The sequence below is a fragment of the Streptomyces sp. NPDC031554 genome, assembly GCF_055580685.1.
This window is the reverse complement of record NZ_JBVIKX010000013.1, coordinates 110,970-164,986: the sequence shown is the minus strand read 5'-3', so window position 1 is coordinate 164,986 and position 54,017 is coordinate 110,970. Positions and strand designations below refer to the sequence as shown.

At 73.7% G+C, this 54,017-nt stretch carries 55 protein-coding genes and 1 pseudogene (2 of these 56 cut by a window edge); 31 read left to right on the top strand and 25 right to left on the bottom strand.

Annotated elements, in window-relative coordinates; all coding sequences use genetic code 11:
• Positions 1-1,177 carry the 5' portion of a right-handed parallel beta-helix repeat-containing protein gene (locus tag ACZ5FU_RS29120; RefSeq protein WP_469047391.1) on the bottom strand. It extends 62 nt beyond the left edge of the window, so only the first 1,177 of its 1,239 coding nucleotides appear in the window; it begins with the start codon at positions 1,175-1,177; the stop codon falls past the left edge of the window.
• Between the two features lie 229 nt (positions 1,178-1,406).
• On the opposite strand from ACZ5FU_RS29120, the gene ACZ5FU_RS29115 reads away from it, so the two are divergent.
• The 5 genes from ACZ5FU_RS29115 (at position 1,407) to ACZ5FU_RS29095 (ending at position 5,302) form a co-directional block, all read left to right on the top strand.
• The gene (locus ACZ5FU_RS29115) at positions 1,407-2,045 is read left to right on the top strand and encodes a DUF6629 family protein (RefSeq protein WP_451528703.1); all 639 of its coding nucleotides are present in this window, start codon (positions 1,407-1,409) and stop codon (positions 2,043-2,045) included.
• Between the two features lie 229 nt (positions 2,046-2,274).
• Entirely contained in the window at positions 2,275-2,781 is a 507-nt protein-coding gene (locus tag ACZ5FU_RS29110) for a DUF2617 family protein (protein WP_451528749.1), read from the top strand.
• Positions 2,778-3,179: a DUF4247 domain-containing protein gene (locus tag ACZ5FU_RS29105; protein ID WP_451779445.1), complete on the top strand. Its 402-nt coding sequence runs from the start codon at positions 2,778-2,780 to the stop codon at positions 3,177-3,179. The genes ACZ5FU_RS29110 and ACZ5FU_RS29105 overlap by 4 nt, the downstream gene beginning before the upstream one ends.
• Before the next feature lie 69 nt (positions 3,180-3,248).
• A complete protein-coding gene (locus ACZ5FU_RS29100) occupies positions 3,249-3,689 on the top strand; it encodes a DUF350 domain-containing protein (protein WP_451528705.1) in 441 nt (146 codons plus the stop codon).
• Positions 3,690-3,700: 11 nt separating this feature from the next.
• The gene (locus tag ACZ5FU_RS29095) at positions 3,701-5,302 is read left to right on the top strand and encodes a polyamine aminopropyltransferase (protein WP_451528706.1); all 1,602 of its coding nucleotides are present in this window, start codon (positions 3,701-3,703) and stop codon (positions 5,300-5,302) included.
• Between the two features lie 63 nt (positions 5,303-5,365).
• On the opposite strand, the gene ligA is transcribed toward ACZ5FU_RS29095, so the two are convergent.
• Complete coding sequence (ligA, locus tag ACZ5FU_RS29090) at positions 5,366-7,480, bottom strand: NAD-dependent DNA ligase LigA (RefSeq protein ID WP_469047389.1); 2,115 nt, start codon at positions 7,478-7,480, stop codon at positions 5,366-5,368.
• Positions 7,481-7,666: 186 nt separating this feature from the next.
• On the opposite strand from ligA, the gene ACZ5FU_RS29085 reads away from it, so the two are divergent.
• Together ACZ5FU_RS29085 and ACZ5FU_RS29080 are read left to right on the top strand one after the other, a co-directional pair.
• On the top strand, positions 7,667-8,116 hold the full coding sequence (locus ACZ5FU_RS29085) for a carboxymuconolactone decarboxylase family protein (RefSeq protein ID WP_451528708.1): 450 nt from the start codon (positions 7,667-7,669) through the stop codon (positions 8,114-8,116).
• A gap of 481 nt (positions 8,117-8,597) precedes the next feature.
• A complete protein-coding gene (locus ACZ5FU_RS29080; RefSeq protein ID WP_469047388.1) occupies positions 8,598-9,851 on the top strand; it encodes a phosphodiester glycosidase family protein in 1,254 nt (417 codons plus the stop codon).
• Between the two features lie 44 nt (positions 9,852-9,895).
• Here ACZ5FU_RS29080 and ACZ5FU_RS29075 read toward each other — a convergent pair whose 3' ends face one another.
• The 6 genes from ACZ5FU_RS29075 to ACZ5FU_RS29050 form a co-directional block, all read right to left on the bottom strand.
• Entirely contained in the window at positions 9,896-10,090 is a 195-nt protein-coding gene (locus tag ACZ5FU_RS29075) for a hypothetical protein (RefSeq protein WP_451528710.1), read from the bottom strand.
• A 130-nt stretch (positions 10,091-10,220) separates the two neighbouring features.
• A complete protein-coding gene (locus ACZ5FU_RS29070) occupies positions 10,221-11,081 on the bottom strand; it encodes a phosphatidylinositol-specific phospholipase C/glycerophosphodiester phosphodiesterase family protein (RefSeq protein WP_451779450.1) in 861 nt (286 codons plus the stop codon).
• A 212-nt stretch (positions 11,082-11,293) separates the two neighbouring features.
• Entirely contained in the window at positions 11,294-12,409 is a 1,116-nt protein-coding gene (locus tag ACZ5FU_RS29065) for an acyl-CoA dehydrogenase family protein (protein ID WP_451779453.1), read from the bottom strand.
• Entirely contained in the window at positions 12,406-13,590 is a 1,185-nt protein-coding gene (locus tag ACZ5FU_RS29060) for an acyl-CoA dehydrogenase family protein (RefSeq protein ID WP_469047385.1), read from the bottom strand. The genes ACZ5FU_RS29065 and ACZ5FU_RS29060 overlap by 4 nt, the downstream gene beginning before the upstream one ends.
• Positions 13,587-14,558 (bottom strand): NADPH:quinone oxidoreductase family protein, encoded by a 972-nt coding sequence (locus ACZ5FU_RS29055; RefSeq protein ID WP_451528714.1) that lies wholly within the window; start codon positions 14,556-14,558, stop codon positions 13,587-13,589. The genes ACZ5FU_RS29060 and ACZ5FU_RS29055 overlap by 4 nt, the downstream gene beginning before the upstream one ends.
• Before the next feature lie 197 nt (positions 14,559-14,755).
• Positions 14,756-15,388 carry a helix-turn-helix domain-containing protein gene (locus ACZ5FU_RS29050; protein ID WP_451528715.1) on the bottom strand — a complete coding sequence of 211 codons (633 nt, stop codon included), beginning with the start codon at positions 15,386-15,388 and terminating at the stop codon, positions 14,756-14,758.
• A 79-nt stretch (positions 15,389-15,467) separates the two neighbouring features.
• Here ACZ5FU_RS29050 and ACZ5FU_RS29045 point away from each other — a divergent pair, with 79 nt between their 5' ends.
• From ACZ5FU_RS29045 to ACZ5FU_RS29025, 5 genes are all read left to right on the top strand, one after another.
• Positions 15,468-16,490, top strand: a complete 1,023-nt coding sequence (locus tag ACZ5FU_RS29045; RefSeq protein ID WP_469047382.1) for an NAD(P)/FAD-dependent oxidoreductase — start codon at positions 15,468-15,470, stop codon at positions 16,488-16,490.
• Between the two features lie 29 nt (positions 16,491-16,519).
• A complete protein-coding gene (locus ACZ5FU_RS29040; protein ID WP_469047380.1) occupies positions 16,520-18,058 on the top strand; it encodes an ATP-dependent DNA ligase in 1,539 nt (512 codons plus the stop codon).
• Positions 18,055-18,519 (top strand): NUDIX hydrolase, encoded by a 465-nt coding sequence (locus ACZ5FU_RS29035; RefSeq protein ID WP_451528718.1) that lies wholly within the window; start codon positions 18,055-18,057, stop codon positions 18,517-18,519. Before ACZ5FU_RS29040 ends, ACZ5FU_RS29035 begins: the two co-directional genes overlap by 4 nt.
• A 76-nt stretch (positions 18,520-18,595) precedes the next feature.
• On the top strand, positions 18,596-19,981 hold the full coding sequence (locus ACZ5FU_RS29030; RefSeq protein WP_451528719.1) for an NADP-dependent succinic semialdehyde dehydrogenase: 1,386 nt from the start codon (positions 18,596-18,598) through the stop codon (positions 19,979-19,981).
• Between the two features lie 25 nt (positions 19,982-20,006).
• Positions 20,007-20,243: a DUF6213 family protein gene (locus ACZ5FU_RS29025; RefSeq protein ID WP_451528720.1), complete on the top strand. Its 237-nt coding sequence runs from the start codon at positions 20,007-20,009 to the stop codon at positions 20,241-20,243.
• A 67-nt stretch (positions 20,244-20,310) separates the two neighbouring features.
• On the opposite strand, the gene ACZ5FU_RS29020 is transcribed toward ACZ5FU_RS29025, so the two are convergent.
• Positions 20,311-21,540, bottom strand: coding sequence for an acyl-CoA dehydrogenase family protein (locus ACZ5FU_RS29020; RefSeq protein ID WP_451528721.1), 1,230 nt, complete (start codon positions 21,538-21,540; stop codon positions 20,311-20,313).
• Between the two features lie 170 nt (positions 21,541-21,710).
• Between ACZ5FU_RS29020 and ACZ5FU_RS29015 the strand changes: the two genes are divergently transcribed.
• Complete coding sequence (locus ACZ5FU_RS29015) at positions 21,711-22,352, top strand: TetR/AcrR family transcriptional regulator (protein ID WP_451528722.1); 642 nt, start codon at positions 21,711-21,713, stop codon at positions 22,350-22,352.
• Between the two features lie 16 nt (positions 22,353-22,368).
• Here the strand turns inward: ACZ5FU_RS29015 and def are convergent, their stop codons facing one another.
• Positions 22,369-22,908, bottom strand: a complete 540-nt coding sequence (gene def, locus ACZ5FU_RS29010; protein WP_451528723.1) for a peptide deformylase — start codon at positions 22,906-22,908, stop codon at positions 22,369-22,371.
• Between the two features lie 158 nt (positions 22,909-23,066).
• Between def and ACZ5FU_RS29005 the strand changes: the two genes are divergently transcribed.
• The 5 genes from ACZ5FU_RS29005 to ACZ5FU_RS28985 all read left to right on the top strand — a co-directional run bounded on the left by ACZ5FU_RS29005 (position 23,067) and on the right by ACZ5FU_RS28985 (position 27,665).
• The gene (locus ACZ5FU_RS29005) at positions 23,067-24,305 is read left to right on the top strand and encodes a Mur ligase family protein (protein ID WP_451528724.1); all 1,239 of its coding nucleotides are present in this window, start codon (positions 23,067-23,069) and stop codon (positions 24,303-24,305) included.
• 23 nt (positions 24,306-24,328) lie between these two features.
• A complete protein-coding gene (locus ACZ5FU_RS29000; RefSeq protein ID WP_363089799.1) occupies positions 24,329-25,057 on the top strand; it encodes a type 1 glutamine amidotransferase in 729 nt (242 codons plus the stop codon).
• Positions 25,058-25,293: 236 nt separating this feature from the next.
• Positions 25,294-26,319 carry a 6-phosphofructokinase gene (locus ACZ5FU_RS28995; protein WP_451528725.1) on the top strand — a complete coding sequence of 342 codons (1,026 nt, stop codon included), beginning with the start codon at positions 25,294-25,296 and terminating at the stop codon, positions 26,317-26,319.
• Positions 26,320-26,448: 129 nt separating this feature from the next.
• Positions 26,449-27,396, top strand: coding sequence for a cytochrome c oxidase assembly protein (locus ACZ5FU_RS28990; RefSeq protein ID WP_451528726.1), 948 nt, complete (start codon positions 26,449-26,451; stop codon positions 27,394-27,396).
• 86 nt (positions 27,397-27,482) lie between these two features.
• On the top strand, positions 27,483-27,665 hold the full coding sequence (locus ACZ5FU_RS28985; protein WP_451528727.1) for a hypothetical protein: 183 nt from the start codon (positions 27,483-27,485) through the stop codon (positions 27,663-27,665).
• Positions 27,666-27,731: 66 nt separating this feature from the next.
• Here ACZ5FU_RS28985 and ACZ5FU_RS28980 read toward each other — a convergent pair whose 3' ends face one another.
• From ACZ5FU_RS28980 to ACZ5FU_RS28960, 5 genes are all read right to left on the bottom strand, one after another.
• Positions 27,732-28,913, bottom strand: coding sequence for a sensor histidine kinase (locus ACZ5FU_RS28980; protein WP_451528728.1), 1,182 nt, complete (start codon positions 28,911-28,913; stop codon positions 27,732-27,734).
• On the bottom strand, positions 28,910-30,625 hold the full coding sequence (locus ACZ5FU_RS28975; RefSeq protein WP_469047378.1) for a sodium/solute symporter: 1,716 nt from the start codon (positions 30,623-30,625) through the stop codon (positions 28,910-28,912). Before ACZ5FU_RS28975 ends, ACZ5FU_RS28980 begins: the two co-directional genes overlap by 4 nt.
• Positions 30,622-31,020, bottom strand: coding sequence for a hypothetical protein (locus ACZ5FU_RS28970; protein ID WP_451528730.1), 399 nt, complete (start codon positions 31,018-31,020; stop codon positions 30,622-30,624). The genes ACZ5FU_RS28975 and ACZ5FU_RS28970 overlap by 4 nt, the downstream gene beginning before the upstream one ends.
• Positions 31,021-31,022: 2 nt before the next feature.
• Positions 31,023-31,772, bottom strand: a complete 750-nt coding sequence (locus ACZ5FU_RS28965) for a LytR/AlgR family response regulator transcription factor (RefSeq protein WP_451528731.1) — start codon at positions 31,770-31,772, stop codon at positions 31,023-31,025.
• A gap of 243 nt (positions 31,773-32,015) precedes the next feature.
• Positions 32,016-33,563 (bottom strand): MFS transporter, encoded by a 1,548-nt coding sequence (locus ACZ5FU_RS28960; RefSeq protein WP_469047376.1) that lies wholly within the window; start codon positions 33,561-33,563, stop codon positions 32,016-32,018.
• Positions 33,564-33,989: 426 nt separating this feature from the next.
• On the opposite strand from ACZ5FU_RS28960, the gene ACZ5FU_RS28955 reads away from it, so the two are divergent.
• From ACZ5FU_RS28955 to ACZ5FU_RS28930, 6 genes and pseudogenes are all read left to right on the top strand, one after another.
• Positions 33,990-34,505 (top strand): Lrp/AsnC family transcriptional regulator, encoded by a 516-nt coding sequence (locus ACZ5FU_RS28955; protein WP_469047374.1) that lies wholly within the window; start codon positions 33,990-33,992, stop codon positions 34,503-34,505.
• A gap of 125 nt (positions 34,506-34,630) precedes the next feature.
• Positions 34,631-35,443, top strand: coding sequence for a dimethylargininase (gene ddaH, locus ACZ5FU_RS28950; RefSeq protein WP_468837284.1), 813 nt, complete (start codon positions 34,631-34,633; stop codon positions 35,441-35,443).
• Positions 35,440-36,660 (top strand): ornithine--oxo-acid transaminase, encoded by a 1,221-nt coding sequence (gene rocD / locus ACZ5FU_RS28945; RefSeq protein WP_451528735.1) that lies wholly within the window; start codon positions 35,440-35,442, stop codon positions 36,658-36,660. The genes ddaH and rocD overlap by 4 nt, the downstream gene beginning before the upstream one ends.
• Positions 36,661-36,714: 54 nt before the next feature.
• Positions 36,715-37,133: pseudogene (locus ACZ5FU_RS28940) on the top strand (ATP-binding protein); the annotation flags it as partial.
• Positions 37,134-37,223: 90 nt separating this feature from the next.
• On the top strand, positions 37,224-38,465 hold the full coding sequence (locus ACZ5FU_RS28935; RefSeq protein ID WP_468643405.1) for a PP2C family protein-serine/threonine phosphatase: 1,242 nt from the start codon (positions 37,224-37,226) through the stop codon (positions 38,463-38,465).
• Between the two features lie 212 nt (positions 38,466-38,677).
• Positions 38,678-39,403, top strand: a complete 726-nt coding sequence (locus tag ACZ5FU_RS28930; protein ID WP_469047371.1) for a lysophospholipid acyltransferase family protein — start codon at positions 38,678-38,680, stop codon at positions 39,401-39,403.
• Positions 39,404-39,534: 131 nt separating this feature from the next.
• Here ACZ5FU_RS28930 and ACZ5FU_RS28925 read toward each other — a convergent pair whose 3' ends face one another.
• The 8 genes from ACZ5FU_RS28925 to ACZ5FU_RS28890 all read right to left on the bottom strand — a co-directional run bounded on the left by ACZ5FU_RS28925 (position 39,535) and on the right by ACZ5FU_RS28890 (position 46,357).
• Complete coding sequence (locus tag ACZ5FU_RS28925; RefSeq protein ID WP_468643403.1) at positions 39,535-41,133, bottom strand: alpha/beta hydrolase; 1,599 nt, start codon at positions 41,131-41,133, stop codon at positions 39,535-39,537.
• A gap of 149 nt (positions 41,134-41,282) precedes the next feature.
• Complete coding sequence (locus ACZ5FU_RS28920; protein WP_469047369.1) at positions 41,283-42,035, bottom strand: urease accessory protein UreD; 753 nt, start codon at positions 42,033-42,035, stop codon at positions 41,283-41,285.
• A 1-nt stretch (position 42,036) separates the two neighbouring features.
• Positions 42,037-42,714 carry an urease accessory protein UreG gene (ureG, locus tag ACZ5FU_RS28915; RefSeq protein ID WP_469047367.1) on the bottom strand — a complete coding sequence of 226 codons (678 nt, stop codon included), beginning with the start codon at positions 42,712-42,714 and terminating at the stop codon, positions 42,037-42,039.
• 147 nt (positions 42,715-42,861) lie between these two features.
• Entirely contained in the window at positions 42,862-43,536 is a 675-nt protein-coding gene (locus ACZ5FU_RS28910) for an urease accessory protein UreF (protein ID WP_469047365.1), read from the bottom strand.
• Positions 43,537-43,546: 10 nt separating this feature from the next.
• Positions 43,547-45,268 (bottom strand): urease subunit alpha, encoded by a 1,722-nt coding sequence (locus tag ACZ5FU_RS28905; RefSeq protein ID WP_451528742.1) that lies wholly within the window; start codon positions 45,266-45,268, stop codon positions 43,547-43,549.
• Entirely contained in the window at positions 45,261-45,572 is a 312-nt protein-coding gene (locus ACZ5FU_RS28900) for an urease subunit beta (protein ID WP_451528743.1), read from the bottom strand. The genes ACZ5FU_RS28905 and ACZ5FU_RS28900 overlap by 8 nt, the downstream gene beginning before the upstream one ends.
• A gap of 10 nt (positions 45,573-45,582) precedes the next feature.
• The gene (locus ACZ5FU_RS28895; protein WP_451528744.1) at positions 45,583-45,885 is read right to left on the bottom strand and encodes an urease subunit gamma; all 303 of its coding nucleotides are present in this window, start codon (positions 45,883-45,885) and stop codon (positions 45,583-45,585) included.
• 193 nt (positions 45,886-46,078) lie between these two features.
• Entirely contained in the window at positions 46,079-46,357 is a 279-nt protein-coding gene (locus ACZ5FU_RS28890) for a type II toxin-antitoxin system Phd/YefM family antitoxin (RefSeq protein ID WP_451528745.1), read from the bottom strand.
• Between the two features lie 112 nt (positions 46,358-46,469).
• Here ACZ5FU_RS28890 and ACZ5FU_RS28885 point away from each other — a divergent pair, with 112 nt between their 5' ends.
• Both ACZ5FU_RS28885 and ACZ5FU_RS28880 read left to right on the top strand, forming a co-directional pair.
• A complete protein-coding gene (locus ACZ5FU_RS28885) occupies positions 46,470-46,775 on the top strand; it encodes a hypothetical protein (RefSeq protein WP_468643396.1) in 306 nt (101 codons plus the stop codon).
• A gap of 564 nt (positions 46,776-47,339) precedes the next feature.
• Positions 47,340-47,813, top strand: coding sequence for a C40 family peptidase (locus ACZ5FU_RS28880; protein ID WP_468643394.1), 474 nt, complete (start codon positions 47,340-47,342; stop codon positions 47,811-47,813).
• A 274-nt stretch (positions 47,814-48,087) separates the two neighbouring features.
• Here the strand turns inward: ACZ5FU_RS28880 and ACZ5FU_RS28875 are convergent, their stop codons facing one another.
• Positions 48,088-48,564: an ATP-binding protein gene (locus ACZ5FU_RS28875; RefSeq protein WP_468643392.1), complete on the bottom strand. Its 477-nt coding sequence runs from the start codon at positions 48,562-48,564 to the stop codon at positions 48,088-48,090.
• A gap of 279 nt (positions 48,565-48,843) precedes the next feature.
• Here ACZ5FU_RS28875 and ACZ5FU_RS28870 point away from each other — a divergent pair, with 279 nt between their 5' ends.
• Both ACZ5FU_RS28870 and ACZ5FU_RS28865 read left to right on the top strand, forming a co-directional pair.
• Positions 48,844-49,704, top strand: coding sequence for a helix-turn-helix domain-containing protein (locus ACZ5FU_RS28870; RefSeq protein ID WP_451530271.1), 861 nt, complete (start codon positions 48,844-48,846; stop codon positions 49,702-49,704).
• 9 nt (positions 49,705-49,713) lie between these two features.
• Positions 49,714-49,956, top strand: a complete 243-nt coding sequence (locus ACZ5FU_RS28865; protein WP_451530272.1) for a DUF397 domain-containing protein — start codon at positions 49,714-49,716, stop codon at positions 49,954-49,956.
• A gap of 51 nt (positions 49,957-50,007) precedes the next feature.
• On the opposite strand, the gene ACZ5FU_RS28860 is transcribed toward ACZ5FU_RS28865, so the two are convergent.
• Positions 50,008-51,135, bottom strand: a complete 1,128-nt coding sequence (locus ACZ5FU_RS28860) for an 8-amino-7-oxononanoate synthase (protein ID WP_451779483.1) — start codon at positions 51,133-51,135, stop codon at positions 50,008-50,010.
• 151 nt (positions 51,136-51,286) lie between these two features.
• On the opposite strand from ACZ5FU_RS28860, the gene bioB reads away from it, so the two are divergent.
• The 3 genes in view from bioB to bioD are tightly spaced (at most 2 nt apart) and all read left to right on the top strand, a layout consistent with a single transcriptional unit that may run on beyond the window.
• Positions 51,287-52,498 carry a biotin synthase BioB gene (gene bioB / locus ACZ5FU_RS28855; protein WP_451530274.1) on the top strand — a complete coding sequence of 404 codons (1,212 nt, stop codon included), beginning with the start codon at positions 51,287-51,289 and terminating at the stop codon, positions 52,496-52,498.
• Positions 52,491-53,771: an adenosylmethionine--8-amino-7-oxononanoate transaminase gene (locus ACZ5FU_RS28850; RefSeq protein ID WP_468838977.1), complete on the top strand. Its 1,281-nt coding sequence runs from the start codon at positions 52,491-52,493 to the stop codon at positions 53,769-53,771. Before bioB ends, ACZ5FU_RS28850 begins: the two co-directional genes overlap by 8 nt.
• Before the next feature lie 2 nt (positions 53,772-53,773).
• A protein-coding gene (bioD, locus tag ACZ5FU_RS28845) for a dethiobiotin synthase (RefSeq protein WP_468643494.1) crosses the window boundary here: on the top strand, positions 53,774-54,017 show its start. 551 nt of this gene lie beyond the right edge of the window; only the first 244 of its 795 coding nucleotides appear in the window; the start codon lies at positions 53,774-53,776; the stop codon falls past the right edge of the window.

Below are 54,017 nucleotides of genomic sequence, written 5' to 3'. Positions count from 1 at the left end.
CGGTCTCCTGGTCGACGAGGTCGGCCGGGGAGTTGCCGCTCAGCTCGTTGTCGCTGATCCGGTTCCGCTCGCTGGTGGTGCCGACGAAGCTCTTGAACAGGACGATGCCGCCGGACAGCGGGGACTTCCCCGCGTTGTCCCTGACGACGTTGCGGGTCACCAGGGTGTCCTCGGCGCCGGTCATGACGATGCCGGAGCCCTGCAGGGCGTCCAGCCGCGCGGTCTTCGGGCAGGACTTGTTGTTGCGCACGACGTGGTTCGCGGCGACGGTCACCGCCCCGGCCTTGGGCTTGTTCTCGTCGCCGACGACGAACACGCCCGCGCAGTTGCCGGTGACGTGGTTCTCCGCGACGACGAGGTTGCGCAGCCGGCGGACGGTCACGCCGATCCGGTTGCCCTCCAGGCGGTTGCGCTCGACGAGCGTGCCGCCGGTGTCGGCGGCACCCTGCTCGGCGGTGATCGAGTTGGCGAGGAAGAGGCCCGCGTCGCCGTTGTCCCGGGCGGTGTTGCCCCGGAACACACCGCGCACCGACGCCTCCTGGGCGATGCCCCACACCCCGTTCTTCACCGCGGTCACCCCGCGCACGGCCAGTCCGTCGGTGTCGACGGCGTAGACGCCGCTGCGGGTGAAGCCGGTGACGGTCAGGGAGGCGAGGGTGACGCCCTCGACCTTGCGCTTCTTCGTCCCGACCACGCAGATGCCGTTGCCGGCCGCGGCACAGGCGTCGGCGGCCTTGGCGGGTTTGGCCGCGGGCTTGGCCGCGGGCTTGGCCGCGGGCTTGGCCGCGGGCTTGGCGGGTTTGCCGGTGGCCTTCGCCGTGGACGTGGCCGTGGCCTTGGCGGCGGGCTTGCCGGTGGCCGTGACCGTGGCCTTGGCGGTGGGCTTGGCGGTGGTGGTGGGCTTGGCCGTGGGCTTGGCGGCGGCCGGCCGGATCACCACGCCCCGGCCCGTGCCGCGCAGGGTCAGTCCGGGGGTGGTCACCGTGACGCTCTCCCGGTAGGTGCCCGGAGCGATCAGCACCGTGTCACCGGGGGCGGCGGCGTTCACCGCCTTCTGGATCGACTGTCCCGCGTGGACCACATGGGTCATGTGGCCGGCGGACGCCGGGGCGGCACCGAGGCCCGCCCCCACGACCGCGGCGGTGCACGTGAGGTACACGAGATGGCATTTCTTCATATTCCGGACAATATGCTCGACTGGTCGGCGGTCCGGTGGTATCGGCCGTACGTAGGCGTGTTGCGGGACGGCGTGTCGCGGACGGGGCGCCGCGGGACGGCAGGGCGCTCGCGGTGCCGGACCGGGCGTCCCGGCGCGGTCCGCCCCTCCCCCGCCGGGACCCGACGTAGCGTGGCCCGCACAACCAGGGCGGGCCGGGGCTCGCGACGGTCGACCCGATGGTGGCGTGATGTGCTGGAGTGCGACGGCCGATCTGGTGGCGGGCGCCGGGATCACCGCCGTCGGCGTGGCCTGTGTGGTGCGGGTGCGCCGGGCGCGGGACCTGCCGCTCGCCGCGCTGCCCCTGTTGCTCGGGGTCCACCAGATCGTCGAGGCGGCGGTCTGGGACGCGGGCGGCGGCGGCGGACCCGCCACCCTCGCCTGGGCCGTCATCGCGTTGCCGCTGCTGGCGGTGTGGGTGCCCGCGGGAGTGTGGTGCGCCGCCCCGCCGCGCACCCGGCGCGGGCTCGGCCCCGTTCTCGCGGTCGGCATCGCGACCGCCGCCGGCCTCGCGCACGGACTGGCCACCGGCCCCGTCACGGCGGAGATCCGGGGGCACACGATCGGCTACACGACCGACCTGCCGCGACCCGCCCTTCTCGTCTCCGGCTACCTGCTGGCCACGGCGGGTTCCCTGCTGCTGTCCGGCGACCGGCGACTGCTGGTGCTGGGCGTCTTCGTCACCGTGGGCGCGCTGCTCTGCTGGGCGCTGTGGCGGCTGGAGTTCGTCTCCACCTGGTGCGCCTTCGCGGCGGTGTGCTCGGTACTGCTGCTCGGCTGGGTCCGCGACCGGCCGGCTCCCGGGGGAGCACCGCCGCCGGCAGGGTGAGCACCGCCGTCGGCCGTCCCGCCGGACGGGCGGCCGCTCGCCCGAACTCCGCTTCGCCGCAAGGAGATCGACCCTCGCTCGGGGCGGACGGGGCGGGGTCCGCGCGGTCGCCCCGGCGGCCGGCGGCGGGACGACGAACCGATCGTTCCTCCCCCGCACGTCGGACCCCTTGCGCCACATGTGCCATACTCGGCGCCGCTCATAGCAAGATCTGACCGGGGGGGTCCACCTGCACGCCATAGCCTTGGACGCCCCCTACCTGGACACGGACGCGGACCAGCTCTGCTTCTCGCTGGACCTGGACGAGCGGCCGGCCCTCGCCGAGCACGAGACGACCGTGGGCGGGCTCGACGTCCGTCTACGGCTGCTCGGCGCCTCGCACCAGGTCTTCGCCGGTCCCGTACGGGAGACCGTGGCGTGCCTGCTGGGCTCCGTGAAGGGGCTTCCCGGGACGTACACCCGCCGGCTGCCCGGCTGGGACTACGACTTCACTGCCGAGACCCGGCGGCTGGACCCCGCGGACTTCAGCGACCGGGTGGCGGGGATCCGCCGCCGGGTCGCCGACAACCCCGACAGCCTGTGCGGGATCTTCCCCGGGTCGCCGGAGGCGTTGACGGCCGTCGTCGTCGAGGCGGCCGACGGACCGTCCGGCGGCGGACTGGTCTGGCACACCTGGCACACGTATCCGCAGCACGGCCGGATCGTATCGACGCACACGCGGCTGGAGGCCCGATGAAGAGCGCCCGACTGGTCCGCGCGGGGGTGGCGGCCGTGCTGGCCGTCGCCCTGCTGGCCGCCTGTTCCTCCGACGGCGGCGACGGGGTGCCGCGCGGCTGGATACGCGACACCTACGCCGAGAGCGGCGCGGACTGGGTCGTTCCGGGCAAGACCCCGACGCAGGTGGCCGACGCCATCCACGGGCACCGCGCGGCCCTCGACCGCGCGTCCGGCGAGAGCCTGGAGTTCCTGCGCTACGGCGACGACATGGTCACCGTGTCGCCGTACCGGAGCGGCAGCCGGATCGAGATCGAGGACTACCGCAACGGCTACCACCGGCACAGCCGGCACCTCACCTACTGGCCGAACCCGGACAGCGCCAGCTTCCGCGGCGGCGGCCCCGGCGAGGGCAAGTGACACCGGTGGGCCGGCTCCGCGCGTGAGGCACCACCCGACCCCGACGTCGCCGTCAAGAAAGGCAACACAGTGACCGAGATCTTCGAGTCGACGGGCCAGGCCCTGCTCTACGGAGTCGTGGGCCTCGCGGTGATGGCCGTCGGCTTCATCGCCCTCGACCTCGTCACGCCCGGCAAGCTCTTCCACGTGGTCTGGACGGACCGCAACCGCGGCGCGGCGGTGCTGCTGGGCAGCCAGTCGATCGCCGTGGGCCTGGTCGTCATGGAGGCCATCCGGGCCAGCGAGTCCGAGGAGGGCCTGGGCTACGGCCTGTTGAGCACGCTCCTGTACGGCCTCGCCGGGGTGCTGGTGATGACGCTGGTCGGCATGGTGATAGGCCACCTCACGCCGGGCCAGATGGGCGCGGTCGCGCTCGACGACAGCAGCGACGGCCGTCCGCACCCGGCCGCCTGGGTCCAGGCGGGGATGTACCTCGGCACCGCCTTCATGGTCGGCGCGGCACTGTCCTAGGCAGCGCACCCGTGAGCACCACCGCACTCCAGGGCCGCGGCACCGCGGCCCCCTCCCGCCCCCCGGCCGTCCGGCACACCCGGGGGGCGCGTTTCCTCCTGCTGCTCGCCGTCTTCCTCTGCGCCGCCTGCGGCCTCGTCTACGAACTGGCGCTCACCGCGCTGGGCAGCTACCTCATCGGCAACTCCGTGCTCCAGACCTCCGTGGTCATCTCCGTGATGGTCTTCGCGATGGGTCTCGGCTCGCTCGCCGCCAAACCGCTGCGCCGCCGCGCGGTCGGCGCGTTCGCCGTCGTCGAAGGGGCGCTGGCGCTGGTCGGCGGACTGTCCGTGCTGGTGCTGTACGCGTCGTTCGCCTGGCTCCAGCTGTACACCCCGGCGATGATCGTGATCACGCTGGTGGTCGGTCTGCTCATCGGGGCCGAGATCCCGCTGCTGATGACGCTGCTGCAGCGGATCCGGCGTCAGGAGGCGGGCAGCGCCGTCGCCGACATGTTCGCCGCCGACTACATCGGGGCGCTGGTGGGCGGGCTGTGCTTCCCCCTGCTGCTCCTGCCCACGTTCGGGCAGCTGCGGGGCGCGCTGGTGGTCGGCGCGGTGAACGCGGTGGCAGGCGTCGTCGTGGTGCTGTTCATCTTCCGCCGGCAGACCCGGCGTTTCGTCCAGGTCGGCCTCCTGTGCGGCGTGACGGCGGTCCTGGCCGTGCTCGGCACGGCGTACGCGCTGGCCGACGACCTGGAGGTCACCGCGCGCCAGCAGATGTACCAGGACCCGATCGTGCACGCCGAGACGACGCCGTACCAGGAGATCGTCGTCACCCGCTCCACCGCCTTCACCGGCGGTGCGGACATGCGCCTCTTCCTCAACGGGGACCTCCAGTTCAGCTCCGTCGACGAGTACCGCTACCACGAGTCCCTCGTGCACCCCGCGCTGTCGCGGGAGCGCGGCGAGGTGCTGATCCTCGGCGGCGGTGACGGACTCGCCCTGCGCGAGGTCCTGCGCTACGACGACGTGCGGCACGTGACGCTCGTCGAGCTGGACCCGGCGATGACGAAGCTGGCCCGTGACTTCGCACCGCTGCGCGAGCTGAACGGCGGGTCGTTCGCCGACCCCCGGGTCGAGGTGGTCAACGCCGACGCCTTCAACTGGCTGCGCGGCGCCCGGCAGCGGTACGACGCCGTCGTCATCGACTTCCCGGACCCGGACACGGCGGCGCTGGCCAAGCTGTACTCGGTGGAGTTCTACACCCTGCTCGGCCAGGTCCTCACCCCGCACAGCCAGGTCATGGTGCAGAGCGGGTCGCCGTTCTTCGCGCCGAAGACGTTCTGGTCGATCGCGGCGACGGTGGAGGCGGCCGGGTACACGACCACCGAGTTCCAGATCGACGTGCCGAGCTTCGGCAACTGGGGATTCGTACTGGCCGGCCGCGGCACCGCCGCTCCCCCGCCGCTGCGGCTCGCCCCGGACGCCCCCCGCCTGCGCTACCTGGACGACGCGGTCCTGCGGGCGGCCACGGTCTTCCCCGTCGACCGCCGCCGCGAGGACGTACGGCCGAGCACGCTGATGGAACCGGCGGTGCTGGAGTACGTGCTCGACGAGTGGAAGAACTACTGAGCCCGCCGGGCGGAACCGGAGCGGGGCCGGCTCCGGTTCCGCCCGGGGCGGTCGTGGTCGCGGTCAGGCGATGAGGCCGGCGACGAGGACGGCGAACTCGTCGGGGGTGGCCAGGCGCACGCCGAGGGACTCCGCCTTGGCCCGCTTGGCACCGGCGCCCTCCCCGGCGACGACCAGGCTCGTTCTCCTGGAGACGCTGGAGGAGGAGCGGCCGCCGGCCCGTTCCACCAGTTCGTTCATCTCGTTGCGGCTGAGCTTCTCCAGCGGGCCGGTCATCGCGCCGGTGACCACCACCGTCATGCCGGCCAGCGGCCCGCCGGCCGGCGCGGTGGAACCGGTGGTGCCGGCCGCGTCCGCCGGTCCGGTGCCGGCGTCGGTCTCCCCGGACGGCGGGGCGGGCGGAACAGCGCCGGGTTCGGTCATGTTGACGCCGGCCGCGGCGAGCTTGTCGATGAGCGGGGCGAGTTCGGCGAGTTCCGCCACGATGGACGGGGCCTTCTCGGTGCCGATGCCCTCCACCCGCTGGACCGTCTCCGCGTCGGCGGCGCGCAGGTGGTCCATGGTGGCGAAGTACCGGGCGATGCGGCGGGACATGGAGCGGCCGGTGCCGCGCAGGCCGAGGGCGCACAGCACCCGCGCCAGCGGCCTGCCCTTGGCCGCGGCGAGGGCGGCGAGGAGGTTGTCGGAGCTGGTCGCGCCCATCCGGTCCAGGCCGAGGAGCTGCTCGCGGGTGAGGGTGAACAGGTCGGCGAGATCGGCCACCAGGCCCGCCTCGACGAGCTGCACGACGCGGGTGTGGCCGAGGCCCTCGATGTCGAGCTGGTCGCGTCCGGCGGCGTAGGAGAGGGAGGCGACCAGGTGGCAGTTGCGGCCGTTCTCACAGCGCCAGCGCTGCTCTGCGGTGTCGATGGCCGATCCGCAGCGCGGGCACTCCCCGGGGAAGACGATCGGCTGTTCCTCCCCGGTGCGCAGATGGGCGACGGGTGCCTCGACGCGGGGGATGACGTCACCCGCCCGATGGACCATCACGTGGTCGCCCAGGCGCAGGTCGCGGCGGGTGATGTCGGCGGGGTTGTGGAGGGTGGCGTAGGTGACGGTGGAGCCGTCTATCTCCACCGGGGCGAGGACGGCGCGGGGCGCGATGATGCCGGTACGGCCCACGTTCCACTCCACCTCCAGCAGGCGGGTGATCTTCTCGACGGCCGGCAGCTTGTAGGCGATCGCCCAGCGCGGGGCCCTGGAGCCCGACCCCGCGGCCCGCTGGTCGGCGGCCCGGTCGGCCTTGACGACGATCCCGTCGATGCCGAACGGCAGGTGCGGCCGCAGGGCGGCGATCTCCCGCACCCGGGCCAGGACGTCCTCGACGGTGTCCGCGGTGACGCCGGGTACGGCCGTCGTGGCGGTCGTGTTCACGCCGAGCTCCGCGGCCCGGGCCATCAGGTCGCTGTGGGCGGCCTCGCCGAGGACGGCGGCGAGGCCGGCCTCGGTGCCGGCGAGGGGCAGCAGGCCGTAGCCGAAGAAGGTCATCGGCACGGTGTAGGCACGGTCCTTGGCGCGCAGGGTGCCGGCGGCGGCGTTGCGCGGGTTGGCGAACGGCTGGCCGCCGTGCGCGGTGCGGACCTCGTTGGCGTGCTCGAACTGGGCGGTCGTCATCAGGACCTCGCCGCGCACCTCCACGGTGACCGGCTCGGTCAGCCGCTCGGGCAGGCCCTCGACGGTGCCGGCGGCGTGCGTGACGTCCTCGCCCGCCGTCCCGTCGCCCCGCGTGATCAGCCGCGTCAGACGGCCCCGGGTGTAACGGGCCGCGATCGCCAGGCCGTCCAGCTTCGGCTCGACGCTGTAGCGCTCGCTCTCGTGGCCGACGCGCCGCGCCAGTGAGGCGGCCCAGGCGGTCAACTCCTCGGGCGAGAACACGTTGTCCAGGCTGAGCATCGCGACCGTGTGCGGGACGTCGCCCTCCACGGCGCCACCGGCCACCTTGCCGCTGGGCGAGTCGGGCAGCACCTGGCCGGGATGGGCGGCCTCCCAGGCCGCGATGGACCGCGCCAGCCGGTCGTAGGCGTCGTCGTCCAGCACCGAGGTGCCCCCGGTGTAGTAGGCGGCGGACGCCCGCACGGCGTCCTCGACCGCCCGCGCGTAGGCGGCGGCGTCCACGATCTGTGCGGCAGGTGTCGTCATGCCCGTCATCCTGCCCCCCACCACTGACAACGCCCCTCGCACAGGGGCGGCGCCGGGGCCCTCCGCGTCGTCGGGGCGCGCCGGGACCGGGTACGCTGCGTCGGCGTCCGCCGTACGGCGACCGCTCGTGCGCGGCCTCCCGTCCGACGCTCCCGGCCCCTCTCACGAATGTCGTGCACTCAACCCATGACTCGACGGATCTTCATCGACAAGCAGAGCCCCAAGGCCTACCACGCACTCCTGCAGACCTCCGAGGCCGTCCGCGCGACCGCCGCCGAGGCGGGCCTGGAGCGCACCGTCGTGGAACTGGTCAACCTGCGCGTCTCGCAGCTCAACGGCTGCGCCTTCTGCCTCGACCTGCACACCCGGGCCGCCCTGCGCGCCGGGGAGTCGACCCGGCGGCTCGGCGTGCTCGCCGCGTGGCGGGACACCGAACTGTTCAGCCCGCTGGAGCGCGCGGCCCTGGCGCTGGCGGAGGCGACCACCTTCCCCGCCGACGCAGCCTCGCGGGAGGCCGCGTACGCCGACGCCCGCGCGGCCCTGACCGAGGATCAGATCGCGGCGGTGATCTGGGTGGCGGTCGCCATCAACGCCTTCAACCGGGTCTCCGTCCTGAGCGGGCACCCGGTGCGCTGACGGGTCCGTCCGGCGCGGGCGGCCGGCCGTTCGCCGGCCGGCCCGGAATCGTTCCGCCGCCTTCCGCACGGGGGAGCGCGCGGGACCGGTGGCCCCCCGGCGCGGACCGGGTACCGCGTCCACGACGAGGCCGGCGTGCCCGGCTGTCCGCGCGCGGCCGGGCCATGGTGTCCGGGGCCGCCGAGCCGGAGGCGTATCCGCGCGCTCGCGGGCGAGCCGATGAATCGATGAATCGACGAGCGGATGGGCCGTCAGCGGTGGCCCGCCTCCCCCGTCACCCGCGATCGCGTGCTCCGTGACGCGTCACCGTGCTTGCACACGACGGTGACCCCGCCCCCGCCGGACCCCCGGCCGCCCGGCCCGGGGAACGGCACCCCGACCGGCGCCTCGTCTCACCCGTCCGTACCCCTCACGTCCGCGCCGCCGCGGTGAGCCCCCGCTCCCGTGAGAGGGTTGCCGCCCGCACGAGGCAGGAGGCCGGGTGACACTCCGTCAAGGCCGGTACCGCGCACGCAGAACGTCGCTGACGCTCCTGACGGCGCTCGGCACGCTGGCCGGCACCGCCCTGACGGGGGCGGCACCGGCCGGCGCGGCGACGGGGGCGGCGACGGGGACGGGGGCAGGGACCACCATCGCGGCCGGCGTGGTCTACCGGCAGTACGACCTCCGGGCGGCAGCCGGCCTGACGCACGTGCACGTGCTCGGCGTCGACCTGGCCGACTCCCGCGTGCGCCTGGGCCTGCTGCATCCGGGGAAGGTCGCGGCCCGTGCCACCGTCTCCCGGCAGGCCACCGACCGGAAGGCCGTCGCCGGCGTCAACGGGGACTTCTTCGACATCACCGAGACGCAGCATCCGGGCGTGGCCGCGACCGGCGCGAGCGTGGGCCCCGCCGTCGCGGACGGCGTGGCGCTCAAGGCCGCCGTGCCGGCGGGGCAGCGGTTCGGCCCCGAGCCGCCGCCCGGCACGGACACCGACGAGGTGTTCGGTGTGAGCGGTGACGGACGGGCCCGGCTGGACAGCCTGGCGCTCGACGGCACGGTCGTCGGCCTCGGCCGCCGGTGGCCGCTGGGCGGTCTCAACCAGTACGCGCTGCCGGAGAACTCCATCGGCGCCTACGACTCCGGCTGGGGCAGCGTCTCCCGCGCGCGGGCCGTCTGCGGCACCGACACCGACCGGGCCGCGCCGTGCGTCACCGACACCCACGAGGTGACGGTGCGGCAGGGCCGGGTGGTGTCCGCCTCGGACAGGCCCGGCGAGGGTGCCGTCGCGGCCGGCACCACGGTGCTCGTCGGCCGGGAGGCGGGCGCCCGGCGCCTGAGGAAACTGGTCACGGGGCAGCGGGTGACGGTGCGGTACGGCCTCGTGGCCGCCTCGCGGCGCGTCTACCGCTTCGCGCTGGGCGGTCACCCGGTGCTCGCCGGCGGGCGGCCGCTGACGGGCCTGGACACGCGGACCTCGGCGGTACGCACCGCGGTGGGCATCGCGGACGACGGGCGGCGGGTGCTGCTGCTCGCGGTCGACGGTGCCCCGGCGTACCGCACGGGCCTGACGGTCGCCGAGGTCGCGGCCGCCCTCGGGAGTCTGGGCGCGACCGAGGGCTTCAGCCTGGACGGCGGCGGTTCCTCGACCCTGGTGGCGCGGGAGCCGGGCGCGGCCGCGGTGTCGGTGCGCAACCACCCCTCGGCCGGGGCGGAGCGGGCCGTGCCGAACGGCATCGGCGTGTTCGTCCGGTGAACCGGCCCCCGCCGGGCCGGTTCACCGGGTGGCCCCGCGGGGCCTCACGGCCGGATGCTGCCGACGATGTCGGCGGTCGCCGTGAGGCCGCTGTGGATGGTGGGGGCCATGCTGGTGCCGGCCAGGAAGAAGCCGAGCAGCAGACAGACCAGCCCGTGCGAGACCTTCAGCCCGCCGCTGCGCAGGAAGATCACCGCCAGGATCAGCAACAGCACCACCACGGAAAGGGAAACCGTCACACCAACCTCCTCCACTACGTCCGCTTTCGCGGCATTCGGCCGCAAGTGTGACGCAGTGGAGGGTTCGTCCGTGCGGCCGACCTGCCCGCCGAACGAGTGGTTCACGGGCCGGCCGGGCGGCCGGTCGCGGTCACGCCCTCCCGCGGGCGTCGAGGAAGGCCTCCAGGCCGGCCAGGTCGTCGGTGTTGAGGTGGTCGACGCCGGCGTCGAGCAGTTCGCCCCACAGGGCCTCCCGCGCGGGTCCCGCCAGGTCCGGTGTCGCCCAGAAGCGCACCCGCTGCCCGTTCTCGTGCGCCGTCCGCACGAGAGCGCGCAGCTTGCTCCGCTCCGCGTCGGGGAAGGCGCCGACACCGAGCCAGGTGAAGTGGAGCGTCCAGTTGTCGCTGATGAGGGCGGCGAAGGAGGCGTCGGTGCCGCCCAGGTCGGCGAGGCGGCCGTCGTAGAAGGCGCGGCGCACCGTCTGGGCCGCCATCGGCACCCGGGCCGCGCGGTCGCCCGAGACGACGGCGGTGACCGGGCCGCGCCGCACCCGGCCGTGGTCGTAGGTGGTGAACAGGTGCCGGTAGCGGCGCAGCAGGCGGTCGAGTTCGAGGTACGTCGACGCGCCCTCGGTCTTGATGTCGACGAGCAGTTGCAGGGGGGTGCGCGAACCGCGGTACACCGACCCGTGGTGGGCCTCGACGCGGGCGGCGAGCGGGGCGAGGTACAGGGACTCGAGCGTGCGGGCCGGGTCGAGGTCCACCGGGTCGTGGGCGACCAGCAGTTCGCCGTCGACGAGGAAGATGTCGGCCTCGACGCTGCCGAAGCGGTGGTCGAGGGCGTCGAACAGGGGCCGGGGGTGCTCGTAGTCGTTGTGGGCGTGGGCGTGCCACAACGGGCGCGGCCGGTGCCGCCGTTCGGCGGCGAAGGCGCTGCCGGCGGACGGCGCCAGCACTGCCGTGAGGGCTCCGCCGAACGCGGTGAGGGCTCCGCGGCGGGTGATGAGGGCCATGCTCTGCCTCCCTGGGGGACGGTCCGGACCACAGGGAGTATGGGTCCGGCGCAGCCGCGATGGCCCTGCACATGACAGGAGTTGGCCGGACCGCCGTCGAGCGTTCACCCCTTCCGGCCGGGCACGCGCCCCTTCCGGGCAGGCACGCGAACCTTGCGTGCGGGCACGCGAAGAAGCCCGCCCCGGGTGGGGCGGGCTTCTCGGGGGAACCGTCAGGGAGCCCGCAGGTCGACGAGTTCGGCCAGGGCAGCGCGGTGGGCGCCCGCCGTGCCGTAGGCGATCGAGTCGGCCTTCGCGCGCTTGAGGTGGAGATGGGCCGGGTGCTCCCACGTCATCCCGATGCCGCCGTGCAGCTGGACCGCCTCCTCGGCGGCGCGGACGGCGACGGGCGCCGCGTACGCCTGCGCCACGGCGACGGCCACCTCGACGTCCTCACCGGTCGCCAGGGCGTCCGCCGCGCCCCGGGCCGCGGCCCGCAGGTTGACGACCTCCAGCCACAGCTGGGCGAGCCGGTGCTTGAGCGCCTGGAAACCGCCGACGGGCCGGTTGAACTGCTTGCGGTCCTTGAGGTAGCGCACGGTCTCGGTCAACGACCGGTCCGAGACGCCGAGTTGCTCGGACGCGAGCAGTCCGGCACCGGCGCGCAGGGCCCTTCGCACGGCGGGGGCGGCGTCCCCGAGCCGACGGCCGGGGGCCCCGGCGAGGGTGACCGTGGCGAGCGGGCGGGTCAGGTCGAGGGACACCTGGGGGGTGACGGTGACGGTGACGGCGGCGGCCTCGACCGCGTACAGCCCGCCGTCGTCCGCGGGGACGAGCAGCAGGTCGGCACAGGCGGCGTCGGCGATGCCGGTCAGCTCCCCGTGCAGGGCGCCGTTCTCCAGCCGTGCGGCCGGGAAGGCGGCGCCCGGTGCGGTGTGCAGTCCGACGGCGAGCACCGCGACCGCGGTGGCCCGAGCCAGCCGGTCCAGCAGCTCAGCGGCGGCGGGGGTCCCCTCGCTCGGGCGGAGCCGGGAGCGGGGGAAGGCGAGCAGCGCCTCGGTGGCGACGACCGCGCTCGTGAGGTACGGGACGGGGGCGACCGCGCGGCCCAGTTCCTCCAGGACGACGGCGGCCTCCCGGTGGGTGGCGCCCTGACCGCCCAGTTCCTCGGGCACCAGCAGCCCCGCGAGACCCATCGTGCCGGCGAGCGTCTTCCACAGCCGGAGGTCGTGGGGGGCGTCCGACTCGGTGCGGGCGATCACGCCGGCCGCGTCGCAGTGGTCGCCGAGCAGGTCGCGGACCGCGGAACGGAGCGCCTCCTCCTCCTCGGTGTAGAGCAGGTCCGTCATCGAGCGAGGTCCTTCCAGGCGACGTCCTTGTCGGTGCGCGGCTCGGTGGGCAGGCCCAGGACGCGCTCGGCGACGATGTTGAGCAGGACCTCGGTGGTCCCGCCCTCGATGCTGTTGCCCTTGGAGCGGAGGTAGCGGTAACCCGCCTCGCGGCCGGTGAAGTCGACGTGTTCGGGCCGGCGCATGGTCCAGTCGTCGTACAACAGGCCTTCCTCGCCGAGGAGTTCCACCTCCAGGCCGCTGATCTCCTGGTTGAGGCGGGCGAAGGCGAGCTTCATGCCGGCGCCCTCGGGTCCCGGCTGGCCGGCGACGAGCTGCTGGCGCAGCCGCTCGGCGGTGAGCCGGGAGACCTCGGCCTCCACCCACAGCTTCAGCAGCCGCTGGTGCAGGTCGTGGGTGCGCAGTTCGGGACGCTCGCGCCAGGTCCTGGCGGCGGGCCCGATCATGCCGCCCTCGCGGGGCAGCCGCATGCCGCCGATCGCGACCCGCTCGTTGTTCAGCGTGGTCTGCGCGACCCGCCAGCCGTCGCCGACCTCGCCGAGGCGGTGGGCGTCGGGGATGCGGACGCCGGTGAGGAAGACCTCGTTGAACTCGGCCTCGCCGGTGATCTGCCGCAGCGGCCGGACCTCCACGCCGGGGTCGGTCATGTCGCACACGAAGTACGTGATGCCGCGGTGCTTGGGCACGTCCGGGTCGGTGCGGGCGATGAGGATGGCCCAGCGGGCGACGTGGGCGCTGGACGTCCACACCTTCTGCCCGTCGACGACCCAGTCGCCCGCGCTCTCCCGGACGGCCCGGGTGCCGAGGGCGGCCAGGTCGGAGCCGGCGCCGGGCTCGCTGAAGAGCTGGCACCAGACCTCCTCGCCGGTCCACAGGGGCCGCAGGAAGCGCCGCTTCTGCTCCTCGGTGCCGTACTGGAGGATCGTGGGCGCGGCCATGCCGAGGCCGATGCCGATGCGCCGCGGGTCGTTGTCGGGGGCGCCGGCGGCCTCCAGCTCGGCGTCCACGACGGCCTGGAGGGAGCGCGGGGCGCCGAGTCCGCCGAGCCCCTCGGGGTAGTGCACCCAGGCGAGGCCGGCGTCGAAGCGGGCCCTGAGGAAGTCGAGCCGGCCGGTGCCGGCCGGGGGGTGCGCGGCCAGCAGTTCGGCTGTGCGGCGCCGGAGTTCGGCTGCGTCGGTCATACGGCGGCTCCGTTTCGCGGGACGACGGCGATCCGGCCGGTGGTGACGCCGTCGGCGACCCGCTGGACGGCGGCGGCGGCCCCCTCCAGCGGTACGCGCTCGCTCACCAGCGGCTTGATCGCGCCACGGGCGGCCAGCTCGGTGAGCTGCTCGTGGCAGTGCCGGACCAGCTTCGGGTCCCTGGTGTTGTACAGGCCCCAGTGCAGGCCGAGGACCGAGTAGTTCTTCACCAGCGCGTGGTTGAGCGAGGGGGCGGGGATCGTCCCGCTCGCGAAGCCCACGACCACGATCCGGCCCTCGAAGGCGACGACCTTGGCGGACTGGGTGTAGGCCTCGCCGCCGACCGGGTCGTAGACGACGTCGGCGCCGCGGCCGCCGGTGGCCTCCTTGACGGCGGCGATCACGTCCTCGGCACGCCGGTCGATCACCACGTCGCAGCCCAGTTCGCGGGCGACGGCCGCCTTGCCGGCCCCGCCGACGACCCCGATGACGGTGGCGCCGGCCGCCTTGCCGAGCTGTACGGCCGCGCTGCCGACCCCGCCCGCCGCGGCGTGCACGAGGAGCGTCTCGCCGGCCCGGAGCCCGGCCCGGCGGTGCAGGCCGAACCAGCCCGTCTGGTAGCCGATGTGCAGCGCGGCGGCCTCCGCGTCGTCCAGCGGGTCCGGCGCGGGCAGCAGGGCGGCGGCGTCGGCGACGGCGTACTCGGCGAAGCCGCCGTGCGGCAGCGCGGGGGTGGCGAGGACGCGGCGGCCGTCCTCGGTCTCGCCGCAGATCTCCACGCCCGGGGTGAACGGCAGCGGCGGCCTGACCTGGTAGTGGCCGCGGGCCATCAGAGCGTCGGGGAAGTTGACGTTCGCGGCGCGCACCCTGAGCAGGACCTGGCCGTCGCCGGGCGTGGGCCGCTCGACGTCCGCGAGCCGCATCACCTCGCTCGGCTCGCCGTTCTCGTGCACCTGCCATGCCTGCATGCGGAGCCTCCACGGGACTGCGTCGTCTGACCGGGGTCGATCGCATACTAAGCGGTCGCTTGCCGATCAGGGAACAGCCGGCCGCCAAGAGCCCGCACCGGACGCCGCGCCCGCGGGACGTCACGGGCGCGGGTGCGGGCCGCCGGGACGTCCCGGGCGGATGCCGCCGGGTCGCCGCGCGCGGGAGCCGCCCCGCGTCACGCCCCCTTGGGCCGCGCCCGCACGTGCATCCGCTCCCCCTGCGGCCCGAAGAGGCTGAGGAACTCCACCGGCCCCTCCCCCGTCGACCCGAACCAGTGCGGCACGCGCGTGTCGAACTCGGCGGCCTCCCCCGCCGCCAGCACCACGTCGTGCTCGCCCAGCACCAGCCGCAGCCGCCCGGACAGCACGTAGAGCCACTCGTACCCCTCGTGCGTACGGGGGTCCGGGTCCAGTCCGCGCTGCGGCTCCAGCACCTTGAACGCCTGGAGGCCACCGGGCTGGCGGGTCAGCGGCCAGTGGGTGCGGCCGTGGCGGACGATCGGCTGTGCCCGCACCCGCGGGTCGCGCACCGCCGGCGCGCCCACCAGTTCGTCCAGCGCCACCTCGTGGGCCCGCGCGATCGGCAGCAGCAGTTCCAGGCTGGGCCGGCGCAGGCCCGACTCCAGCCGGGAGAGCGTGCTCACCGAGATGCCCGTCGCCTCGGACAGCCCCGCCAGCGTCGCGCCCCGCTCCTTGCGGATCCGCCGCAGCCGCGGCCCGACCTCGGCGAGCACCGCGTCCACGCCCCCGCCCTCACCCTCGCCCCCGGCACCGCCGCCGGACCCGCCGTCGTCCCTGTCGTCACTCATACGGCTATTGCAGTTTCGGCAAACTCGTTTGTCAACACGGCAGTGAGGGCGCGACCGTCGGCCCTGGAGGTGGTCACAGATGACCGAGCACACCGCGCACGCCGAACACATCACGCGCACCACGCACACCGGGAACCCCGAGGACGGGCCGGGAAGCGCCGACGCCTACGAGGTGGTCGTCGTCGGCGGCGGCGCGGCGGGCCTGTCCGCCGCGCTGGTCCTGGGCCGGGCCCGGCGCCGCACCCTGGTCGTGGACGCCGGCGAGCCGCGCAACGCGCCCGCCGCGCACATGCACGGCTACCTGTCGCGGGACGGGATGTCCCCGGCCGAGTTCCTGGCGGCCGGACGCGAGGAGATCGCCCGGTACGGCGTGGAGCTGGTCCGGGACCGGGTGGTGGACGCCGCGCGGGAGGGCGACTTCACCGTGACGCTGGCGGGCGGACGGACCGTGCGGGCCCGGCAGCTCGTCGTCGCCACCGGTCTGAAGGACGAGCTGCCCCCGGTCGAGGGCCTCGCCGGGCGGTTCGGGCGGGACGTGCTGCACTGCCCGTACTGCCACGGCTGGGAGGTCCGCGACCAGGCCTTCGGCGTCCTCGCCACCAGCCCCATGAGCGTGCACCAGGCCCTGATGGTGACCCAGTGGTCGAAGGACGTGAAGCTGTTCCTGCACACCGTCGACGAGAGGGAGCTGTCCGACGAGGACCTGCGCCGGCTCGCCGCGGCCGGTGTCGACGTCGTCCCCGGCGAGGTCGCCGCACTGGTCGTCGAGGACGACCGGCTCACCGGGGTCCGCCTGGCCGGGGGCGGTCCCGGCGGCGAGGGGAGCGTGCACGCCCGCGAGGTGCTGTTCGTCGCCCCCAGGGCGGTCCCGCGGACCGATCTGCTGGTCCGGCTCGGCGCCGGGACGACCGAGACGCCCTTCGGCCGCTACCCCGTGGTCGACGGCCGGGGCCTGACCACCGTGCCGGGCCTGTGGGCGGCGGGCAACGCCTCCGGCTTCGCCGAACAGGTCGTCAACGCGGCGAGCCGCGGCTACCGGGCGGGCGCCGCGATCAACGGGGAGCTGCTGATGGCCGATCTCGACGCCGCCGTCCGGGTGTAGCCGCCACGCCGTCGGTGCACCATGACTGCATGCTGCTGATCCGGCTCGCCGAGGTGTCCGGGGAGGTCGCCGCCGCCTCGGCGCGCTCCCGCAAGATCGCGCTGCTGGCCGCGCTGTTCCGGGAGACGGAGGCACGGGACGTGCCGGCCGTGATCCCGTACCTGGCCGGCCGGCTCCCTCAGGGGCGGCTCGGCATCGGCTGGAAGGTGCTGGGCCGCCCGGTGGCCCCGGCCGCCGCGCCGACGCTGACCGTACGGGAGGTGGACGCCCGGCTCACCGCCCTGGGTGAGGTGTCGGGTCCCGGCTCGCAGGCCGAACGGGTCCGGCTGGTGCAGGAGTTGATGGGCGCCGCCACCGAGGACGAGCAGCGTTTCCTGATCGCCCTGATCAGCGGCGAGGTCCGGCAGGGCGCCCTGGACGCGGTGGCGGTGGAGGGGCTCGCGGAGGCGACCGGTGCTCCCCCGGCGGACGTGCGGCGGGCGGTGATGCTGGCCGGCTCGCTCCAGGCGGTGGCCCGGGCCCTGCTCGCGGACGGGCCGGCGGCGCTGGAGCGGTTCCGGCTCACCGTCGGCCGCCCGGTGCTGCCGATGCTCGCGCACACCGCGTCCTCCGTGGCCGAGGCGGTCGGCAGGCTGGGCGCCTGCGCGGTGGAGGAGAAGCTGGACGGCATCCGCGTCCAGGTCCACCGGGACGGCGGCACCGTGCGGGCGTACACCCGCACCCTCGACGACATCACCGACCGGCTGCCCGAACTCACCGCCGCCGTAAGGGATTTGGACGGCGACCGGTTCATCCTGGACGGTGAGGTCATCGCCCTCGACGAGTCCGGCCGGCCCCGCTCCTTCCAGGAGACGGCGGGCCGCGTCGGCTCGCGGGTGGACGTGGCCGCGGCCGCCGCGGCGGTCCCGGTCTCCCCCGTCTTCTTCGACGCGCTGTCGGTCGACGGCAGGGACCTCCTCGACCTGCCCTTCTTCGAGCGGCACGCGGAGCTGGCCCGGCTGGTGCCCGAGCCGATGCGGGTGCGCCGGACCGTCCTGGCGGGCGAGGCGGACCTGCGGGCGGCCGAGGACTTCCTGGAGGAGACGCTGGCCCGGGGCCACGAGGGCGTGGTGGTGAAGTCCCTCGAAGCGTCCTACGGCGCGGGCCGGCGCGGCGCGTCCTGGCTGAAGGTCAAGCCCGTGCACACGCTCGACCTGGTGGTGCTGGCCGCCGAGTGGGGCCACGGCCGGCGCACCGGGAGGCTCTCCAACCTCCACCTCGGCGCCCGCACCGCCGACGGCGGCTTCGCGATGCTCGGCAAGACCTTCAAGGGCCTGACCGACGCCCTGCTCGCCTGGCAGACCGGGCGCCTGCGGGACCTGGCCGTCGAGGACGACGGCCGGGTGGTGACCGTACGCCCCGAACTCGTCGTCGAGATCGCCTACGACGGCATCCAGCGCTCCAGCCGCTATCCGGCCGGCGTCACCCTCCGCTTCGCCCGCGTGGTCCGCTACCGCGAGGACAAGCGCCCGGAGCAGGCGGACACGGTGGAGACGCTCCTCGCCGCGCACCCGGGGGTACGGCCGTGACGGCGCGGCGCAGCGCCGGTCTGCTGCTGTTCCGGCGCACCGGTGCGGGACCGGAGGTGCTGCTGGGGCACATGGGCGGCCCCTTCTTCGCGAAGAAGGACGCCGGCGCCTGGACCGTCGTGAAGGGCGAGTACGAGCCGGGCGAGCCGGCCTGGGAGGCCGCCCGCCGCGAGTTCCGGGAGGAGCTGGGGGTGGCGCCGCCGGACGGCGAGGCGTTCCCGCTCGGGGAGGTCCGGCAGGCGAACGGCAAGATCGTGACGGCCTGGGCGATCGAGGCGGACCTCGACCCGGCGGTGATCGAACCCGGCACCTTCGTCATGGAGTGGCCGCCGCGCTCCGGGCGGACGCGGGAGTTCCCCGAGCTGGACCGGGTCGCCTGGTACGGCCTGGACCGGGCCCGCGAGCTGATCGTGAAGGCACAGGCCGCGTTTCTCGACCGGCTGGCGGAGCACTCGGACTGAGCGGACGCGCACGCGTTGCGGGGCCCTCCGGGACGCGCGAAGGTCGAAGCACATCCAGCACCGAGGGAGGTCGGTCATGCCCATCGCGACGGTGAACCCGGCGAACGGCGAGACGCTCAAGACGTACCAGGCCATGGACGAGGCGGAGCTCGAGCGCCGGCTCCAGCTCGCCGAGGCCACGTTCCGCACGTACCGCACGACGGCGTTCGCCGAGCGCGCCCGGCTGCTGAACCGGGCCGCCGACCTCCTCGACGAGGACGGGGCGGAGATCGCCCGTGTGATGACCACCGAGATGGGCAAACCGGTGAAGCAGGCCCGCGCGGAGGCCGCCAAGTGCGCGAAGGCCATGCGCTGGTACGCCGCGAACGCGGCGGAGCTCCTCGCCGACGAGCGGCCGGCCGAGTCCGACGTGCGGGACTCCGGCGCCTCCCACGCCCTGGTGCGGTACCGCCCGCTGGGCCCGGTGCTCGCGGTGATGCCCTGGAACTTCCCGCTGTGGCAGGTCGTCCGCTTCGCCGCGCCCGCGCTGATGGCGGGCAACGTCGGCCTGCTCAAGCACGCCTCGAACGTCCCGCAGACCGCCCTCTACCTGGAGGACCTCTTCCACCGGGCCGGCTTCACCGAGGGCTGCTTCCAGACCCTGCTGATCGGCTCCGCCGCGGTCGACGAGCTCCTGCGCGACGAGCGGATCAAGGCCGCCACCCTGACCGGCAGCGAGCCCGCGGGCCGCGCGGTGGCCTCCACCGCCGGCGAGATGGTCAAGAAGACGGTGCTGGAGCTGGGCGGCAGCGACCCCTTCGTCGTCATGCCGTCCGCGGACGTCGACCGGGCCGCCGAGGTGGCGGTGACCGCGCGCGTGCAGAACAACGGGCAGTCGTGCATCGCCGCCAAGCGGTTCATCGTCCACACGGACGTGTACGACCGCTTCGCCGAACGCTTCACCGAGGGCATGCGGGCGCTGAAGGTCGGCGACCCCCTGGAGGAGGAGACGGAGGTCGGCCCCCTCGCCAGCGAGCAGGGCCGCGCCGACCTGGAGGAACTGGTGGACGACGCCCGGCGCGGCGGCGCCACGGTGCTGTGCGGTGGCGAACGCCCGGAGGGGCCCGGCTGGTACTACCCGCCGACCGTCCTCGCCGGCGTCGACCGCGAGATGCGCGTCCACCGCGAGGAGGCCTTCGGACCGGTGGCGACCCTCTACCGGGTCGCCGACCTCGACGAGGCGGTCCTCGTCGCCAACGACTCCCCCTTCGGGCTGAGCTCCAACGTGTGGACCCGGGAGGAGACCGAGGTGGACCGGTTCGTCCGGGACCTGGAGGCGGGCGGGGTGTTCGTCAACGGGATGACCGCCTCCCATCCGGCACTCCCGTTCGGCGGGGTCAAGCGGTCCGGCTACGGGCGTGAGCTGTCCGGGCACGGAATCCGGGAGTTCTGCAACATCACCACGGTTTGGCACGGTGCGTGAGCGCCTCGCGGCTACGATCCCGGTTGTGAACCGCGAAGTGACCCTGCCTCTGATCGTCGACGACCGCGGGGCCCTCCAGGTGGCCGCGGCCGACGTGAGCAAGCTGCTCCGCACGCTGGGAGGCCGGTGGCTGCATCTCGTCGAGGCCGGGGCGGAGGGCCTGGACGAGGACACGGTCGCCGCGCTGACGATCGAGCTGGCGAAGCTGGCCGACCGGATCGACGTGGCGTGCATCGCCCACAGCAGCGGCGGGGCACCGTGAGAGTGCCGGTGCGCCGCCGCGGGCGACGGCGCGTCGTGGCCGGCCGCACGGTTCCCGCCGCGGGCGGCTACCGGATCGGCATCCCCGACAGGGTGCGGGCGATCACCAGCCGCTGGATCTCGCTCGTCCCTTCGAAGATGGTGTAGATGGCGCTGTCGCGGTGCATCCGCTCCACCGGGTACTCGCGCGTGTAGCCGTTGCCGCCGAGGATCTGGACGGCCTGGGCCGTCACCTTTTTCGCCGTCTCGCTGGCGTACAGCTTCGACATGGAGCCCTCGGCGGCCGTGAACGGCTTGCCGTTGACCGCCATCCACGAGGCGCGCCAGACCAGCAGCCGCGCCGCGTCGATCTGCGTGCGCATGTCGGCGAGCTGGAAGGCGACCCCCTGGTTGTCGATGATGGGGCGGCCGAACTGCTCGCGCGTCATCGCGTAGTCGAGGGCGACCTCGTAGGCCGCGCGGGCCGTGCCGACGGCCATCGCGCCCACCGCCGGCCGGGAGGCCTCGAAGGTCGCCATGGCCGCGTTCTTCACGCGCTCGCCGCCGCCCGCCCTGGCTCGCTCGCGGGCCCGCGCCAGCCGTTCGTCGAGCTTCTCCTTGCCGCCGAGCAGGCAGGAGCCGGGGACGCGCACCTGGTCGAGGACGACCTCGGCGGTGTGCGAGGCGCGGATGCCGTGCTTCTTGAACTTCTGGCCCTGGGCGAGGCCCGGCGTACCCGGCGGGACGATGAAGGAGGCGTGTCCCTTGGAACCCAGCTCGGGGTCGACGACGGCGACGACCACGTGGACGTTGGCGATGCCGCCGTTGGTGGCCCAGGTCTTCGTGCCGTCGATCACCCACTCGTCCTTGGCCTCGTCGTACACGGCGCGGGTGCGCATGGAGGCCACGTCGGAGCCGGCGTCGGGCTCGGAGGAGCAGAACGCGGCCACCTTGACGTCATTGGCGTCGCCGTACATCTGGGGGATCCAGGTGCCGATCTGCTCCTCGGTGCCGTTGGCGAGGACGCCGACGGCGGCCAGGCCGGTGCCGACGATCGACAGGGCGATGCCGGCGTCGCCCCAGAAGAGCTCCTCCATGGCCATCGGGATGCCGAGGCCGGTTGCGTCGAAGTACTGCTGGGCGTAGAAGTCGAGGGAGTAGATGCCGACCTTCGCGGCCTCCTGGATGACCGGCCAGGGAGTCTCCTCACGCTCGTCCCATTCGGCGGCCGCGGGGCGGATCACGTCGGCCGCGAAGCCGTGCAGCCAGTCCCGGACCTCCTTCTGTTCGTCGTTGAGCTCCATGGTGAACTCGGCCATGTCCCCTCCAGCGGCGGAACGTGCGTGTTACTAGCGGTAACGCGAGTCTGTTACCGGTCGGTAGGAAAAGTCAACTCCCGAGGACAGCCCGGCAGCCCGTTCGATGCGGGGCCACCTTCAGGTGTTAGTTTGCGCAGGCGTCACCGAATCAGCACGGGTGGGGAGAGCACATGGACACCACGCAGCGGACCGAGCAGCAACGGTCCGCCGACCGCCGAAGGCGCGAGCTGCTGGAGGCCGCCGACCGAGTGGTGCTCCGGGACGGACCCCAGGCCTCCATGAACGCCATCGCGGCGGAGGCCGGCATCACCAAACCCATCCTCTACCGCCACTTCGGCGACAAGGGCGGACTGTACGCCGCTCTCGCCAAGCGGCACACCGACGCGCTGCTCGCCTCCCTGCGCGCCGCGCTGGACGCCCCCGCCGAACGCCGGGAGCGCGTCGAGGCCACGCTGGACACCTACCTCGCGGCCATCGAGGCCCGCCCCCAGGTGTACCGCTTCCTGATGCACCCGGCGGACGGGGCCCCCGGCGAGCAGGGCTTCGACGTCGGCAAGCACTCCGCCCCCCTGCTGCGGCGGATGGGCGAGGAACTGGCCCAGGTCGTCGAGGAGCGGCTGGACCTCGGACCCGGGACCCAGCAGCTCGCCCGTGTCTGGGGACACGGGATCGTCGGCATGATGCACGCGGCGGGCGACTGGTGGCTGGGCGAACGGCCGTGCTCCCGGGCCGAGCTGGTGCGCAGCCTCGCCGACCTGCTGTGGGGCCGCCTCGCGGCGGCCGGGGACAAGGTCGGCGGGCCGGGCTTCTGAGGGCCGCACGCCGCCCTCAGCCGCCCCAGGAGGCCCGCGCCACCTGACGCGCCAGCCGCCTCCCGCGCCACCCCGTCACCCGGTCCGCGTACACCCGCCCCTCCAGGTGGTCGCACTCGTGCTGCAGGCACCTGGCGAAGAATCCGGTGCCGTGGACGGTGACCGGCTCGCCCGTCACCGTGAAGCCCTCGACCACCGCGTGGTCGTGGCGCTCGGTCCCCGCTTCCAGGCCCGGCAGGGACAGACAGCCCTCGGGGCCGCGGACCACCACGCCGTCCGCCTCCACCAGGCGCGGGTTCACCACGTGACCGAGGTGACGGACCTCGTCGTCGTCCGGGCAGTCGTAGACGAACACCCGCAGGGACTCACCGACCTGGTTGGCGGCCAGGCCCACGCCCTGCGCCGCGTACATCGTGGCGAACAGGTCCTCCACCAGGCCGGCCAGCGCCGGACCGAACTCGGTGACCTCCGCGCAGGGTTGCCGCAGGACCGGATCGCCGAGCAGGGTGAGGGGCCGGACGCGCCCGTGGGCACCCGGGATGGAACCTTGTCGCATGGCGGCAAGGGTACGGTCCTTTCTGACACGCGCATGCCGTGCGCAGCGTGGAACGGTGCCGGGATTCGGGAGTGTGAGGGGATCTCGATAGGCTGACCACCTACCACGTTGCCGTCAGGCTTCAGGCGCGGCGCGTACGCAAGGAGGATCGAGAACTGATGGCAGGCAACTCGGACCCGCTCACGCCGCGGGCCAAGATCGCCGTGACCGCGGGCAAGGCGGTCGCGGCGGCGTCGCGTGCCGCGGGACGCGGCAGCGGTTCGGTGATCGGCGGCAAGGTGGCGCTGAGACTCGACCCCGACCTCCTCGCGCGGCTCGCCCAGAACCTGGACGTCACCCTCGTCTCGGCGACCAACGGCAAGACCACGACCACCCGCCTCATCGCGGAGGCCCTGCGGGCCGCGGGCCCGGTCGTCTCCAACGCGCTGGGCGCGAACATGCCGGCCGGCATCACCTCGGCGCTCGCGGGCGGCTCCGAGGCCAAGTACGGCGTGATCGAGGTCGACGAGAAGTACCTGGCCGGTGTCGCCCGCGACACCTCGCCCAAGTGCATCGCCCTGCTGAACCTCTCCCGCGACCAGCTGGACCGGGCCGCCGAGACCCGGATGCTCGCGGAGAACTGGCGCGAGGGGCTGGCCGGCTCGAAGGCCGTCGTCGTCGCCAACGCCGACGACCCGCTGGTGGTGTGGGCCGCGTCCTCCTCCCCCAACGTGATCTGGGTCGCCGCCGGGCAGATGTGGAAGGACGACGCCTGGTCCTGCCCGTCCTGCGGCGGTGTGATGCAGCGTCCGGGCGACGACTGGTTCTGCGGCGAGTGCGGGTTCCGGCGGCCGACGCCGAGCTGGGCGCTCTCCGGCGACCACGTCCTCGACCCGCACGGGTCCGCCTGGCCGATCCACCTCCAGCTGCCGGGCCGCGCCAACAAGGCCAACGCCGCCTCCTCGGCCGCCGTCGCCGCCGTCTTCGGCGTGCCGCCGCAGGTCGCGCTCGAGCGGATGTACCAGGTGCAGGCCGTCGCCGGGCGCTACGACGTCGTCCAGTTCATGCAGCGCGACCTGCGCCTGCTGCTGGCGAAGAACCCGGCGGGCTGGCTCGAGACGTTCAGCCTGATCGACCCGCCGCCCACGCCGGTCATCCTCTCGGTGAACGCGCGCGGCGCCGACGGCACCGACACGTCCTGGCTGTGGGACGTCGACTACACCCGTCTCACCGGCCACCCGATCTTCGTCGTCGGTGACCGCAAGCTGGACCTCGCGGTGCGCCTGGAGGTCGCCAACCAGCACTTCCAGGTGTGCGAGAACATCGACCAGGCCGTGCAGCTGGCGCCGCCCGGCCGCATCGAGGTCATCGCGAACTACACCGCGTTCCAGGACCTGCGCCGCCGCGTCGGCAACTGAGCACCGAGGGATACGTCATCGTGATGAACGACAACCAACTGCGGGTCGTCTGGGTGTACCCGGACCTGCTCAGCACCTACGGCGACCAGGGCAACGTCCTGGTCGTGGAGCGGCGGGCGCGGCAGCGCGGCCTGGACGTGGCGCGGCTGGACGTGCGCAGCGACCAGCCGATCCCCACCTCCGGCGACATCTACCTCATCGGCGGCGGCGAGGACCGGCCGCAGCGGCTCGCGGCCGAGCGGCTGCGCCGCGACGGGCACCTGTACCAGGCGGTGCAGAACGGCGCGATCGTGTTCGCGGTGTGCGCCGGCTACCAGATCCTGGGCCACGAGTTCGTCAACGACCTCGGCCAGCGCGAGCCGGGTCTCGGTCTGCTCGACGTCACCACCACCCGCGGTGAGGGCGAGCGGTGCGTCGGCGACGTGCTCGCGGACATCGACCCCCGCCTCGGGCTGCCCCCGCTCACCGGTTTCGAGAACCACCAGGGCATCACCCACCTCGGCCCGACCGCCCGCCCGCTCGCCCGCGTCCAGATCGGCAAGGGCAACGGCACCGGCGACGGCACCGAGGGCGCGTACAACGACACCGTCTTCGGCACCTACATGCACGGCCCGGTACTGGCCCGCAACCCGCTCATCGCGGACCTGCTGCTGAAGCTGGCGCTCGACGTGAACGCGCTCCCGCCGACCGACGACCGCTGGTACGAGGCCCTGCGCAACGAGCGCATCGCGGCCGCGCAGCAGCCCGCCTAGCCGGCGCTCCGCGGGTGCCTCGCAGGCGCCCGCGGAGACCCGCGCGACCTGTGTGTTCACCCGACCTTCGGGGTGCCGTCAGCAGCCCGGATGACGGTACGTCCGCACAGGTGAGCAGGTGCGTCCAGCAGGCGGACGTGTGCTTCGGTCCCGCCCCCTCCTGCCGCTAGGGTGGCGGGGATCGAGCCGGACGACGCGGTCCGGATCCGGCCCACGTGGAGAAGGTTGTTCGGGCTATGCGCATTGGTGTCCTCACGTCCGGCGGCGACTGCCCCGGCCTGAACGCCGTCATCCGGTCCGTCGTGCACCGCGCCGTCGTCGACCACGGCGACGAGGTCATCGGCTTCCGGGACGGCTGGAAGGGCCTCCTGGAGTGCGACTACCTCAAGCTCGACCTCGACGCGGTGGGCGGCATCCTCGCCCGCGGCGGCACCATCCTCGGCTCCTCCCGCGTCCAGCCCTCGCAGCTGAGGGACGGCGTGGAGCGGGCCCGCGGGCACGTCGAGGAACTCGGCCTCGACGCCGTCATCCCGATCGGCGGCGAGGGCACGCTCAAGGCGGCCCGGCTGATGTCGGACAGCGGCCTGCCCGTCGTCGGCGTGCCGAAGACCATCGACAACGACATCGCCGTCACCGACGTCACCTTCGGCTTCGACACGGCCGTCGGTGTGGCGACGGAGGCGCTCGACCGGCTCAAGACCACCGCCGAGTCCCACCAGCGGGTCCTCGTCGTGGAGGTCATGGGGCGGCACACCGGCTGGATAGCGCTGCACTCCGGCATGGCGGCCGGCGCCCACGCCGTCGTCGTACCGGAGCGCCCCTTCGACATCGAGGAACTGGCCCGGCGGGTCGGCGAGCGGTTCGCCGCGGGGAAGCGGTTCGCGATCGTCGTGGCCGCGGAGGGGGCCAAGCCCGCGCCCGGCTCCATGGCCTTCGACGAGGGCGGCAAGGACATCTACGGGCACGAGCGGTTCGCCGGGATCGCGCGCCAGCTCTCCGCCGAGCTGGAGCAGCGCCTCGGCAAGGAGGCCCGGCCCGTGATCCTCGGACACGTGCAGCGCGGCGGCACGCCCACCGCGTACGACCGCGTCCTGGCCACCCGGTTCGGATGGCACGCGGTGGAGGCCGTGCACCGGGGCGAGTTCGGCCGGATGACGGCCCTGCGGGGGACGGACATCGTGATGGTGGACCTGGCGGAGGCCGTCGAGACGCTGAAGACGGTCCCCTCGGACCGGTACGCCGAAGCGGAGTGCGTGCTGTAGCCGTCCGGCCAGGGCCTCGCGGCCCCGCCGAGCCCGCCGCCCCGCCCCCGGTCGCGATCGCGACCGGGGGCGGTTCTACTCTTGGGGCGGCGAGAAACGTACAACCCCCCACGAATCAGGAGCCGGCGGATGGATCACAGCGGGCACGGCATGACGACGGATCTGCCGCCGTTCACGCTGGGGAGGGGGCTGCAGTGGTCGGCGGACCCGTTCTTCCTCGTCGCCTGTCTGGCCGCCCTGGGGCTGTACGCCTGGGGGGTCGTCCGGCTGCGGCGGCGCGGGGACACCTGGTCCGCGGGGCGGACGGTGGCGTACGTCACCGGTGTACTGACGATCATGCTGGTGACGTGCACCGGGCTGAACGACTACGGCATGGTCATGTTCAGCGTGCACATGGTGCAGCACATGGTGATCAGCATGCTGTCGCCGATCCTGATCCTGCTCGGCGCCCCGGTCACGCTGGCGCTGCGCGCCCTGCCCGCCGCCGGCAGAGGCCGCAGGGGGCCGCGCGAACTGCTGCTGATGCTGCTGCACAGCCGGTACATGCGGATCGTCACGCATCCCGCGTTCACCATTCCGATGTTCATCGCGAGCCTGTACGCGCTGTACTTCACGCCGCTCTTCGACTTCCTGATGGGATCGAGGACCGGGCACGTCGCGATGATGGTGCACTTCCTCGCGGTCGGCGTGGTCTTCTTCTGGCCGATCATGGGCGTGGACCCGGGCCCGAACCGGCCGGGCTACCTGATGCGGATGCTGGAGCTGTTCGCCGGGATGCCCTTCCACGCGTTCTTCGGCATCGCGCTGATGATGGCGTCCACGCCGATGGTCGAGACCTTCCGCGACCCGCCCGCCTCCCTCGGCATCGACGCCCTCTCCGACCAGAACGCGGCCGGCGGCATCGCCTGGGCGTTCAGCGAGATCCCGTCGGTGCTGGTGCTGATCGCCCTGCTGTTCCAGTGGTACGGCTCCGAGCAGCGGCAGGCCAGGCGCAAGGACCGGGCCGCCGACCGGGACGGCGACAAGGAGCTGGAGGCGTACAACGCCTACCTGGCCTCGCTGAACGGCCGCGGTTGAGCGGTCACCGGGGCTGAAGGGCCGAAACCGGGGCACCATGGAGGCGGACGCATCCCGTGGGGGGTGTGCCGGAGGAGGGTGTCGCGATGCCCGGTTCCACGAACGGTCCGGCGGACGGTTCCACGAAGACCATGGGGGTGCTCACGATCGGCGGCCTCGTCGCGGTGACGGCCTACACGGTGGCGCTCGGCAGCAACGGCTGGCTGTGGTTCGGCTGGGTCGTGCTGGGGCTGATCACCCTCGCGATGGTCGCCACGCGCACGGCGTGAACGCCGCGGGACCCGGCCCGGGGCGCGGCCGACGCACCTGAGCAGGTGCGCCCGGGGCAGGTGTGCCTAGTGGACGCCCGGCTGGTACTTCGGCAGCCGGGCGCTGATCTTCATGCCCGCGCCGGGCGCGGTCTCGATGACGAGGCCGTGGTCGTCGCCGTAGACCTGGCGGAGCCGGTCGTCGACGTTGGACAGCCCGATGCCGCCGGACGGGCTGACCCCGGCGGCCAGGATGCGGCTGAGCAGGACGGGGTCCATGCCCGCGCCGTCGTCCTCGATGACGACCAGGGCCTCGGCGCCGGCGTCGCGCGCGGTGATCTGGATGTGGCACTTGTCGGCCTTGCCTTCCAGGCCGTGCTTGACGGCGTTCTCCACCAGGGGCTGGAGACAGAGGAAGGGCAGGGCCACCGGAAGGACCTCCGGGGCTATCTGGAGGGTGACGGAGAGGCGGTCGCCGAAGCGGGCCCGCACCAGCGCCAGGTACTGGTCGATGGCGTGCAGCTCGTCGGCGAGGGTGGTGAAGTCGCCGTGCCGGCGGAACGAGTAGCGGGTGAAGTCGGCGAACTCCAGGAGCAGCTCGCGGGCCCGCTCGGGGTCGGTCCGCACGAACGAGGCGATCACCGCGAGCGAGTTGAAGACGAAGTGCGGGGAGATCTGCGCGCGCAGCGCCTTGATCTCGGCCTCGATGAGGCGGGTGCGGGAGTCGTCGAGGTCGGCGAGCTCCAGCTGGACGCTCACCCAGCGCGCCACCTCCCCCGCGGCCCGGACCAGGACGGCGGACTCACGGGGCGCGCAGACCACGAGGGCGCCGTGCACCCGGTCGTCGACGGTGAGCGGGGTGAGGACGGCCCAGCGGACCGGGCAGTCGGGGGCGTCGCAGCTGAGCGGGAAGGCCTCGCCGCGGCCGGTGTCCAGCGGACCGGCAAGCCGAGCCATGATCTCCGTACGGTGGTGGGCGCCCACGCCGTCCCAGGCCAGCAGGTGTTCGCGGTCGGTCAGGCAGAGGGCGTCCGTGCCGAGCAGGGTGCGCAGCCGGCCGGCGGACCTGCGGGCCGTCTCCTCCGTGAGGCCGGCGCGCAGGGGCGGGGCGGCCAGGGAGGCGGTGTGCAGGGTCTGGAAGGTGGCGTGCTCGACGGGGGTGCCGAGGTCGCCGAGGCTCTGCGGGCGGGCGGTGCGGCGGCCCAGCCAGAAACCGGCCGCGAGGAAGGGCAGGATCGCGATGCACAGGCCCGCCAGGAAGCCGCTCATGCCTTGACCTCCGCGGCCCTCAGCTCCTCGGGGAGGTGGAAGCGGGCCAGGATGGACGCCGTACCGGCCGGGACGCGGCCCGGGGTCGCCAGCGAGACCAGGACCATGGTCAGGAAGCCCAGGGGGACCGACCACAGGGCGGGCCAGGCCAGCAGGGCGTGCAGTCCGCCCGTCACGGGCAGGCCCGCCATGGTCGCGGCGACGGCGGCGAAGGCCGAGCCGCCGCCCACGAGCATCCCGGCGGCCGCGCCGGGCGGGGTCAGCCGCCGCCACCAGATGCCGAGGACGAGCAGCGGGCAGAACGAGGACGCGGACACCGCGAAGGCCAGGCCCACCGCGTCGGCCACCGGCAGTCCGCCCACCAGCAGGCTCGCGGCGAGCGGGACGACCATGGCCAGACCGGTGCCCAGCCGGAAGTGCCGGACGCCGCGGGTGGGCAGGACGTCCTGGGTGAGGACGCCCGCCACGGCCATGGTCAGGCCCGACGCGGTGGACAGGAACGCCGCGAAGGCGCCGCCCGCGACCAGCGCGCCGAGCAGGTCGCCGCCGAGGCCGCCGATCATCCGGTCGGGCAGCAGCAGGACGGCCGCGTCGGCGTCGCCGGCGAGGGTCAGCTCCGGGGCGTAGAGGCGGCCGAGGGCCCCGTAGACGGGCGGCAGCAGGTAGAAGGCGCCGATCAGGGCGAGGACGACGACGGTGGTACGGCGGGCGGCGACCCCGTGCGGGCTGGTGTAGAAGCGGACGACGACGTGCGGCAGCCCCATGGTGCCGAGGAAGGTCGCGAGGATCAGGCCGTACGTCGCGTACAGGGGGCGTTCCTCCCGGCCGGCGGCGAGGCTGGTGGACATCCCGCCGTTGCTGCCGCGCTCGGCGGCGGGGACGGGGGTGCCCGGCGCGAAGACGAGGCGGGTGCCCCGCTCGACGCGGTGGGTGCCGGCGGGCAGGCTCAGCGCGGCCCGCTCGTGCCGTCGGCCGTCGACCGTGCCGGTCACCGTCACGGTCAGGGGCCGGTCCAGTGTCAGGTCGAGGGTGGAGTCGAACCGGACGGCCCGCTGGTCGCGGAAGGCGGGGGGCTCCTCGAAGACCCGGCGGGGCGCGCCGTCGCCCTGCCAGGCGAGGACCAGGAACAGGGCGGGGACGAGGAGGGCGGTCAGCTTGAGCCAGTACTGGAAGGCCTGTACGAAGGTGATGCTGCGCATGCCGCCGGCGGCGACGGTCACGGTGACGACCATGGCCACGATCAGCCCGCCGAGCGAGTCGGGCGCCCCGGTGAGCACGGTCAGGGTCAGCCCGGCGCCCTGGAGCTGGGGCAGCAGGTAGAGCCAGCCGACGCCCACCACGAAGGCGCCCGCGAGGCGTCGTACCGCCGGGGAGGCGAGGCGGGCCTCGGCGAAGTCGGGGAGGGTGTAGGCGCCGGAACGGCGCAGCGGGGCGGCCACGAAGAGGAGCAGCACCAGATACCCGGCGGTGTAGCCGACCGGGTACCAGAGCATGTCCGGGCCCTGTACGAGGACCAGTCCGGCGATGCCGAGGAAGGAGGCCGCGGAAAGGTACTCGCCGCTGATGGCGGCCGCATTGAGCCGGGGGCCGACGGTACGGGAGGCGACGTAGAAGTCGGAGGTCGTGCGCGAGATGCGCAGGCCGAAGGCGCCGACGAGGACGGTCGCCACGACGACCAGGGCGACGGCGGGGACGGCGAACGCGGAGTTCACCGGTCCTCGACCAGACGGACGAGGTCGCGTTCGTTGCGTTCGGCGCGGCGCACGTACCAGCGGGCGAGCAGGACCAGCGGGGCGTACAGGCCGAAGCCGAGGACCGCCCACTCCAGGCGGCGGGCGCCGGGCATCGCCGCGAACAGCAGGGGCAGCGGGCCGACCAGCAGCACGAGGACGGCGAAGACGGTGAGCGCGGCCCGCAGCTGGGTGCGCATCAGGGAGCGGACGTAGGTGTGGCCGAGGGTCGTCTGTTCGTCGATCTCGGTGCGCGGGCGGTAGGGGCCGAAGGCGTGGGGGTGGCGCCCGCGCGAGCGGGGCCGGGTGTGCGGGAGGGTGCGGCGGGGTGGGCCGGTGACGACGACGCGGCGCTCGGCGGGGTCCTGCTGGGGCACGGTCACGGCCTCCTCATCAGCAGGTCCCGCAGTTCGCGGGCGTGGCGGCGGCTGACCTGGAGTTCCTCGCCGCCGACGACGACGCTGACCGTGCCGGCGTCCAGGCGGAGTTCGCCTATGTGGCGCAGGCCGACGAGGTGGCGGCGGTGGATGCGGACGAAGCCCCGGGCCCGCCAGCGCTCCTCCAGGGTGGACAGCGGGATGCGGACGAGGTGGCTGCCGCGGTCGGTGTGCAGGCGGGCGTAGTCGCCCTGGGCCTCGACGTGGGTGATGTCGTCGACGGGGACGAACCGGGTCACGCCGCCCAGCTCGACGGGCAGGTGATCGGGGTCGGGCTCGTGGACGGGGATGCGCGGGGCGGTGCCGCGCAGTTCGGCCGCGCGGCGGACGGCCTCGGCGAGCCGTTCCTTGCGGACCGGCTTGAGGACGTAGTCGACGGCCTCGAGGTCGAAGGCCTGGACGGCGAAGTCCTCGTGGGCGGTCACGAACACGACCAGGGGCGGGCGGGCGAAGCCGGTGAGCAGCCGGGCCAGGTCGAGGCCGTCGAGGCCGGGCATCTGGATGTCGAGGAAGACGACGTCGACGGCTTCGGGGCCGTCCGGGCCGGACTCCAGGGCCCGGTTGATCCGGCGCAGCGCCTCCGTCGCGTCACCGGCGCCCTCCGCGCTCCCGATCCGGGGATCCGCGGAGAGCAGGTAGAGCAGCTCCTCCAGCGAGGGGCGTTCGTCGTCGACGGCGAGGGCGCGCAGCATGAAGGTGGAGTGTAGGGGCGATCCGGACGGCTGGACACGTGCCGGGGGGGCGGACGTGCCCGCCGGGTACCGTGCCCGTTCGGGCACGGCGACCGCTCGGCCTCCTCCTCCGCCCCGGCCGGGCGGCCCCCTCGCCCGGCCGCCGGTGCGCCCCGGCCGGCTCGCCCCGCGGCGACGCCTTCCGCGACGCGCCGGTCCCGCCGGGAACACCCGGCGGGACCGGCGCGTGCGGGACGTCGGCGGTCACATCGCCGGGGTGGGCCGCCCGTCGGGCTCGGGCTGCCGCGCGGCGGCGCGGTACAGCTCCTTCGACGTGGTGATCAGCTCCCGCTGCTCCTCGCGGGATCCCACCATCGGCTGGGAGCCGTCGAGCGGCATCTGCGCGGTCTCCGGCAGGAACTTCACGGTCACCAGGCCGATGGCTCCGGCCAGCATCAGGTAGTACGCCGGGACCAGGTCGTCGCCGGTGGCGCCGACCAGGGCCTCGGTGACGAGCGGGGTGGTGCCGCCGAAGGCCGCGACCGCGATGTTGAAGCCGATGCCCATGGCCGCGTAGCGCACGGCCGTGGGGAAGAGCGCGGGCAGGGTCGCCGCGCTGGGGGCGGCGAAGCAGGCCAGCAGCGTCGACAGGACGAGCACCCCGACGACCGGCGGCCAGGTGCCGTGCATCTTGATCAACTGGAAGGACGGCACGGCCAGCACGATCATGCCGGCCGCGGAGACCGCGTAGACGGGCCGTCGGCCGACGCGGTCGCTGAGCCGTCCGAGGAAGGTGATCAGCAGGACGATCCACACCATGCCGATGAGCACCAGGACGTCGGCCGAACTGCTGGAGCGGCCGAGCGTCTCGGTCTGATAGGTGGGCAGGAATCCGGTGACCATGTAGTTCGTGACGTTGTAGAGCAGCACCAGCCCCATGCAGACCAGCAGCGGACGCCAGTGCCGTGTCACGATCGCCTTGAACTCGCCGCCCGCCGACTTCTGGGCGAGGCTCTTCTCGTGCTCGTCGAGCTGCTGCTGGAAGGCCGGCGACTCCTCGAGCTTCATCCGCATGTACAGGCCGATCACCCCGAGGGGGCCGGCGATCAGGAACGGCAGCCGCCAGCCCCACGAGAGCATCTGGTCGTCGGTGAGCGCGAGGTTCAGCACGGTGACCAGGGCGGAGCCGAGCGCGTAACCGACGAAGGTGCCGAAGTCGAGCCAGCTGGAGAGGAAGCCCCGGCGCCGGTCGGGCGAGTACTCGGCGACGAAGGTCGTGGCACCGCCGTACTCACCGCCCGTGGAGAATCCCTGCACCATCCGGGCGAGCAGGAGCAGGACCGGGGCGGCGATGCCGATCGTCGCGTAGCTGGGTATCAGACCGATGGCGAAGGTGCCCAGCGCCATCATGATCATGGTGGTGGCGAGCACCTTCTGCCGGCCGATCCGGTCGCCGAGGGGCCCGAAGACCAGGCCGCCCAGCGGACGCACGACGAAGGCGGCGGCGAACGTCGCGAAGGAGGAGATCACCTGCGCGCCGGGGGACGCTCCGGGGAAGAAGACCTTGCCGATGGTGGCGGCCAGATAGCTGTAGACACCGAAGTCGAACCACTCCATGCAGTTCCCGAGCGCGGAGGCGCCGACCGCGCGCCGCAGCAGCGGCGGCTCGACGACCTGGACGTCGTCGGCGCGCAGCGCCCCCTTCTTGTGCCGTAGCCTGCGGGTGAGTTCTTCGCGGACCTGCCGGGGCAGTTCCGCGACGGCGTCCGGTGTCTTCACCGGGCTCGGGCTCTCGGGCGTGATCCGGCCCACCTTGCCACCTTCTTCCAAAGGCTCCGTGCTTCGCTGAGGCGAATTCCTCGGACGGCGGGAATCCAGCGCACCCCCCGCTGTTTCCCTTGATCGGCCGAATCATTCCCCCGTTTCTCGCGAGGGCGCACGGGCCACTGCACCCCCACACGTCACCGAAGCGAACGTCGCGCCCACCGCCGCCCCTCCCCCGCCGCCGCCGTGAGCCCGCCCGCCGCGGGCAGGAGCGTCCCGTACGCCCGGGACCGGGGGCCGAAACCCTCACACCCGGCGTGGTCACGCTCACAGAGTGGAGACGCCGCGGCCGAGGAAGAGATCCGCAGACCGGCCCACGGCCCGTCGCCTTCACGGCGCGGACCGCCCCCGCCCTGCCTCACGGGGTTTTCGCTCCCCCGCCCGAAGGCCGGGGGTGTCCACGAAAGGACCCAGATGAACAGCGGCCCCGCCCCTTTCGACGCACTCGACCGGAAGATCCTCACCGCGCTGATGGCGAACGCCAGGACGAGCTTCGCCGAGATCGGCACGGCGATCGGGCTGTCGGCCACGGCGGTCAAGCGCCGGGTGGACCGGCTGCGGGAGAGCGGGGTGATCACCGGGTTCACGGCGACGGTGCGCCCGTCGGCGCTGGGCTGGCGCACGGAGGCGTACGTGGAGGTGTACTGCGAGGGGGCGGCGCCGCCGCGGCGGCTCGCGGAGGTGGTGCGCAACCATCCGGAGATCACCGCGGCGATGACGGTGACGGGCGGCGCGGACGCGCTGCTGCACGTGCGGGCGCGGGACGTGGGGCACTTCGAGGAGGTGCTGGAGCGCATCCGGGTGGAGCCGTTCATCCGCAAGACGATCAGCGTGATGGTGCTGTCGCACCTGCTGCCGGAGAGCCCGGAGGCGGGCGCGACCCACGAGGCGCCGAGCGCCGCCTCCGGTGACGCAGCGGACGTGCGCTGAGCACGGCGAAGACGCAGCGTTCGTGCGTGAACACGCAGCTCCTCTTCCTTGTCGGGCGTCCCCCTCGCTTCCTACCGTGGTGTCACCCCCCGTCGACCGCGCAGGAAAAGCGGAGGAACCCCTCTGTGACCGTCAGCCGTGTGCCGCGCCTTCGGCGCTTCCTCGTCTGTGAACCCAGACACTTCGCCGTGCAGTACGCGATCAATCCCTGGATGCATCCCGACTCCCCCGTCGACGTCGACCTCGCGCACGCGCAGTGGCAGGCGCTGATCGGCGCCTATCGTGCGCACGGTCACACCGTCGACACCGTCGAGCCCGCCCCCGGGCTGCCCGACATGGTCTTCGCCGCGAACTCGGCGGTCGTCGTCGACGGCCGCGTCTTCGGCTCCCTCTTCCACGCGCCGCAGCGGCGCGCCGAGTCCGCCCACTACGACACCTGGTTCAAGGCGGCGGGCTTCGACGTCCACCGGCCCCGGTCCGTCTGCGAGGGCGAGGGCGACCTGGTGTGGACCGGCCGGTACATGCTGGCCGGCACCGGGTTCCGCACCACCCGGGAGGCGCACCGGGAGGCGCAGGAGTTCTTCGGGCACCCGGTGGTCAGCCTGACACTGGTGGACCCGCACTTCTACCACCTGGACACGGCGCTGTTCGTGCTGGACGAGGAGAACATCGCCTACTACCCCGAGGCGTTCTCGCAGGGCAGCCGTGAGGTGCTCGCCCGGCTCTACCCGGACGCGGTGCTCGCCACCCGCGACGACGCGATGACCTTCGGGCTGAACTCCGTCTCCGACGGCCGCAACGTCTTCATCGCCCCGCGTGCCGAGGCGCTCGCCGGGCGTCTGGCCGACCACGGCTACGTCCCCGTCCCCGTCGACCTCTCGGAGTTCCAGAAGGCCGGAGGTGGCATCAAGTGCTGCACCCAGGAGATCCGTCCATGACCGCACCCGCCCGCACGCGCACGTCCGCCGACCTGATCCGGGCCGAGGAGCCCGTCCTCGCGCACAACTACCACCCGCTGCCCGTCGTCGTCGCGCGTGCCGAGGGGGTCTGGGTGGAGGACGTCGAGGGTCGCCGCTACCTCGACATGCTGGCCGGGTACTCGGCGCTGAACTTCGGGCACCGCCACCCGGTGCTGGTCGAGGCCGCGCACCGCCAGCTCGACCGGTTGACGCTCACCTCCCGCGCCTTCCACCACGACAGACTCGCCGGGTTCGCGGAACGACTCGCCCGGCTGACCGGGCTGGACATGGTGCTGCCGATGAACACCGGCGCCGAGGCCGTCGAGAGCGGGATCAAGGTGGCCCGCAAGTGGGCGTACGACGTGAAGGGGGTCCCGGCCGACCGGGCGACCGTCGTGGTCGCCGCGGACAACTTCCACGGTCGTACGACGACGATCGTCGGCTTCTCGACGGACGAGACGGCGCGGGCCGGGTTCGGGCCGTTCACGCCGGGGTTCCGGATCGTGCCGTACAACGACCTGGCGGCGCTGGAGGCGGCGGTCGACGAGACGACGGCGGCCGTGCTGATCGAGCCGATCCAGGGCGAGGCGGGCGTCGTCGTCCCGGACGACGGCTACCTGGCCGGGGTGCGGGAGCTGACCCGGCGCCGGGGCTGCCTCTTCGTCGCCGACGAGATCCAGTCCGGGCTCGGGCGCACGGGCCGGACGCTCGCCGTCGACCACGAGGGGGTCGTCCCCGACGTGGTGCTGCTCGGCAAGGCGCTGGGCGGCGGGATCGTGCCGGTGTCGGCCGTCGTGGCGCGGCGGGAGGTGCTGTCCGTGCTGCGGCCGGGCGAGCACGGGTCGACGTTCGGCGGGAACCCGCTGGCGGCGGCGGTGGGGACGGCGGTGGTGTCGCTGCTGGAGACCGGTGAGTTCCAGGCGCGGGCGGCCGCGCTGGGGGACGTCCTGCGGGACGGGCTGGCCGGGCTGGTCGGCCGGGGGGTCGTCGGGTTCCGCGCCCGCGGGCTGTGGGCGGGGGTCGACGTGGACCCGGCGATCGGCACCGGCCGGGAGATCGGCGAACGGCTGCTCGCGCGGGGCGTCCTGGCGAAGGACACCCACGGCTCCACCATCCGGCTGGCCCCGCCCCTGACGATCACGGAGGAGGAGCTGCGGATGGCGCTGGGGACGCTGGAAGAAGTGCTGGAGGCGTAGGGAACCCCCTCCCTTCCCGCGACCGCCGCGGCGCGACGACGGCGGTCGCGGTGCGTGGCACTGCTGATGGCCCGCACCCGGCAGCTGCCCCGGACCGGGTCGCGCAGTGGGAGCTGCACGCCGATCCGGCCGCGGTCGCGCAGGCCCGCAAGGGCGCGGCCCGCCGGCTCGCGGAGTGGGACCTCGCGGAGCTGTCGTTCACCACCGAGCTGGTCGTCAGCGAGCTGGTCACCAACGCCATCCGGTACGCCGGCGGTCCGATCCTGCTGCGTCCGATCCGTGAGCGCACCCTGGTCTGCGAGGTGCACGACGGCGGCGCCACCGCTCCCCGTCTGCGCCACCCCCGCACCACCGACGAGGGCGGCCGCGGCCTGCTGCTGGTCTCCCGGACGGCCCGGCGCTGGGGCACGCGTTTCGTTCCCGACGGAAAGATCATCTGGGCCGAGCAGTCCCTCACCGACCCCGACGGCTGACGTCTCCTCCGCCGCACGCCGTCCGCCGCACCCCGCTTTCCGGACACAACGTGCGAAAATGACCCGAAGACCGGCGGATGGGACACGGCCATGAACGACTCGGCGATCGACTACGCGGCGGTGTTCCAGTCCCTGCCCGGCATGGTGGCGCTGCTGACCCCGGCCCTGGTGTACGCCGACGCCAACGAGGAGTTCCTGCGCGTGTCCGGCCGCCGGCGCGAGCAGGTGGTCGGCCGCTACCTCTTCGACGTCTTCCCCGACAATCCGCACGACTCCGCCGCCGACGGCATGCGCAATCTGGAGGCCTCGCTGCGCCGGGTGCTGGAGACCGGCGAACGCGACGCGATGGCCCTGCAGCGCTACGACGTGCAGTCGGTGGACCGGCCCGGCGAGTGGGAGGAGCGGTACTGGAGCCCCGTCAACGCGCCCGTGCGCGACGAGGACGGCTCGGTGGTGCTGCTGGTGCACCGCGTCGAGGAGGTCACCGAGCTGATCCGGGCCCGGGACGGCCGCGCGGGGGTCCCCGCCGGGAGCCGGGCCCGGGTCCTGGAGGCCGAGCTGTACACCCGCGCGCACGAACTCCAGGAGCTCAACGAGCGCCTGCGGCTGGCGCACACCCGCGAGCGCGAGGTGGCCCTGGCCCTCCAGGAGGCGATGCTGCCCCCCCGCCGACAGGTCGGGCGCCACCGGGTGGCGGTCCGTTACCGCCCCGCGGCCGGCGCGCTCAACGTCTGCGGCGACTGGTACGACCTCGTCGACCTGGTCGGCGGCAACCGGATCGGGCTGTCGGTGGGCGACGTCGTCGGGCACGGGCTGGCGGCCGCGGGCGTGATGGGGCAGCTGCGCAGCGCCCTCACCGCCGCCTCCCGGGTCGCGGCGGGCCCCGCCGAGGCGCTGGACGTGCTGGGCCGCTACGCGCACGTCGTGGACGGCGCCGAGTCCGCGACGGCGGTGACGACGTTCATCGACTGCGACCACCGCACCATCGCCTACAGCAGCGCGGGGCATCCCCCGCCGGTGCTGGTGCACGCCGACGGCCGGGTGGAGTTCCTCGACCGGGCGACCGACCCCCCGCTCGACGCCCGGCCCGATCCCCGGCCCCGGCCGCAGGCGTCCACCGCCTACACGCCGGGCGCCCTGCTGACGCTCTACACCGACGGCCTGGTGGAGCGGCGGTACGAGGACATCGACACCGGCCTCGCACGGCTCGCCGACTCCCTGACCCGTCACCGGCACGCCGACCCCGAGGAGCTCGCCGACGCCGTCCTGCTGGAGCTGCTGCCGCACGGGGGCGCCACCGACGACACCGCCCTCGTCGTCGTCCGGCTGTGACCGCCGGCGGTGGCGTGCCGCAGGGTTCGCGACGTCAGGGTGGCGTGCGGCACGGCTCGCGACGTCACGGTGGCGTGCGGCACGGTTCGCGACGTCGGTGCGCGCGGGTTCCGGCCGTGCGCCGCCCCGCCTAGAATTGCCCCCCGTACCACGCCGGTTGACCTGCTGGGACACGGCGGTCGAGCCGGTCCGCCGGATTGAGGAGCCACTCGTTGTTCTACCACCTCCTGAAGTACGTGGTGCTGGGGCCGCTCCTGCGCCTGCTGTTCCGGCCCCGCATCGAGGGGCTCGAGCACGTGCCGGCGTCGGGAGCGGCGATCGTCGCGGGCAACCACCTGTCGTTCTCCGACCACTTCCTGATGCCGGCGATCCTCAAGCGGCGCATCACGTTCCTCGCGAAGGCCGAGTACTTCACGGGCTCCGGTGTGAAGGGCTGGCTGACCGCGGCCTTCTTCCGCAGCGCGGGGCAGATCCCGGTCGACCGCTCCGGCAAGGACGCGGGGCGGGCCGCCATCCGTGAGGGCCTCGGCGTCCTGGGCGAGGACGAGTTGCTCGGCATCTACCCGGAGGGCACCCGCTCGCACGACGGCCGTCTCTACAAGGGCAAGGTCGGGGTCGCGGTGATGGCCCTGAAGGCCGGGGTGCCCGTCGTGCCCTGCGCGATGATCGGCACGTTCGAGGCGCAGCCGCCCGGCAGGAAGATCCCGCACATCCGCCCCGTGACGATCCGCTTCGGCGAGCCCCTCGACTTCTCCCGCTACGCCGGCATGGAGGGCGAGAAGGCGGTCCTGCGCGCCGTCACCGACGAGATCATGTACGCGATCCTGACGCTGTCGGGGCAGGAGTACGTCGACCGGTACGCGGCCGAGGTCAAGGCGGAGGAAGCGGCGGCGGCGAAGGAGCGGGCGCGCAGGTTCCGCCGGTTGCCGACCCGTTGACCCCCGCGGGCCGGCGGCCGGGCCGCGAGGGGCGGCGGTACGGACGGGGGACGGTACGGGTGAGGGGCGGCCGGATGATCCGGCCGCCCCTCACCGTCGTGTCGGCCGCCTCGGCGGAGCCGTCGTGGAGCCTACGGCTTGGGCGTGGCGTGCGGGGCGCAGGTCACGTCCGCGGCGTCCAGCTCACCCGTGAGGAGGTAGGTGTCCACCCGGGTGTTGATGCAGGAGTTGGCCAGGCTGGTGACGCCGTGGGAGCCCGCGGCCTTCTCGGTGATCAGGCGGGAGCCCTTGAAGCGCTGGTGCAGTTCGACGGCGCCCTCGTAGGGAGTGGCCGCGTCCTTCTCGGACTGCACGATGAGCACCGGCGGGAGGCCCTTGTGGGTCTTGACGTTCACCGGGGTCTGCTGCTTGACCGGCCAGGTGGCGCACGGCAGGTTCATCCAGGCGTTGACCCAGGTCATGAACGGGTGGTCCTTGTGCAGACGCGTGTTGTCACGGTCCCACTTGGTCCAGCTGGTGGGCCACTTGGCGTCGGTGCACTCGACGGCCGTGTAGACGGCGTTGCTGTTCTCGGAGGCGGCGTTGCCGGCCGTGTCCGACAGGTCCGGGGCGGCGGCGTCGACGAGGGCCTGGGTGTCACCGGCGACGTACTTGCTGAAGACGGTGGCGACCGGGACCCAGGAGGAGTCGTAGTACGGGGCGCTCTGGAAGAAGGAGATCAGCTCGGCGGGGCCGACGACACCGCCGAGGGGGCTCTTCTTCGCCGTGGCGCGCAGGTCGAGCCACTTGGCCTGGACGGCGGCGCGGGTGGTGCCGAGGTGGAAGGTCGCGTCGTTGGCGGCGACCCAGTCCTGCCAGTCCTTCCAGCGGCCCTCGAAGGCGACGTCCTGGTCGAGGTTGGCCTGGTACCAGATCTTCTCCCGCGAAGGGTTCACCACGCTGTCGACGACCATGCGGCGCACGTGCCCCGGGAACAGGGTGCCGTAGACGGCGCCGAGGTAGGTGCCGTAGGAGACGCCGAGGAAGTTCAGCTTCTTCTCACCGAGGGCGGCGCGGATGACGTCGAGGTCGCGCACGGTGTTCGGCGTGGTCATGTACGGCAGCATGTCGCCGCTGCGCTCGTGGCAGCCCTCGGCGTACTCACGGGCGAGCTTGCGCTGCGCGCGCTTGTCGGCCTCGGTGTCCGGGACGGGGTCGGCCTTGGGCGCCTTGACGAACTCCTGCGGGTCGACGCAGGAGATGGGCGCGGAGTGGCCGACGCCGCGCGGGTCGAAGCCCACGAAGTCGTAGGCCTTGGCGATGTTGGCCCAGACCGGGGCCTTGGTGGTGACCCGGCGCGGGAAGCGCAGGCCGGAGCCGCCGGGGCCGCCGGGGTTGTAGACGAGCGCGCCCTGGCGCTCCTCCTTCGTCCCGGTGCTGCCGATGCGGTCGACGGCGATCTTGATCTGCTTGCCGTCGGGCCTGGCGTAGTCGAGCGGCACGGTCACGTAGCCGCACTGGATGGGCTTCTCCAGTCCCCAGTCGGCGGGACAGTCCTGCCAGTCGACGCCGGCCTTCGCGGCCCGCGCCGCGGCGATCGCGGCGCCGCGCATCTCGCGGTCCTGCCCCGGCCGGTCGCCGGTCGCGCTCGCGGTCGGTGCCATGACCGCGCCGGCCACCAGCGTGGCGGCGACGAGTGCGCCGGCCGAGCCGAGCGCGGCCGTCCGTCCGGTCGGTCGTGTGTCCCTCAAGTGGGCCCTCCCCGTATCTCAGTTCGTGATGCGGAACGTCAGTACGGGATCCTTGCGGCTGTGAGGTCCCTGAGAACAGGTGTCGTCGGCCTTCTTTGCCAATCCGATAACCGGAGAGACACGTCCCGCTCACCGGATGAACGCCGTCGTCAGGTCAAGGACTCGAGCGCCTCGTCCAGGACGCGCCGCAGCCGCAGGCCGTCCGGCGCGACCGCGGTCACCAGGGCCGCGGGACCGGCCAGCGGCACGAGCGTGGCGCCGTCGCCCAGCATCCGGGCGGGGACGGGATCGCCGGCGAACTCCGGCCGTACGACGACCAGCTGACCGACGGCGCGGTGTCCCGCGAGGACGGCGGGGCCGTCCCAGCCGCCGGGGGCGCCCGGCCCGCAGGCCAGTTCCTGGACGAGGACGGCACGCCCGCCGACCCGGACGACGAGCCGGCCGGTGAGCCGGCCGGGCACCTCGCCGGCCCGGCCGAGCACCTGTTCCTCGCGCAGCACGAGCCGGGCGCCCGGGGCGAGGTCGGCGTGGGTGATGACGTACAGGTCGCTGCCCCGCGCGGAGATCAACGGCTCGGGCAGCCAGTGCAGTTCGCCGCCGTCGGCGACGTCCAGCCGTACCGTGTAGTGGGCCTCGTCCTTGACCTGGCCGGGCAGGGCGATGGTGGCGGCGGCCGAGCCGACGCGCAGCCGGGCGCCGCTCGCGACGTCCGCCGTGACGGCGAAGCGGTCGCCGCCGAGCGGCCCGCTCATCGCGCCGACCAGCATCACACGGGCCTCGCCGGCGTCGCCGCGGGTCCGCCGCAGCGCGAGCGGCCCGTCGCTCTCCAGCACGGGCAGCGCGGTGCCGCCGCGCCCGTCCGCACGGGCCCGGATCCGCGCGGTGGCGTGCACACCGCTCATCTCAGGCCGTCCACGCGGCGAGCCGCTCCCGCACCCACGCGGCGACCTGCCGTACGCCGTCCTCGCTCCGCAACGACTGGAACACCACGGGCAGTCCGGCGCGCTGCGCCTCGGCGTCGGCGGCCATCCGGGCGAGGTCGGAGCCGACGTACGGCGCGAGGTCGGTCTTGTTGACGACGAGGAGGTCGGCGGTGGTCACGCCGGGCCCGCCCTTGCGGGGGATGTCGTCCCCGCCGGCGACGTCGATGACGAAGACCTGCGCGTCCACGAGCCCCTTGGAGAAGGTCGCGGTGAGGTTGTCCCCGCCGGACTCGACCAGGACGAGGTCCAGCGGTCCCACCTCGTCCTCCAGGTCCTCCACCGCCTCGAGGTTGGCGGAGATGTCGTCGCGGATCGCGGTGTGCGGGCAGGCCCCGGTCTCGACGGCCGTGATCCGCTCGGGCGGCAGCACGGCCTCCCGCAGCAGGAACTCGGCGTCCTCGCGGGTGTAGATGTCGTTGGTGACGACCGCCAGCGAGAGTTCGTCGCGCAGCGCCCGGCAGAGCGCGGCCACGGTGGCGGTCTTGCCGGATCCGACGGGCCCGCCGAGTCCGATCCGCAGGGCGCGGCGCGCCCCGTCGGGCCGCCGGGCGTCGGCACCGACGGCGGCGGGCCCGTGGTGGTCGTGGTCGAGATGCATGGACGGCTCCTTTTCGACTGGCCGGGCCGCACGGCCCGGCCGGCGTGCGCGGACGGGTCGTCCGGGCCGGTGGGGTGGGTCTGGGGCATGGCCCCGGGGGCGGGAAGGAAAGGCGAGGGCGGGAGCACCTCACGCACCTCACGCACCTCACGAGGCGAACAACCGCACACCCCACCCCGCATGCGCCTGCGCCCCGATCTCCAGCAACGGCGCGGACGCGGCGGGCAGCGCCTCCACCCCCTCGCCCGGCACCGCCGCCCCCGCGAGCACCGCCCGGTCCACGACCCGGTCCAGCTCGGGGGCGAGCCGGGCCAGCACCCCCGTCGCCCGGAACGGGTCGAGGCCCAGCAGGCGCACGACCGCCGTGGCCGGACCGCTCACGCTCTCGTACGCCGCGCAGTAGGCCGCGTCCCGGGGGCCGAGCCCGGCCGCACGGGCCGTCAGCCCGAGCACCACCGGCTGGTGCGCCCCCTTGGGGAACTCCCCCGCCAGCGCGTCCAGTCCGGCATCGGGCCAGGTGGCCCGCGCCGCCCGGAGCAGCTGCCGCCCGAGCCGGCGGGCGGTCGCCCGCAGTGCGGGCGACGGTGTCCGTGCGTCGGCGGCGGCGTCCAGTGCGCCGGGATCCGCCCCGGCCGCCGCGGCCGCGGCCAGCGCCGCCGCCACGAGCCCGGCCGTGTGCAGCCGGCCCCGGCAGAAGTCCTCCAGGTCCGCCGCGCCGGTGATCCGGCCCGCCCCGACCGCCTCCTCGGCTCCGCCGGAGTGGGCGTGCCCGCCGGCGGGGAAGCGTCCGTCGGCGAGGACGAGAAGTGCCGCCCTGCTCATCGCGGGCCCCTCAGAAGAGGAAGTAGCGCTGGGACATGGGCAGTTCGGCCGCGGGCGCCGCCTCGACCAGCTCGCCGTCGATGCGTACGGCGAAGCTGTCGGGGTCGACCTCGACCCGCGGCCGGGCGTCGTTCTCCCGCATGTCGGCCTTGGTCACGCCCCGCGTGGAGTCGATCGCGACGAACTTCTTGCCCAGGTGCAGGCGTTCCGGGAGTCCGTCCTCGATCGCCGTCGGCGCGACGAAGTTGAACGAGTTGGACGCCGGTGCCCGGCCGATCGCCCCGTACATGGGACGGGGCAGGATCGGCTGCGGGGTGGGGATGGACGCGTTGGCGTCGCCCATCTGCGCGTAGGCGATCTGCCCGCCCTTGATGACGAGGTGCGGCTTGACGCCGAAGAACGCCGGTTCCCACAGGACCAGGTCGGCCAGCTTGCCGGTCTCGACGGAGCCGATCTCCCTCGCCAGGCCCTGCGCGAGCGCGGGATTGATCGTGTACTTGGCGACGTAGCGGCGCACCCGGTGGTTGTCGGCGGCGCCGTCCCCGGGCAGCGCGCCCCGGCGCCGCTTCATCACGTGCGCCGTCTGCCAGGTCCGCAGGACGACCTCGCCGACCCGGCCCATCGCCTGGGCGTCGGAGGAGATGATCGAGATGGCGCCGAGGTCGTGGAGGACGTCCTCCGCGCCGATGGTGGAGGGCCTGATCCGGGACTCGGCGAAGGCGAGGTCCTCCGGCACCGCGGGGTTGAGGTGGTGGCAGACCATCAGCATGTCGAGGTGTTCCTCGGCGGTGTTGACGGTGTACGGCCGCGTCGGGTTCGTCGAGCTCGGCAGCACGTGCGGCTCGGAGACGACGGTCATGATGTCGGGCGCGTGCCCGCCGCCCGCGCCCTCGGTGTGGTAGGCGTGGATGCCGCGGCCGGCGATCGCCGCGAGCGTGTCGCCCACGAATCCGGCCTCGTTCAGCGTGTCCGTGTGGATGGCGACCTGGATGCCGGTGCGGTCCGCGACCGTGAGGGCGGCGTCGATGACGGCCGGGGTGGAGCCCCAGTCCTCGTGCAGTTTCAGGCCCATCGCGCCGCCCCGGATCTGGGAGAGCATCGCCTCGTGGGAGACGGTGTTGCCCTTGCCGAGGAAGCCGATGTTGAGCGGGTACTGCTCCATCGCCTCCAGCATGCGGGCCAGGTGCCAGGGGCCGGGCGTCACGGTGGTCGCCTTCGAGCCCTCGGCCGGCCCGGTGCCGCCCCCGACCAGGGTGGTCACGCCCGCGGAGAGCGCCTCGTCGGCGATCTGGGGACAGATGAAGTGGACGTGGGCGTCGATCGCGCCGGCCGTGAGGATCCGTCCGTTGCCGGCGATGACCTCGGTCTCGGGCCCGATCACCAGGTCGGGGTGGACGCCGTCCATGGTGTCGGGGTTGCCGGCCTTGCCGATGCCGGTGATGCGGCCGTCGCGGATGCCGATGTCGGCCTTGACGACGCCCCAGTGGTCGACGACGACGGCCCCGGTGACGACGGTGTCCGGCGTGCCGTCCGCGCGCGTGGCGCGCGCCTGTCCCATGGACTCCCGGATGACCTTGCCGCCGCCGAACACGGCCTCGTCACCGGCGAGCCCCGGCCCGCCGCAGCGGTCCTCCTCGATCTCGATCAGCAGGTCGGTGTCGGCGAGCCGGATGCGGTCCCCGGTGGTCGGCCCGAACAGGTCGGCGTACGCGGCACGCGAGATCTCAGGCATCGAGGGCACCTCCGGTCTCCCCGCGCAGACCGGGCACGACCCTGGCGCCGGCGAGCGGGACGAGTTCGACGTCGACGGGGATCCCGGGTTCGAAGCGCACGGCGGTGCCGGCGGCGACGTTCAGCCGTTTGCCGCGCGCGGCGGCGCGGTCGAACTCCAGTCCGGGGTTGGCCTCGGCGAAGTGGTAGTGGGAGCCGACCTGGACGGGCCGGTCGGCGGCGTTGAGGACGGTGAGCCGGGTGATCTCGCGGCCCGCGTTGCAGACGATCGGGCCGGACGCGAACAGGATCTCGCCGGGAATCATCGCGGCCCCCTCAGACGATCGGGTCGTGGACGGTGACGAGCTTGGTGCCGTCCGGGAAGGTCGCCTCGACCTGCACCTCGTGGATCATCTCGGGGATGCCTTCCATGACGTCGTCACGGGTGAGCAGCGTGCGGCCGGAGGCCATCAACTCGGCGACGGTACGGCCGTCCCGCGCGCCCTCGAGGAGGTGCGCGGTGATCAGGGCGACGGCCTCGGGGTGGTTGAGTCTGAGCCCCCGGGCCCTGCGCCTCTCGGCGACGTCGGCGGCCACATGGATGAGCAGCCTCTCCTGCTCGTGCGGGGTCAGTCGCACGTCCCACCTCACCTCCTCGCTCCGGACCGTGCGGGGTCCGGTTGCCGCGGCCATCGGGCAAAGTGCCTGGTGGCGTGGAGGGGCACGCTAGTTGGGCCGCGTTTCGAGGACGTTAACCATGCCGTGATCCGCGGACGCGTCCGGTGCGCGCGTTCACCCGTCCGGGCGCCCGGGAGCTCAGGCGTCCGGGTGGCTAGGCGGGACCGGGCCCGTGGTGTTCCGCCGCGATCCCGAGCCGTCCCCGCCCGCGGGAGGCGGACGCCACGTCGCGGACGGCCGAGACCGAGCTGATCACCGGCTCCCCGGCCGGGGCGTCGAGCGCGTCGAGCCGCTCCAGGTCGGAGGCGGAGACGAGGGCGACGAGGGGCTTGCCGTGCCGCGTCACGACGACGCGCTCACCGCCGTACACCACCCGGTTGATCAGGTCGGCGAGTTCAGCCCTGGCTTGTGTCACCGGAATCTCGTAGGCCATGGACCCATCCTAACGTGACGTACGTCCTGTACATTTTTTACCGATGCCCAAGGAGGGGTTCCCATGGCCCGACCGCCCGCCCGTCACGCGCCGGACGCGGGGTGAGCCGCCGATGCTCCCCGAACTGCCGCCGCTGCCGGCGCTGACCCGCGCCGAGGCCGAATTGATCGACCGTTACCTGGAGGTGGTCGACCTGGTCGGCCGCGTCAACCCCGCCCGGCACGGCGACACGTACGGCGGACTGCGGGCCGCCCAGGCGCTGGTGAGCCGGGCGACCGCGCTGCGGGACGCGCTGACGCTGATGCACCAGCGGGGCGAGAGCGAGCTGCACGCGCCCACGCTCGCGCGGGCGCTGCGCCTCCTGGACGGGGAGCGCCGCACGGCGCGCGTCACGATGCCGCCGCCCTCCGACAGTTGACCCGCCTCCGTCCGGTCAGGACGGACGGCGCGGAGCGCGCGCCGTCCGGACCGGGACACAAACGGACCGAACGGTGTACCCCTGTTCGGCGTACGGGTGACTGCTTTCCCCGAGCCGCAGAAGTTGCGCGGCGAGCGGCCGAAGTGGGCGGAATCCAGGGTTCCCGTGCTGGTCGGAGGCCTGGTGGCTCCTTGACATCTGATCGAACATCAGGGTGTCCACCCGAACGGGTGAGTGGTGAGTAACCCCACAAATACCCGGTTCCGTTGGGATTTTCGGACATCGGTGAGTCAAGATCCGTGACTGACGACAAGCCCCCGCCACAAGCGGCGGGGCGGTCCGGGCGGACGCCGAGTCCTGCCGCCGTCCGGATGCCCGAGTCGACAGGAGTGCACCGGCAGGAGTGGAGGACCCGAGCAAGCCGGGTCGCCGGTACGGCCGTCCCCGCCAGGGGAGGCGCCGGGCCGAGCAGCCCTTGGGGTGAAGCCGCAGCAGCGGCCGGGCAACTTCGCCAGCCCGAATCCGACAGGTCATCCTTCACAGGCGGCTGACGAAGGGTTGCGCATGACTGCGCTCAATCGTGTCCCGTCGCTCATGGCCCGGGCCGGTACGGCCTCGGCGTTCGCCATCGCCGCCGTCGGCGGCTCGATCGTGGTCCCGGGTGCGGCGTCCGACGCCGCGGCCGCCACCCCGGCGACGAAGGCGCTCAAGGTGGCGGCCTCCAAGAAGGGCTCGCCGTACCGGTACGGGGCCACCGGGCCGAACCGGTTCGACTGCTCCGGGCTGACGCTGTACTCGTTCAAGAAGGCCGGCAAGAAGCTGCCGCGCACGGCCGCCCAGCAGTACAACAAGACGCGCCACATCTCCGCCGGCAGCCGCAAGGCCGGGGACCTGGTGTTCTTCCACTCGGGGTCGAACGTCTACCACGTCGGGATCTACGCCGGTAAGGGCAAGATCTGGCACTCCCCGAAGACCGGGGACGTGGTGCGGCTCCAGAAGATCTGGACCAAGAGCGTCTGGTACGGGCGGGTCAAGTGACCTCCCGGGGCGGTGGCGGCGTCCTGACGCGCCGCCACCGCCCCGGGACCCACCCACCGCCCCGGCGTCCGTTCCCGGCCCTTCGCGGGGCGCGGCGGCCGCCGGGCCGCCTCCCGGAGGGCCGTGCGGGCCCGGGCCGCTCCTGAGGGGCCGCCGCCGGGGCGGGGCGGCCCGAGAAGGCCCCGAGAGGCCCCACGGGGCCCAAAGAGCCCCCGGAGGGGCTCAGCGGCCCCCGGAGGGGCTCAGCGGAGCCCGGACGCGCCCCGAGGGCCCGTCAGAGGTCCTGCGGCCCCGCCGCCGTCGCCGGCGGCACCTGGGCGGCGGGCTCGGCGGGGACCGTCCAGGGCAGCTCGATGAAGACGGTCTTGCCGCCCTCCCGGGTGGGGCGGACCCGGAGCCTGCCGCCGCACTCCGCGGTCAGCCATCTGATGATCACCATGCCTCGGCCGTTGTCCTGCTGGACGGCGGCCGGCAGCCGTTGGGGGAACCGCGGATGGCTGTCGGTGACACCGACGTACAGCCGCTCGTCGCGCTCGAGGACGAGGTCCACCGTGAAGGTGGGCGACTGCCCGAAGGTGTGCTGCACGGCGTTGGTGGCCAGTTCGGAGACGATCAGGCGGACGGTGTCGGCCAGCTCCGCGGTGGTCGGCAGACCCCACTGCGCGAGGGTGTCGAGCACGTGGGTGCGGGCAGTGGACACCGAGGCGGGATCGCTCGGCAGAGTGACGGATGCTTCCAGGTGATCTGCCATGGCGACGTCGTCCCTTTCCCACGGGACCGGAGTCCGACACGGTGCGGATGGTTCGAGTACGGTCCCGGACTGGTGCTTCGCCGCCAGAGTGCCATCAACACGCCGGTCGCGAGTGGTGATCCACCAAGATGTGCATATATCTGTCGCTCGATGCGGTGAACTCCGCCAGAACGTGTCCGACGATTCGCGTGGGGTCGGCGCGCGGCGTCCGGCGGGAACGGTCGGACACGCCCTGGGGCGGAGCGCGGGCGGACGACCCGGAGGGAGTGACGAGGTCCCATGCAGCACGGTCCTGCGGTGCGCCGCCGGAAGCTGGGCGCCGAACTGCGGGCGCTGCGTTCCCGTGCGGGCCTCACCAGTGGTGAGGCGGCCGGGCTGGTGGGCTGGCACCAGTCGAAGGTGAGCCGGATCGAGACCGGCACCAGTGGTACGAAACCGGCCGACGTGCGGTCGCTCCTCGACGCCTACGGCGTGCGCGACGCGCAACTGCGGGAGCTGCTGCTGGCGTTGGCCGGCCCGGTCGGGGACGGCGGGCGCGAGCACTGGTGGCACGCCTATCGCGGGGTCCTGCCGCCCACCTACCGGGACTTCATCAGCCTGGAGTCGCAGGCGAGCGCGATGCGCACCCTGGAGACCACCGTCGTGCCGGGGCTGTTGCAGACCCCCGCGTACGCCCGCGCGGTGACCCGGGCCGCGGTGGAGGGTCTCGACGAGGACCGGCTGGACACGCTGGTGGAGGTGCGGCTGGCCAGGCAGGACGTGTTGCGGGCCCGGCCGCCGCTGGAGCTGGACGTGGTGCTCGACGAGGCGGTGCTGCGGCGGGAGGTGGGCGGCCGCGAGGTCATGGCGCGGCAGCTGGAGCGGCTGGTGGAGGCGGCCCGGCTGCCCCAGGTCAGGCTCCAGGTGCTGCCGTTCAGCGCCGGGGCGCACGTCGGTGTCACCGGCCCTTTCGTCATCTTCTCGTTTTCGACCACTTCTGATCTGGATGTGGTCGTTCTCGATCACCTGACGAGTAGCGTCCATCTCGAACGGAAAGAAGACCTCCGGGCCTACACCGAGGCCTTCGACGCCCTCCGGGCGCAGGCCCTTTCGCCCGGGGACTCACTGGACTACCTCGCCGCGACAGCTGACGGCGCGTAAGGAGGCACCATGACCGCACTGCCTCGCGACGTACCTTCCGGCACCGCCCCGCCCGCTCTCCCCCACCCGCGGGACCTTCGGTGGCTGCGCAGCAGCCACAGCACGGGAGCCAACAACTGCGTGGAGACGGCCCGCCCGGACCGCGGACCGTGGGCCGGTCTGCTCGCCGTGCGCGACTCCAAGGACCCGGCCGGGCCCGCCCTGCTCTTCTCCCCCGGGAGCTGGGCGGACTTCACCGCCGCGTTCCGCTGATCCCGGTCCGCCGCCCGGCCGCCGTCCCGCGCACGGCCGGGGGACGGCGGCTCACGGCCGGGTCGCGCCGATCACCCGCACCGCGCGCTCGATCTGCCCCTCGCCGAGGTCGGCGCGGGCGGTCAGCCTCAGGCGGGAGACGCCGTCGGGCACGGAGGGAGGACGGAAGCAGCCCACGGCCAGGCCCGCCGTCCGGCAGTCCGCCGCCCAGCGCACGGCCGCTTCCGGGGACGGGGCCCGCACGGAGACGACCGCGGCGTCCGGACGCACCGCCTCCAGGCCCGCGGCCGTCAGGCGCGCGTGCAGCTCGCCCGCCACCGCACGCGCGCGTGCCGCGCGTTCCGGCTCGCGCCGCAGCAGCGTCAGGGCCGCCAGGGCCGCGCCCGCCGCCGCCGGGGCGAGGCCGGTGTCGAAGATGAACGTCCGGGCGGTGTTGACCAGATGGTCGATCACGCGCGCGGGTCCGAGCACGGCGCCGCCCTGGCTGCCCAGCGACTTGGACAGCGTGACCGTGACCACGACGTCCTGCGCCCCCGCCAGTCCCGCCGCGTGCGGCGCGCCGCGGCCGCCCGCGCCGAGGACGCCGAGGCCGTGGGCGTCGTCGACGACGAGACCGGCGCCGTGCTCCCGGCAGGCACCGGCGAGGGCGGCCAGCGGGGCCGCGTCGCCGTCGACGGAGAAGACCGTGTCGGAGACCGCCAGGGCCGGGCCGGCGTGCGTGCCCAGCGCCTTGCGGACGGCGTCGGGGTCGGCGTGCGCGACGACCTGCGTGGTGCCGCGGGCCAGCCGGCAGCCGTCGATGAGCGAGGCGTGGTTGCCCGCGTCGGAGACGATCAGGGAGCCGTGCGGGGCCAGCGCGGTGACCGCGGCGAGGTTGGCGGCGTAGCCGGAGGAGAGGACCAGGGCCGCCTCGAAGCCGCAGAAGTCGGCCAGCTCCCGTTCCAGTTCGGCGTGCAGCTCGGTGGTGCCGGTGACGAGCCGGGAGCCGGTCGCGCCGCCGCCCCAGGTCCGCGCGGCCCGCGCCGCGCCCTCGGTGACCTCGGGGTGGCGGGCGAGGCCCAGGTAGTCGTTGCTCGCGAGATCCAGGAGCGGCGAGTCGGCCGGACGGGGGCGCAGGGTCCGTACGAGGCCGGCGGTGCGGCGCGCCCGCGCCCGCTCGTCGATCCAGCCGAACGCCATGGCTCGTCCTCCGGGGATTTTGTAGGCAGTGGACAGACACTAGCCGTACGTCGCGTATCCCATGGTGTGGCAATACCCACACGTCGAATGCCCTTCGTTGTACGAACTCTCCCTGGCCCGCGCACGGGTCGGTAGGACAGGATCGGCTCTCATGGACCTGCTGAACACGCTGGTGGACAAGGGGCTTCGGCGCGAGCTGCCGACCCGCGAAGAGGCGCTGGCCGTGCTGGCCACGTCCGACGACGACCTGCTCGACGTGGTGGCCGCCGCCGGGAAGGTGCGCCGTCACTGGTTCGGGCGACGGGTGAAACTCAACTACCTCGTCAACCTCAAGTCGGGCCTGTGCCCGGAGGACTGCTCCTACTGTTCCCAGCGGCTCGGCTCCACCGCGGGGATTCTCAAGTACACCTGGCTCAAGCCCGACGAGGCCTCGCGGGCCGCCGCCGCGGGGCTGGCCGGGGGCGCCAAGCGGGTCTGCCTGGTGGCGTCCGGGCGCGGCCCGACCGACCGGGACGTCGACCGGGTCTCCGAGACCATCAAGGCGATCAAGGACCAGAACGAGGGCGTCGAGGTGTGCGCCTGCCTGGGCCTGCTCTCCGACGGCCAGGCGGAGCGGCTGCGCGAGGCGGGCGCGGACGCCTACAACCACAACCTGAACACGTCCGAGGAGACGTACGCGGACATCACGACCACGCACACGTACGCCGACCGGGTGGACACGGTGCACAAGGCGCACGCGGCCGGTCTGTCGGCGTGCTCGGGGCTGATCGCCGGCATGGGCGAGTCGGACGGGGACCTGGTCGACGTCGTCTTCTCGCTGCGCGAACTGGACCCCGACTCCGTCCCGGTGAACTTCCTGATCCCGGTCGAGGGCACCCCACTGGCGAAGGAGTGGAACCTCACCCCGCAGCGCTGCCTGCGCATCCTGGCCATGGTGCGGTTCGTCTGCCCGGACGTGGAGGTGCGCATCGCGGGGGGCCGCGAGGTCCACCTGCGCACGATGCAGCCGCTCGCCCTGCACCTGGCCAACTCGATCTTCCTCGGCGACTACCTCACCACCGAGGGCCAGGCGGGCAAGGCCGACCTCGACATGATCGCGGACGCCGGGTTCGAGGTGGAGGGCGCGGGCGAGGTGACGCTGCCGGAGCACCGGGCCGGCGGGTGCGGTTCGCACGGGGGCGGCTGCGGGTCCTCCGAGGACGCCGGCGGCTGCGGGGGGCACGGGGCCGGCGGCGTCTGCGGGTCGCACGAGGACGGCGGTGTCCGCGCCCCGGCTTCCGTCCCGCAGGCGAACGAGGCCCGTACGGACCTGGTCGCCGTCCGCCGCCGGGGCGCCGGGACGGACCTCGCGCCCAATGCCTGAGCGGGACGTGTCCGGGCTGCTGGACCTCGACCGGCGGCACGTGTGGCATCCGTACGGTCCGATGCCGGGCCGGGTGGACCCGCTCGTCGTGGAGTCGGCGAGCGGGGTCCGGCTGCGGCTCGCCGACGGCTCCGGCGAGCTGGTCGACGGCATGTCCTCCTGGTGGTCGGCGATCCACGGCTACCGCCACCCGGTGCTCGACGAGGCGGTGCGCGCCCAGCTCGGGCGGATGAGCCACGTCATGTTCGGCGGGCTCACCCACGAGCCCGCCGTGCGGCTGGCGAAGCTGCTCGTCGACATCTCGCCCGAGGGGCTGGAGCACGTGTTCCTCGCCGACTCGGGGTCGGTGTCGGTCGAGGTCGCGGCGAAGATGTGCCTGCAGTACTGGCGCTCGCTGGGCCGTCCCCGCAAGCAGCGGCTGCTGACCTGGCGCGGCGGCTACCACGGGGACACCTGGCAGCCGATGTCCGTGTGCGACCCCGAGGGCGGGATGCACGACCTGTGGACCGGGGTCCTGCCCCGGCAGGTCTTCGTCGGTCCGCCGCCCACCGAGTACGACGAGTCGTACGCGCGTGAGCTGCGCGCGGCGATCGGGCGGCACGCCGACGAGCTGGCCGCGGTGATCGTGGAGCCGGTGGTGCAGGGCGCGGGCGGGATGCGGTTCCACTCCCCCGCGTACCTGACGGTGCTGCGCGAGGCGTGCGACGAGCACGGCGTGCTGCTGGTGTTCGACGAGATCGCCACCGGGTTCGGCCGCACGGGCGCGTTGTTCGCCGCCGGTCACGCCGGGGTGACCCCGGACGTGATGTGCGTCGGCAAGGCGATGACCGGCGGTTATCTGACGATGGCCGCGACTCTGTGCACGGGCCGGGTCGCCGAGGGCATCTCGCGGGGTGAGGTGCCGGTGCTGGCCCACGGTCCGACGTTCATGGGCAACCCGCTGGCCGCGGCGGTCGCCTGCGCCTCGGTCGAGCTGCTCCTCGGGCAGGACTGGCTCGCGGAGGTCCGGCGGATCGAGGCGGGACTGCGGGAGGGACTCGCCCCGGCCGCGGCCCTGCCGGGCGTGAAGGACGTGCGGGTGCTCGGCGCCATCGGGGTCGTCCAGCTCGACCACGAGGTGGACATGGAGGCCGCCACGCGGGCGGCCGTGCGCGAGGGCGTCTGGCTGCGGCCCTTCCGCGACCTCGTGTACACGATGCCGCCGTACGTCACCGGTGACGAGGACCTGGCGCGGATCGCGCGGGCCGTGTGCGCGGCGGCGCGGGAGGGATGACCATGCCGATCCTGGTGATCACGGGGACGGGCACGGAGGTCGGCAAGACGGTCACGACCGCCGCCGTCGCCGCCGCCGCGCTCGCGGCGGGCCGTTCGGTGGCCGTGCTGAAGGCCGCCCAGACCGGCGTACGGCCGGACGAGCGCGGCGACGCGGACGAGGTGGCACGGCTGGCGGGTGACGTCACGACCGCCGAACTGGCCCGCTATCCGGAGCCGTTGGCGCCGGCGACGGCGGCCCTGCGGG

What these genes read in the sequence shown, in the direction of transcription:
- ACZ5FU_RS29000 (WP_363089799.1), top strand. Translation starts at nt 24,329, where the DNA reads ATGAACGACAACCAACTGCGGGTCGTCTGGGTGTACCCGGACCTGCTC.
- ACZ5FU_RS28965 (WP_451528731.1), bottom strand. Translation starts at nt 31,772, where the DNA reads ATGCTGCGCGCCCTCGCCGTCGACGACGAACGCCCCTCGCTGGAGGAG.
- ACZ5FU_RS29030 (WP_451528719.1), top strand. Translation starts at nt 18,596, where the DNA reads ATGCCCATCGCGACGGTGAACCCGGCGAACGGCGAGACGCTCAAGACG.
- ACZ5FU_RS28865 (WP_451530272.1), top strand. Translation starts at nt 49,714, where the DNA reads ATGACCGCACTGCCTCGCGACGTACCTTCCGGCACCGCCCCGCCCGCT.
- ACZ5FU_RS28905 (WP_451528742.1), bottom strand. Translation starts at nt 45,268, where the DNA reads ATGCCTGAGATCTCGCGTGCCGCGTACGCCGACCTGTTCGGGCCGACC.
- ACZ5FU_RS28875 (WP_468643392.1), bottom strand. Translation starts at nt 48,564, where the DNA reads ATGGCAGATCACCTGGAAGCATCCGTCACTCTGCCGAGCGATCCCGCC.
- ACZ5FU_RS28890 (WP_451528745.1), bottom strand. Translation starts at nt 46,357, where the DNA reads ATGGCCTACGAGATTCCGGTGACACAAGCCAGGGCTGAACTCGCCGAC.
- ACZ5FU_RS29060 (WP_469047385.1), bottom strand. Translation starts at nt 13,590, where the DNA reads ATGACCGACGCAGCCGAACTCCGGCGCCGCACAGCCGAACTGCTGGCC.
- ACZ5FU_RS28980 (WP_451528728.1), bottom strand. Translation starts at nt 28,913, where the DNA reads ATGAGCGGCTTCCTGGCGGGCCTGTGCATCGCGATCCTGCCCTTCCTC.
- ACZ5FU_RS29055 (WP_451528714.1), bottom strand. Translation starts at nt 14,558, where the DNA reads ATGCAGGCATGGCAGGTGCACGAGAACGGCGAGCCGAGCGAGGTGATG.
- ACZ5FU_RS29115 (WP_451528703.1), top strand. Translation starts at nt 1,407, where the DNA reads ATGTGCTGGAGTGCGACGGCCGATCTGGTGGCGGGCGCCGGGATCACC.
- ACZ5FU_RS29015 (WP_451528722.1), top strand. Translation starts at nt 21,711, where the DNA reads ATGGACACCACGCAGCGGACCGAGCAGCAACGGTCCGCCGACCGCCGA.
- def (WP_451528723.1), bottom strand. Translation starts at nt 22,908, where the DNA reads ATGCGACAAGGTTCCATCCCGGGTGCCCACGGGCGCGTCCGGCCCCTC.
- ACZ5FU_RS29005 (WP_451528724.1), top strand. Translation starts at nt 23,067, where the DNA reads ATGGCAGGCAACTCGGACCCGCTCACGCCGCGGGCCAAGATCGCCGTG.
- rocD (WP_451528735.1), top strand. Translation starts at nt 35,440, where the DNA reads ATGACCGCACCCGCCCGCACGCGCACGTCCGCCGACCTGATCCGGGCC.
- ACZ5FU_RS28880 (WP_468643394.1), top strand. Translation starts at nt 47,340, where the DNA reads ATGACTGCGCTCAATCGTGTCCCGTCGCTCATGGCCCGGGCCGGTACG.
- ACZ5FU_RS28860 (WP_451779483.1), bottom strand. Translation starts at nt 51,135, where the DNA reads ATGGCGTTCGGCTGGATCGACGAGCGGGCGCGGGCGCGCCGCACCGCC.
- ACZ5FU_RS29070 (WP_451779450.1), bottom strand. Translation starts at nt 11,081, where the DNA reads ATGGCCCTCATCACCCGCCGCGGAGCCCTCACCGCGTTCGGCGGAGCC.
- ACZ5FU_RS28900 (WP_451528743.1), bottom strand. Translation starts at nt 45,572, where the DNA reads ATGATTCCCGGCGAGATCCTGTTCGCGTCCGGCCCGATCGTCTGCAAC.
- ACZ5FU_RS28885 (WP_468643396.1), top strand. Translation starts at nt 46,470, where the DNA reads ATGCTCCCCGAACTGCCGCCGCTGCCGGCGCTGACCCGCGCCGAGGCC.
- ACZ5FU_RS28955 (WP_469047374.1), top strand. Translation starts at nt 33,990, where the DNA reads ATGAACAGCGGCCCCGCCCCTTTCGACGCACTCGACCGGAAGATCCTC.
- ACZ5FU_RS29050 (WP_451528715.1), bottom strand. Translation starts at nt 15,388, where the DNA reads ATGAGTGACGACAGGGACGACGGCGGGTCCGGCGGCGGTGCCGGGGGC.
- ACZ5FU_RS29085 (WP_451528708.1), top strand. Translation starts at nt 7,667, where the DNA reads ATGACTCGACGGATCTTCATCGACAAGCAGAGCCCCAAGGCCTACCAC.
- ACZ5FU_RS29020 (WP_451528721.1), bottom strand. Translation starts at nt 21,540, where the DNA reads ATGGCCGAGTTCACCATGGAGCTCAACGACGAACAGAAGGAGGTCCGG.
- ACZ5FU_RS28985 (WP_451528727.1), top strand. Translation starts at nt 27,483, where the DNA reads ATGCCCGGTTCCACGAACGGTCCGGCGGACGGTTCCACGAAGACCATG.
- ACZ5FU_RS29040 (WP_469047380.1), top strand. Translation starts at nt 16,520, where the DNA reads ATGCTGCTGATCCGGCTCGCCGAGGTGTCCGGGGAGGTCGCCGCCGCC.
- ACZ5FU_RS29045 (WP_469047382.1), top strand. Translation starts at nt 15,468, where the DNA reads ATGACCGAGCACACCGCGCACGCCGAACACATCACGCGCACCACGCAC.
- ureG (WP_469047367.1), bottom strand. Translation starts at nt 42,714, where the DNA reads ATGCATCTCGACCACGACCACCACGGGCCCGCCGCCGTCGGTGCCGAC.
- ACZ5FU_RS28870 (WP_451530271.1), top strand. Translation starts at nt 48,844, where the DNA reads ATGCAGCACGGTCCTGCGGTGCGCCGCCGGAAGCTGGGCGCCGAACTG.
- ACZ5FU_RS29065 (WP_451779453.1), bottom strand. Translation starts at nt 12,409, where the DNA reads ATGACGGACCTGCTCTACACCGAGGAGGAGGAGGCGCTCCGTTCCGCG.
- ACZ5FU_RS28995 (WP_451528725.1), top strand. Translation starts at nt 25,294, where the DNA reads ATGCGCATTGGTGTCCTCACGTCCGGCGGCGACTGCCCCGGCCTGAAC.
- ACZ5FU_RS28920 (WP_469047369.1), bottom strand. Translation starts at nt 42,035, where the DNA reads ATGAGCGGTGTGCACGCCACCGCGCGGATCCGGGCCCGTGCGGACGGG.
- ACZ5FU_RS29105 (WP_451779445.1), top strand. Translation starts at nt 2,778, where the DNA reads ATGAAGAGCGCCCGACTGGTCCGCGCGGGGGTGGCGGCCGTGCTGGCC.
- ligA (WP_469047389.1), bottom strand. Translation starts at nt 7,480, where the DNA reads ATGACGACACCTGCCGCACAGATCGTGGACGCCGCCGCCTACGCGCGG.
- ACZ5FU_RS28850 (WP_468838977.1), top strand. Translation starts at nt 52,491, where the DNA reads ATGCCTGAGCGGGACGTGTCCGGGCTGCTGGACCTCGACCGGCGGCAC.
- ACZ5FU_RS28910 (WP_469047365.1), bottom strand. Translation starts at nt 43,536, where the DNA reads ATGAGCAGGGCGGCACTTCTCGTCCTCGCCGACGGACGCTTCCCCGCC.
- bioB (WP_451530274.1), top strand. Translation starts at nt 51,287, where the DNA reads ATGGACCTGCTGAACACGCTGGTGGACAAGGGGCTTCGGCGCGAGCTG.
- ACZ5FU_RS28935 (WP_468643405.1), top strand. Translation starts at nt 37,224, where the DNA reads ATGAACGACTCGGCGATCGACTACGCGGCGGTGTTCCAGTCCCTGCCC.
- ACZ5FU_RS28990 (WP_451528726.1), top strand. Translation starts at nt 26,449, where the DNA reads ATGGATCACAGCGGGCACGGCATGACGACGGATCTGCCGCCGTTCACG.